Source organism: Rhodococcus aetherivorans (assembly GCF_025722975.1).
GTDB classification, from domain to species: Bacteria; Actinomycetota; Actinomycetes; order Mycobacteriales; family Mycobacteriaceae; genus Rhodococcus; species Rhodococcus aetherivorans.
In genome coordinates, this window is the sequence record NZ_CP106982.1 from 967,677 (window position 1) to 1,025,347 (window position 57,671).

At 67.5% G+C, this 57,671-nt stretch carries 47 protein-coding genes and 1 pseudogene (1 of these 48 only partly in view); 25 read left to right on the top strand and 23 right to left on the bottom strand.

The genetic code is table 11. The features are described from left to right. Positions 1–543: the 3' portion of an amidohydrolase family protein gene (locus OCS65_RS04575; RefSeq protein WP_044475904.1), read on the top strand. The gene continues 333 nt to the left of window position 1, outside the view; 543 of the gene's 876 nt are visible here — the last part of the coding sequence; its start codon lies off the left edge, out of view; it ends in the stop codon at positions 541–543. Between the two features lie 48 nt (positions 544–591). Here OCS65_RS04575 and OCS65_RS04580 read toward each other — a convergent pair whose 3' ends face one another. Together OCS65_RS04580 and OCS65_RS04585 are read right to left on the bottom strand one after the other, a co-directional pair. After that, on the bottom strand, positions 592–1,755 hold the full coding sequence (locus tag OCS65_RS04580; RefSeq protein ID WP_029546562.1) for an IS30 family transposase: 1,164 nt from the start codon (positions 1,753–1,755) through the stop codon (positions 592–594). 76 nt (positions 1,756–1,831) lie between these two features. Next, positions 1,832–2,191 carry an Rv2640c family ArsR-like transcriptional regulator gene (locus OCS65_RS04585; RefSeq protein WP_006935749.1) on the bottom strand — a complete coding sequence of 120 codons (360 nt, stop codon included), beginning with the start codon at positions 2,189–2,191 and terminating at the stop codon, positions 1,832–1,834. Positions 2,192–2,282: 91 nt separating this feature from the next. Here OCS65_RS04585 and OCS65_RS04590 point away from each other — a divergent pair, with 91 nt between their 5' ends. The 4 genes from OCS65_RS04590 to OCS65_RS04605 all read left to right on the top strand — a co-directional run bounded on the left by OCS65_RS04590 (position 2,283) and on the right by OCS65_RS04605 (position 9,161). Then, the gene (locus tag OCS65_RS04590; RefSeq protein WP_029546394.1) at positions 2,283–2,777 is read left to right on the top strand and encodes an ArsI/CadI family heavy metal resistance metalloenzyme; all 495 of its coding nucleotides are present in this window, start codon (positions 2,283–2,285) and stop codon (positions 2,775–2,777) included. Positions 2,778–2,905: 128 nt separating this feature from the next. Next, positions 2,906–4,582: an NAD(P)-binding protein gene (locus tag OCS65_RS04595; protein ID WP_065922009.1), complete on the top strand. Its 1,677-nt coding sequence runs from the start codon at positions 2,906–2,908 to the stop codon at positions 4,580–4,582. Further along, the gene (nifJ, locus tag OCS65_RS04600) at positions 4,579–8,151 is read left to right on the top strand and encodes a pyruvate:ferredoxin (flavodoxin) oxidoreductase (RefSeq protein WP_263508986.1); all 3,573 of its coding nucleotides are present in this window, start codon (positions 4,579–4,581) and stop codon (positions 8,149–8,151) included. Before OCS65_RS04595 ends, nifJ begins: the two co-directional genes overlap by 4 nt. Further along, positions 8,151–9,161 carry a dihydroorotate dehydrogenase-like protein gene (locus tag OCS65_RS04605; RefSeq protein ID WP_263508988.1) on the top strand — a complete coding sequence of 337 codons (1,011 nt, stop codon included), beginning with the start codon at positions 8,151–8,153 and terminating at the stop codon, positions 9,159–9,161. The genes nifJ and OCS65_RS04605 overlap by 1 nt, the downstream gene beginning before the upstream one ends. Positions 9,162–9,177: 16 nt before the next feature. Here the strand turns inward: OCS65_RS04605 and OCS65_RS04610 are convergent, their stop codons facing one another. After that, the gene (locus OCS65_RS04610; RefSeq protein ID WP_006945056.1) at positions 9,178–9,999 is read right to left on the bottom strand and encodes an MBL fold metallo-hydrolase; all 822 of its coding nucleotides are present in this window, start codon (positions 9,997–9,999) and stop codon (positions 9,178–9,180) included. 35 nt (positions 10,000–10,034) lie between these two features. Here OCS65_RS04610 and OCS65_RS04615 point away from each other — a divergent pair, with 35 nt between their 5' ends. After that, positions 10,035–12,098 (top strand): phage holin family protein, encoded by a 2,064-nt coding sequence (locus OCS65_RS04615; protein WP_263508991.1) that lies wholly within the window; start codon positions 10,035–10,037, stop codon positions 12,096–12,098. Positions 12,099–12,237: 139 nt separating this feature from the next. On the opposite strand, the gene OCS65_RS04620 is transcribed toward OCS65_RS04615, so the two are convergent. From OCS65_RS04620 to OCS65_RS04635, 4 genes are all read right to left on the bottom strand, one after another. Then, positions 12,238–13,584 (bottom strand): dipeptidase, encoded by a 1,347-nt coding sequence (locus OCS65_RS04620; RefSeq protein ID WP_263508993.1) that lies wholly within the window; start codon positions 13,582–13,584, stop codon positions 12,238–12,240. Positions 13,585–13,587: 3 nt separating this feature from the next. After that, positions 13,588–14,034: a hypothetical protein gene (locus OCS65_RS04625; RefSeq protein WP_029546388.1), complete on the bottom strand. Its 447-nt coding sequence runs from the start codon at positions 14,032–14,034 to the stop codon at positions 13,588–13,590. Next, a complete protein-coding gene (gene gadC, locus OCS65_RS04630) occupies positions 14,031–15,485 on the bottom strand; it encodes a glutamate/gamma-aminobutyrate antiporter GadC (RefSeq protein ID WP_029546387.1) in 1,455 nt (484 codons plus the stop codon). The genes OCS65_RS04625 and gadC overlap by 4 nt, the downstream gene beginning before the upstream one ends. A gap of 207 nt (positions 15,486–15,692) precedes the next feature. Further along, positions 15,693–16,829: a M24 family metallopeptidase gene (locus tag OCS65_RS04635; protein WP_263508995.1), complete on the bottom strand. Its 1,137-nt coding sequence runs from the start codon at positions 16,827–16,829 to the stop codon at positions 15,693–15,695. 693 nt (positions 16,830–17,522) lie between these two features. Here OCS65_RS04635 and OCS65_RS04640 point away from each other — a divergent pair. From OCS65_RS04640 to OCS65_RS04655, 4 genes are all read left to right on the top strand, one after another. Beyond that, positions 17,523–18,791, top strand: coding sequence for an APC family permease (locus OCS65_RS04640; RefSeq protein ID WP_065922014.1), 1,269 nt, complete (start codon positions 17,523–17,525; stop codon positions 18,789–18,791). A 250-nt stretch (positions 18,792–19,041) separates the two neighbouring features. Further along, positions 19,042–19,407: a SpoIIAA family protein gene (locus OCS65_RS04645; RefSeq protein ID WP_065922015.1), complete on the top strand. Its 366-nt coding sequence runs from the start codon at positions 19,042–19,044 to the stop codon at positions 19,405–19,407. 275 nt (positions 19,408–19,682) lie between these two features. Next, positions 19,683–20,114, top strand: coding sequence for an SHOCT domain-containing protein (locus tag OCS65_RS04650; RefSeq protein ID WP_065922017.1), 432 nt, complete (start codon positions 19,683–19,685; stop codon positions 20,112–20,114). 84 nt (positions 20,115–20,198) lie between these two features. Next, the gene (locus OCS65_RS04655; protein ID WP_476727113.1) at positions 20,199–20,981 is read left to right on the top strand and encodes an Rv1733c family protein; all 783 of its coding nucleotides are present in this window, start codon (positions 20,199–20,201) and stop codon (positions 20,979–20,981) included. Here OCS65_RS04655 and OCS65_RS04660 read toward each other — a convergent pair. Both OCS65_RS04660 and OCS65_RS04665 read right to left on the bottom strand, forming a co-directional pair. After that, complete coding sequence (locus OCS65_RS04660) at positions 20,873–21,409, bottom strand: DUF1269 domain-containing protein (protein WP_006945064.1); 537 nt, start codon at positions 21,407–21,409, stop codon at positions 20,873–20,875. The genes OCS65_RS04655 and OCS65_RS04660 overlap by 109 nt on opposite strands. Positions 21,410–21,519: 110 nt before the next feature. Next, positions 21,520–21,942, bottom strand: coding sequence for a DUF7144 family membrane protein (locus tag OCS65_RS04665; RefSeq protein WP_006945066.1), 423 nt, complete (start codon positions 21,940–21,942; stop codon positions 21,520–21,522). A 541-nt stretch (positions 21,943–22,483) separates the two neighbouring features. On the opposite strand from OCS65_RS04665, the gene OCS65_RS04670 reads away from it, so the two are divergent. Then, a complete protein-coding gene (locus OCS65_RS04670; protein ID WP_006945068.1) occupies positions 22,484–22,813 on the top strand; it encodes a three-helix bundle dimerization domain-containing protein in 330 nt (109 codons plus the stop codon). Between the two features lie 174 nt (positions 22,814–22,987). On the opposite strand, the gene OCS65_RS04675 is transcribed toward OCS65_RS04670, so the two are convergent. The 6 genes from OCS65_RS04675 to OCS65_RS04700 all read right to left on the bottom strand — a co-directional run bounded on the left by OCS65_RS04675 (position 22,988) and on the right by OCS65_RS04700 (position 27,221). Beyond that, entirely contained in the window at positions 22,988–24,055 is a 1,068-nt protein-coding gene (locus tag OCS65_RS04675; protein WP_263509002.1) for an ArsO family NAD(P)H-dependent flavin-containing monooxygenase, read from the bottom strand. A gap of 49 nt (positions 24,056–24,104) precedes the next feature. Further along, on the bottom strand, positions 24,105–24,512 hold the full coding sequence (locus tag OCS65_RS04680) for a DUF2703 domain-containing protein (RefSeq protein WP_006945072.1): 408 nt from the start codon (positions 24,510–24,512) through the stop codon (positions 24,105–24,107). Between the two features lie 121 nt (positions 24,513–24,633). After that, on the bottom strand, positions 24,634–25,050 hold the full coding sequence (locus tag OCS65_RS04685; RefSeq protein ID WP_006945074.1) for an arsenate reductase ArsC: 417 nt from the start codon (positions 25,048–25,050) through the stop codon (positions 24,634–24,636). Between the two features lie 19 nt (positions 25,051–25,069). Beyond that, positions 25,070–25,720, bottom strand: coding sequence for an arsenate reductase ArsC (locus OCS65_RS04690; RefSeq protein WP_006945075.1), 651 nt, complete (start codon positions 25,718–25,720; stop codon positions 25,070–25,072). 23 nt (positions 25,721–25,743) lie between these two features. Further along, positions 25,744–26,823: an ACR3 family arsenite efflux transporter gene (gene arsB, locus OCS65_RS04695; protein WP_050035983.1), complete on the bottom strand. Its 1,080-nt coding sequence runs from the start codon at positions 26,821–26,823 to the stop codon at positions 25,744–25,746. Then, positions 26,820–27,221 carry an ArsR/SmtB family transcription factor gene (locus OCS65_RS04700; RefSeq protein ID WP_043797947.1) on the bottom strand — a complete coding sequence of 134 codons (402 nt, stop codon included), beginning with the start codon at positions 27,219–27,221 and terminating at the stop codon, positions 26,820–26,822. The genes arsB and OCS65_RS04700 overlap by 4 nt, the downstream gene beginning before the upstream one ends. A gap of 71 nt (positions 27,222–27,292) precedes the next feature. Between OCS65_RS04700 and OCS65_RS04705 the strand changes: the two genes are divergently transcribed. Genes OCS65_RS04705 through arsA form a run of 3 tightly spaced genes read left to right on the top strand, consistent with a single transcriptional unit; the run spans position 27,293 to position 29,936 of the window. Next, positions 27,293–27,709 carry an arsenate-mycothiol transferase ArsC gene (locus OCS65_RS04705; protein WP_102799536.1) on the top strand — a complete coding sequence of 139 codons (417 nt, stop codon included), beginning with the start codon at positions 27,293–27,295 and terminating at the stop codon, positions 27,707–27,709. Between the two features lie 23 nt (positions 27,710–27,732). After that, on the top strand, positions 27,733–28,119 hold the full coding sequence (arsD, locus tag OCS65_RS04710) for an arsenite efflux transporter metallochaperone ArsD (RefSeq protein WP_006945082.1): 387 nt from the start codon (positions 27,733–27,735) through the stop codon (positions 28,117–28,119). Between the two features lie 26 nt (positions 28,120–28,145). Continuing rightward, complete coding sequence (arsA, locus tag OCS65_RS04715) at positions 28,146–29,936, top strand: arsenical pump-driving ATPase (protein WP_006945084.1); 1,791 nt, start codon at positions 28,146–28,148, stop codon at positions 29,934–29,936. A gap of 66 nt (positions 29,937–30,002) precedes the next feature. Here the strand turns inward: arsA and OCS65_RS04720 are convergent, their stop codons facing one another. From OCS65_RS04720 to OCS65_RS04730, 3 genes are all read right to left on the bottom strand, one after another. Next, positions 30,003–31,328, bottom strand: coding sequence for a bifunctional o-acetylhomoserine/o-acetylserine sulfhydrylase (locus OCS65_RS04720; RefSeq protein WP_065922022.1), 1,326 nt, complete (start codon positions 31,326–31,328; stop codon positions 30,003–30,005). Positions 31,329–31,604: 276 nt separating this feature from the next. Next, positions 31,605–32,117 carry an OsmC family protein gene (locus OCS65_RS04725; RefSeq protein ID WP_006930353.1) on the bottom strand — a complete coding sequence of 171 codons (513 nt, stop codon included), beginning with the start codon at positions 32,115–32,117 and terminating at the stop codon, positions 31,605–31,607. A 174-nt stretch (positions 32,118–32,291) separates the two neighbouring features. Beyond that, positions 32,292–33,404 carry a carboxylate-amine ligase gene (locus tag OCS65_RS04730; RefSeq protein WP_263509009.1) on the bottom strand — a complete coding sequence of 371 codons (1,113 nt, stop codon included), beginning with the start codon at positions 33,402–33,404 and terminating at the stop codon, positions 32,292–32,294. A 250-nt stretch (positions 33,405–33,654) separates the two neighbouring features. On the opposite strand from OCS65_RS04730, the gene OCS65_RS04735 reads away from it, so the two are divergent. Next, entirely contained in the window at positions 33,655–34,581 is a 927-nt protein-coding gene (locus OCS65_RS04735) for a DUF5996 family protein (RefSeq protein ID WP_029546369.1), read from the top strand. Between the two features lie 85 nt (positions 34,582–34,666). On the opposite strand, the gene OCS65_RS04740 is transcribed toward OCS65_RS04735, so the two are convergent. Further along, positions 34,667–35,608 (bottom strand): AurF N-oxygenase family protein, encoded by a 942-nt coding sequence (locus tag OCS65_RS04740; protein WP_029546368.1) that lies wholly within the window; start codon positions 35,606–35,608, stop codon positions 34,667–34,669. 1,033 nt (positions 35,609–36,641) lie between these two features. Between OCS65_RS04740 and OCS65_RS04745 the strand changes: the two genes are divergently transcribed. Both OCS65_RS04745 and OCS65_RS04750 read left to right on the top strand, forming a co-directional pair. Next, complete coding sequence (locus tag OCS65_RS04745) at positions 36,642–36,923, top strand: hypothetical protein (protein WP_263509011.1); 282 nt, start codon at positions 36,642–36,644, stop codon at positions 36,921–36,923. A gap of 111 nt (positions 36,924–37,034) precedes the next feature. Continuing rightward, positions 37,035–40,358 (top strand): protein kinase domain-containing protein, encoded by a 3,324-nt coding sequence (locus tag OCS65_RS04750; protein WP_263509013.1) that lies wholly within the window; start codon positions 37,035–37,037, stop codon positions 40,356–40,358. Positions 40,359–40,997: 639 nt separating this feature from the next. Here the strand turns inward: OCS65_RS04750 and istB are convergent. Both istB and istA read right to left on the bottom strand, forming a co-directional pair. After that, entirely contained in the window at positions 40,998–41,762 is a 765-nt protein-coding gene (istB, locus tag OCS65_RS04755) for an IS21-like element helper ATPase IstB (RefSeq protein WP_263507379.1), read from the bottom strand. Positions 41,763–41,819: 57 nt separating this feature from the next. Next, positions 41,820–43,358, bottom strand: a complete 1,539-nt coding sequence (gene istA / locus OCS65_RS04760; RefSeq protein ID WP_006938289.1) for an IS21 family transposase — start codon at positions 43,356–43,358, stop codon at positions 41,820–41,822. A gap of 808 nt (positions 43,359–44,166) precedes the next feature. Between istA and OCS65_RS04765 the strand changes: the two genes are divergently transcribed. From OCS65_RS04765 to OCS65_RS04800, 7 genes and pseudogenes are all read left to right on the top strand, one after another. Further along, a complete protein-coding gene (locus tag OCS65_RS04765) occupies positions 44,167–45,372 on the top strand; it encodes an amidohydrolase family protein (RefSeq protein WP_168580174.1) in 1,206 nt (401 codons plus the stop codon). A gap of 132 nt (positions 45,373–45,504) precedes the next feature. Continuing rightward, positions 45,505–46,131: a VOC family protein gene (locus OCS65_RS04770; RefSeq protein ID WP_168580182.1), complete on the top strand. Its 627-nt coding sequence runs from the start codon at positions 45,505–45,507 to the stop codon at positions 46,129–46,131. Continuing rightward, positions 46,128–46,765: pseudogene (gene folE / locus OCS65_RS04775) on the top strand (GTP cyclohydrolase I FolE). Before OCS65_RS04770 ends, folE begins: the two are co-directional and overlap by 4 nt. Positions 46,766–47,268: 503 nt before the next feature. Beyond that, complete coding sequence (locus tag OCS65_RS04785) at positions 47,269–47,760, top strand: DoxX family protein (protein ID WP_168580647.1); 492 nt, start codon at positions 47,269–47,271, stop codon at positions 47,758–47,760. A gap of 110 nt (positions 47,761–47,870) precedes the next feature. Next, complete coding sequence (locus OCS65_RS04790; protein ID WP_263509015.1) at positions 47,871–48,458, top strand: peroxiredoxin; 588 nt, start codon at positions 47,871–47,873, stop codon at positions 48,456–48,458. Between the two features lie 282 nt (positions 48,459–48,740). Further along, positions 48,741–50,186 (top strand): NAD-dependent succinate-semialdehyde dehydrogenase, encoded by a 1,446-nt coding sequence (locus OCS65_RS04795; protein ID WP_263509017.1) that lies wholly within the window; start codon positions 48,741–48,743, stop codon positions 50,184–50,186. Between the two features lie 383 nt (positions 50,187–50,569). Beyond that, positions 50,570–51,466 (top strand): HpcH/HpaI aldolase/citrate lyase family protein, encoded by an 897-nt coding sequence (locus OCS65_RS04800; RefSeq protein WP_168580177.1) that lies wholly within the window; start codon positions 50,570–50,572, stop codon positions 51,464–51,466. Between the two features lie 874 nt (positions 51,467–52,340). On the opposite strand, the gene OCS65_RS04805 is transcribed toward OCS65_RS04800, so the two are convergent. Then, entirely contained in the window at positions 52,341–54,152 is a 1,812-nt protein-coding gene (locus OCS65_RS04805; protein ID WP_168580176.1) for a helix-turn-helix domain-containing protein, read from the bottom strand. 405 nt (positions 54,153–54,557) lie between these two features. Between OCS65_RS04805 and OCS65_RS04810 the strand changes: the two genes are divergently transcribed. Further along, a complete protein-coding gene (locus tag OCS65_RS04810) occupies positions 54,558–56,147 on the top strand; it encodes a class I adenylate-forming enzyme family protein (protein WP_168580175.1) in 1,590 nt (529 codons plus the stop codon). Positions 56,148–56,363: 216 nt separating this feature from the next. Here OCS65_RS04810 and OCS65_RS04815 read toward each other — a convergent pair whose 3' ends face one another. After that, positions 56,364–57,077: a FadR/GntR family transcriptional regulator gene (locus OCS65_RS04815; protein ID WP_263509021.1), complete on the bottom strand. Its 714-nt coding sequence runs from the start codon at positions 57,075–57,077 to the stop codon at positions 56,364–56,366. Positions 57,078–57,671: the final 594 nt, after the last annotated feature.

Here is a 57,671-nt window from a genome sequence, read left to right on the forward strand (position 1 = left end):
CCCGACGCCGCCGGCTACGTGGCCGCGGCACTCGAGCACGGGGCACGGGTGTTCAAGTCGCACATCCAGGTCGGCGACTACGACCCCAACGACCCGCTGCTCGACCCGGTGTGGGGACTGCTCGAGGATGCCGGCGTGCCGATCGTGATCCACTGCGGATCGGGACCGGCTCCGGGGACGCACACCGGGCCCGGACCGATCGCCGCGCTGCTGGAACGGTTCCCGCGGCTGGCGCTGATCGTCGCGCACATGGGCATGCCGGAGTACCGCCAGTTCCTCGATCTGGCGGAGAAGTACCCGCGGGTGCACCTGGACACCACCATGGCGTTCACCGACTTCACGCAGGAGTCGATGCCGTTCCCGGAGGACGAGCTGCCGCGGCTGCAGGCACTGGGTTCGAAGGTGCTGTTCGGCAGCGACTTCCCGAACATCCCGTACCCGTACGTCCATCAGCTCGAGGCGGTCGAACGGCTCGGTCTCGGCAGCGAATGGGTCCGCGCGGTGTGCTGGGACAACGCACAGGTCTTGTTCGGCGCGGTGTGAGCCGGGGGCTGTGTGGCCGAATGTCACATGGGTTCGATGTGGGCGGTTTCAGGCGGCCGATGCGACAAGCTCGGTGAACGCTTCGGTTGGCGTGCGCCAGCGTAGCGTCTGCCGGGGGCGGCCGTTGAACTCGTCCTGGACCTGCTGCAGGTCCTCGGGCGTGTACACCGACAGGTCGGTGCCCTTGGGGAAGTACTGCCGGAGCAGACCGTTGGTGTTCTCGTTGGTGCCGCGCTGCCACGGCGAGTGCGGATCGCAGAAGTAGACAGCGACGTCGGTGGCCATGGTGATCTGGGCATGAGCACGCATCTCGTGGCCCTGATCCCAGGTCACCGACCGCTGCATCACCTCCGGCAACGACCGCATCGCGGCGATCATCGCATCGCGGACGCCGGACACGTCGCGGACCTTCGGCAGGTGCAGCAACACCACGTACCGGGTGGTGCGCTCGACCAGGGTGCCGATCGCCGAGCGGTTGCGCGCCCCCATGATCAGATCTCCCTCCCAGTGCCCGGGCACCGCCCGGTCCTCGACCTCGGCGGGCCGCTGGGAGATGAGGATCTTGTCGGGAATATGGCGGGCACTGCTCGGCACTCGCCCCTGCGGCACCCGACGGGTGTGCCGGCGCCGCAGATACTCCGAAAGCTCTTTTCGCAGTTCGCCTTTCAGTTGCACATACACGGCCTGGTAGATGGTTTCGTGGGACACCCGCATCTCCGCTCGGTCGGGGAAGTCGACCACCAGCCTGGCCGAGATCTGCTGCGGGGACCAGCGCAGCTTCAGCTTGGCGACGACATACGCGCGCAACTCGGGTGCGGCCATCAGCTTGGCGACTTTCGGTCGCAGTGCTCGGGTCCAGGCCCGCGCGTGGGCCGACACGGCGCGGTAGCTACCGTCGCGGTTGCTGTTGCGTTCGATCTCCCGGTAGATCACCGACCGGTGCCGGCCCAGGTGCGCGGCGATCGTCTGGACCGACTCGTTGCGGGCGAGTCCGAGGGCGACAAGCTCCCGCTCGCCCAGGGACAACGACCGTCCGCCGTGCTCCCAGTGCGGGGCACGGCGGACGGTGCCGTTGGCCTCGTCCTCCCACCGGTAGCCGGTTTGTCGGCTGACACCGACCGCGGCTGCGGCCTTGGCGATCGACACCTTCGTCATGCGCATGGCGAAGAACCTAGCCTTCTTCGCCTCTCGTGCTGCTCGACCCACTGACATCTCCCCTGGTCAGGGAGCGTGTCGCATGGACCACCTGAGTCAGCCGTGATCGAACCCATGTGACATTCGGCCCCTCTCACGTGCAGCAGTTGGGGTCGAGGACGAGACGCAGTGCCTGCAGAGCCTCGTTGCAGGCGCGATGGTGGACGTTCATGCCGCGGCGCGTGGACTGCACCATCCCGGCCTTGCGGAGCTGGCCGAGGTGGTGGCTGACGGTCGACTCCGTCAGGCCCACGGCCGACGCCAGGTCGCACGTGCAGACGTCGTCCTCCCGCGTGGTGAGCAGGATCGACATCAGCTGGATCCGGGTCGGGTCGGCGAGCGCCTTGAGCCGCAGCGCCACCTCGAGGGCGGCTGCCTCGCTCATCGGTGCGGCCGAGACCGGCGCGCAGCAGATGGGGGCGGAGACGTCGATGACCGGGAGCGCCTTGGGCATGTCTCCATCATCCACCCCTCTTGACATATGTCAAAAAGGGGGTGACAGTGGGCGTACTAATTCGATGTATGTCTCACAGGTGGAGGTCATCATGTCCCGCGTTCAGCTCGCCCTCAACGTCGACGATCTGCAGGAGGCCGTGACGTTCTACTCGAAGTTGTTCGGCACCGAGCCGGCGAAGGTGAAGCCCGGCTACGCGAACTTCGCGATTGCCGAGCCGCCGCTGAAGCTCGTCCTGATCGAGAACGCGGGCAAGGGCGGCTCGATCAACCACCTCGGGGTGGAGGTGGAGTCGAGCGAAAAGGTGCACTCCGAAATCGCCCGCCTCACGGACGAAGGGCTGTTCACCGACGAGGAGATCGGCACCACGTGCTGCTTCGCCACCCAGGACAAGGTGTGGGTCACCGGCCCGGCGGGGGAGAAGTGGGAGGTCTACACCGTCCTCGCCGACAGCGACACCTTCGGCACGAGCCCGAAGCTGCTCGACCAGGGCGAGAACTCGGAGGGAGTCTGCTGCGGCACCGCCGCCGAGCAGGAACCGGCGACCGGCACCGAGAAGGCGCCCGCCGCGACGACGTGCTGCTGAGCGACACCCACGGGCCCGCTACGGACGCATGTCCGTAGCGGGCCCGATCCGTCGGAGACGGGTCGTCGGGACGTCCGTGCCGCCGCAATCCGGTGCCGGACACCCGGCCGGAGCCCTATCGTGAGGGGATGACTGCCGACGAGCGCAGTGGCGGGGCGACGGGCGGGCGTCCGGCCCGGCCGTCGGAGGAGCTCACACCGCTGCCGGATCTGGTGCACGGCCGTCCCCGCGCGGGGCCGGTGCGCCGGCGTCGGCCCGTGTATGTGGACCTGTTGCCGCCCTGCAACGCCCGCTGCCCCGCCGGGGAGAACATCCAGGCCTGGCTGGCGCACGCGAAGGCCGGCCGCTACGAGCAGGCCTGGCGGCAGTTGGTCGCCGACAATCCGTTCGCCGCCATCCACGGCCGGGTGTGCTACCACCCCTGCGAATCCGTCTGCAACCGCGCCACTCTGGACAGCGCCGTGTCCATCCATTCGGTGGAGCGGTTTCTCGGGGACCGGGCGCGCGAGCAGGGCTGGATGTTCGAGCCGCCGCCCGCCCGCAGCGGCAAGCGGGTACTGGTGATCGGTGCCGGACCGAGCGGGCTGTCCGCTGCCTGTCACCTCGCCCGCCGCGGCCACGACGTCGAGATCCGCGACGCCGGCGCCGAGCCCGGCGGGATGATGCGCTACGGCATCCCGAACTACCGGCTTCCGCGCGACGTGCTCGAGGCGGAACTGGAGCGGGTCGCGGCGCTGGGCGTGGAGCTGACCTGCAACCACCGGGTCGAGGACCTCGCGGCGGAACGCGCCGAGGGTGGTTTCGACGCGGTCTTCGTCGCGGTCGGCGCGCATCTGGCCAAACGGGTCGATATCCCGGCCTGCGACGCGGGCACGATGATCGACGCGGTGTCGTTCCTGCGCGGTGTCGCCGCCGGGGAACCCCCGGCCGTCGGGCGGCACGTTGCCGTCTACGGCGGCGGCAACACGGCGATGGACGCGGCCCGGGTGGCCCGCCGGCTCGGGGCCGAGGACGCGGTCATCGTCTATCGCCGCACCCGCGAGCAGATGTCCGCCCACGAGGAGGAAGCCGAGGACGCCGAACGCGAAGGCGTACGGATCAACTGGCTGCGCACGGTCACCGCCTTCGACGGTCCCGAACTGCAGGTCGAGGTCATGGAACTCGGCGAGTCCGGTCGTCCGCGGCCGACCGGACGTTTCGAGACCCTGGCCGCGGACACCCTGATCATGGCGATCGGCCAGGAGACCGAGTCGGCGTTCATGCGCACGCTGCCCGGAGTCGAGTTCGAGCGCGACGGCAGCGTGCGGGTGGACGGGTCGCTGATGACCGGTTGCTCCGGGGTGTTCGCGGGCGGCGACATGGTGCCCGGCGAGCGCACCGTGACGGTGGGGGTGGGGCACGGGAAGAAGGCGGCACACCACATCGACGCCTGGCTGCGCCGAGTGCCCGACGAGCGGCCTGCCAAGCATCCGATCGCGACGTTCGACCAGCTGCACCTGTGGTACTTCGCCGACGCGGATCGGCGGGTGCAGCCCGAACTGCCTGTCGAGCAACGTGTTTCCGGGTTCGACGAGGTGGTCGGCGGGGTATCGGCCGAGGCGGCGACGTTCGAGGCGGGCCGGTGCCTGTCGTGCGGCAACTGCTTCGAGTGCGACGGCTGTCTCGGCGCGTGCCCGGAGGACGCGATCGTCAAGCTGGGTGCCGGCCACGGCTACCGGTACGACTACGACAAGTGCACCGGCTGCGCAGAGTGCTTCGAGCAGTGCCCGGTCCACGCCATCGAGATGTTTCCGGAGCCGACATGACGCGTGCCACGGTGGACGGTAACGAGGCGGCCGTGTCGGTTGCCTACCGGCTCAACGAAGTGTGCTGCATCTATCCGATCACCCCGTCGTCGGCGATGGCCGAGCTGGCCGACGAATGGTCCAGCCGGCACCGGCCGAACGTGTGGGGCACCGTGCCGAGTGTGGTGGAGATGCAGAGCGAGGGCGGCGCGGCGGGCGCGCTGCACGGCGCGCTGCAGGGCGGGGCACTGGCGACGACGTTCACCGCGTCGCAGGGGCTGCTGCTGATGATCCCGAACATGTACAAGATCGCCGGTGAGCTGACCTCGGCGGTCATGCACGTCGCCGCCCGGTCCCTGGCCGCGCAGGGACTGTCGATCTTCGGTGACCATTCGGACGTGATGGCGGTGCGCCAGACCGGGTTCGCGTTGCTCGCCTCGGCCTCGGTGCAGGAGGCGCACGATCTGGCGCTGGTGGCGCAGGCCGCCACCCTGCGGACGCGGGTGCCATTCGTGCACTTCCTCGACGGCTTCCGCACCTCGCACGAGCTCAACACCATCGAGACGCTGGCCGACGACGACCTGCGGGCCCTGGTGCCCGAGGAGCTGATCCGCGAGCACCGCGGACGCGCGTTGTCGCCGGAGCGGCCGTTCATCCGGGGCACCGCGCAGAACCCGGACACCTACTTCCAGGCGCGTGAGACGGTCAACCCGTTCTACGCCCGGGTTCCGGCGGTGGTGGACGAGTTGATGGCGCGGTTGGGAGAGCGCACCGGCCGCGACATGCGCATCGTCGACTACACCGGGCACCCCGAGGCGGAACGGGTGCTGGTGCTGATGGGGTCCGGGGCGCACACCGCGGCCGAAACCGCTGCCGCGCTCACCGCCCGCGGTGAGCGGGTCGGGGTGGTGCAGGTGCGGCTGTATCGGCCCTTCCCCGCCGAGGCGCTGTCGGCGGCGCTGCCGGCGACGGTGCGCACGATCGGCGTGCTGGACCGCACCAAGGAACCGGGTTCGCTCGGCGAGCCGCTGTATCTCGACGTCGTCGCGGCCCTCGCCGAGGCACATGCCGACGGTGAGCGGGCCGTCATGCCCCGGGTCTGCGGCGGACGCTACGGCCTGTCGTCGAAGGAATTCACGCCCGGCATGGTCGCCGGCGTCTTCACCGAGCTCGCCCGCGAGCGGCCCCGGCGCCGGTTCACCGTCGGCATCGACGACGACGTGTCCGGCACCAGCATCACCTACGACCCGTCCTTCGACATCGAATCCTCCGACACCGTGCGGGCGATCTTCTACGGCCTGGGCTCCGACGGCACCGTCGGGGCCAACAAGAACACCATCAAGATCCTCGGCGACGAGGAGCACCTGCACGCGCAGGGCTACTTCGTCTACGACTCGAAGAAGTCCGGCTCGCAGACCGTCTCGCACCTGCGCTTCGGGCCACGGCCCATCCGCGCACCGTATCTGGTGAGCCGCGCGGACCTCGTCGGCTGCCATCAGTTCCGATTCCTCGACAAGATCGACGTCCTGGGGCCGGCCGCGCCGGGAGCGACCCTCCTGCTGAACTGCAGACACCGGCCGGACGAGGTCTGGGACGCGCTGCCCCGCCGGGTCCAGGAACAGATCCTCGACAAACGGATCACGCTGTATGCGGTCGACGCGGGCCGGATCGCTCGTGAGGTCGGGCTCGCCGGGCGGATCAATGTCGTGCTGCAGACCTGCTTCTTCGCGATCTCGGATGTGCTGCCGCGCGAGCAGGCCGTCGCCCGGATCAAGAAGTCGGTGGAGAAGACCTACGGCAACCGCGGAGCCGACGTGCTGCGGCGCGAACTGGCCGCGGTGGACCGGGCATTGGAAGAGCTGCACCGGATCGATGTGCCCGACCGGGTGACCACCACGCGGGTGCCGGCGCCGATCGTGCCCGAGTACGCGCCCGAGTTCGTCCGCACCGTCACCGCGGAGATGATGGCCGGGCGCGGGGACACCTTGCCGGTCAGCGCGTTTCCCGTGGACGGCACCTACCCGAGCGGCACCACCGCCTACGAGAAGCGCAACATTTCGGAACTGGTCGCGGTGTGGGACCCGGACACCTGCATCCAGTGCGGAAACTGCAGTTTCGTCTGTCCGCACAGCGTGATCCGTACCAAGTTCTACGACAAGTCCCACTTGGACGGTGCCCCGGGGCAGTTCGGCTCGGCGGCATTGGGCGCTGTGGGCCTGCCGGATGCCCGGTACACCCTGCAGGTCTACGCCGAGGACTGCACCGGATGCGGGCTGTGCGTCGAGGCCTGTCCTGCCGTGGCCCCCGGCGCGACGGTGACCAAGGCCATCAACCTCGCCCCCCGCGAACCACGGGTGGCCCCCGAACGCGAGAACATCACCTTCTTCGAGACGCTGCCGACGGCCGACCGGGCTCGGGTGGACTTCGGCACCGTCCGCGGAACGCAGTTCCTCGAGCCGCTGTTCGAGTTTCCCGGCGCCTGCGCGGGCTGCGGGGAGACCCCGTACCTCAAGCTGCTCTCCCAGCTGTTCGGCGACCGGTTGATGATCGCGAACGCCACGGGCTGCTCGTCGATCTACGGTGGCAATCTGCCCACCACCCCCTGGACGACCAACGCGGACGGACGCGGCCCCGCCTGGTCCAATTCCCTGTTCGAGGACAACGCCGAATTCGGGCTCGGGTTCCGGCTGGCCGCCGACGAGCACACCCGGCTCGCCCGGCGGCGCCTGACCGAACTGCGCGAGGCGATCGGTGCCGACCTCGTCGACGACATCCTGACGGCGCCGCAACTGCGCGAGTCCGAGCTGCGCGCCCAGCGGGAGCGGGTGGCCGAACTCGAAACCCTGCTCGCAGAGCTGGATCCCGCCGTAACCGCCGACCTGCGCAGTGTGCTCGACCACCTGGTGCGGCGCAGCGTGTGGATCGTCGGCGGCGACGGCTGGGCCTACGACATCGGTGCCGGGGGCCTCGACCACGTCCTGGCCAGCGGCCGCAACGTCAACGTCCTCGTCCTCGACACCGAGGTGTATTCCAACACCGGGGGGCAGATGTCCAAGGCCACCCCGCTCGGGGCGGTCGCGAAGTTCGCCGCCGGCGGCAAGACGGTCCCGATGAAGGATCTCGCGTTGCAGGCCATCGCCTACGGCAACGTCTACGTCGCCCGGGTCGCGATGGGCGCTGATCCGCAACACACGTTGCAGGCGATGCGGGAAGCCGAAGCCTACGAGGGACCCTCGCTCGTGATCGCCTACAGTCAGTGCATCGCGCACGGCATCGACATGCGTCACGGGATGGACCAGCAGTACCGCGCGGTGGCCAGCGGGCACTGGCCGCTGATCCGCTACGACCCGGTGTTGCGGGCGGCCGGGCAGAATCCGTTCCTGCTCGATTCGCACCGGCCGAGGATTCCGCTCGAGGACTACCGCAGCCGCGAACTGCGGTACCGCGCGCTCGCCAACACCGATCCGGCGGAATACGACCGGCTCCTCGGCCTCTCCGAGGAGGCGATCGCTCAGCGCTGGGACCGGTACGAGGACATGGCGTCGCAAGGGTCGCACCACTTCACCGCCGACGCCCGCAAGGACCGCTGATGGACCTGTCGACGCGGTATCTGGGCCTGGCCCTGCCGAACCCACTGGTGGCGGCGGCATCCCCGCTGTCCCGCACGGTCGACGGTGTCCGGCGGCTCGCCGGGGCAGGCGTCGGTGCGGTGGTGCTCTATTCGCTGTTCGAAGAGCAGCTGCTGCGCGAAGCGGAGCGCAATGCGGCACTGACCGAGCACGGTTCGCAGAGCTACGCCGAGTCCCTGTCGTACTTTCCGGAGGAAGCCGTCGAGGACCACGGACCGCGCCGCTACCTGAGTCTGCTCGAACGCGCCGCGCAGGCGGTCGCCGTCCCGGTGATCGGCAGCCTGAACGGCGTCACCCCGGGCGGGTGGGCGGGCCACGCCCGGTCGATGCAGGACGCCGGTGCGGCCGCGATCGAGCTGAACATCTACTACCTGCCCGGTGATCCGCACATCAGCGGCCGGGACGTCGAACAACGGCACCTCGACGTCCTGGCCCGGGTCGCGGACGCCGTCACCGTGCCGGTGGCGGTCAAGGTGAGCCCCCAGTTCAGTTCGATCGGCGAGATGGCGCTTCGCCTCGACGAGGCCGGGGCCGACGGGCTGGTGCTGTTCAACCGGTTCCTGCAGCCCGACATCGATCCCGAAACCCTCACCGTGGTGCCTGCCGTGACCCTCTCGACCCCTGCGGAAACCCGGCTGCCGCAGACCTGGATCGCGTTGCTGCGTGGACGGGTGCGTGCGGACCTGGCCGCGACCACCGGCGTCGAGGACGCCACCGACGTGATCAAGTACCTGCTCGCCGGCGCGGACGTCGTGCAGTCCGCCTCGGCGTTGCTGCGCCACGGTCCCGACTACGCCGCCGTCCTGCTCGACGGCGTGCGCGAGTGGATGCGCCGCAAGGGGTATCGCAGCGTCGACGAGTTCCGAGGGATGCGCGCCGTGCCGCCCGGCGCGGACGGGACCGGCCGCGGACGAGGCGACTACGTGAGCGCGCTCCGCGAGGCCGACCACCGCGCCTACGGCATCCCGTGAGCCGAGGTGGCCGAGTTCATACGCGGTGTGGTCCCGGCGAACCGGGGCCGGCGCCCGGTGCGCCGAGTGCGCCACCCGGGGGCAATTCCACCGCGACGATCCCCGCCCGCTGGGCGTGGTGGACGAATTCGGCGCCCGGACCGAAGAACAACCGGGGGCGTACGGCGTCGAGGCCGATCGGCCACAGCGTGCCGTAGTGGATCGGCACCGCCAGGCCCGCCGCCACCAGGCGCGCGACGACCGCGGCCCGGGACGGGTCGAGGTGGCCGTTGCCGAGGGTCGGACCCCAGCCCCCGACGGGCAGCAACGCGAGGTCCACCGGGCCGACGTGGTCGGCGAGGTCCGGGTACAGGTCGGTGTCGCCGGCGAAGTAAGTCCGCCGGTCCCCCTCGACGACGTACCCGATCGCCGGGGCGAGTTCCGGGCCGCGTCGCCAGCGCCGCCCGTCGTGTCGGGCGGGCACGGCGCGCACGGTGAGCGTGCCGATCCGTGTCTCGTCGCCGGGCCGCAGCGGCACCAGGCGGTCGGCGAATCGGCGCAGCGCGGGCAGGCCGTCGATCGCCCGCCACGGGGCCACGATCGGAACGTCCGGGTCGAGCAGCCGCAGCGACGGCAGGTGGGTGTGGTCGGCGTGCAGGTGCGAGAGCAGGACGGCGTCCGGGTTGCGCACGTGCGGCCCGATCGGGGTGGGCCCCCGGCGGCGGCGCAGATGCGCGACGCGGTCGGTCAGCACCGGATCGGTCAGGACGACCGTCCCGCGGTCCATGATCAGCGCGCTGGCATGTCCGAGCCAGCGCACACCGGATGTGGCGGCATCCGGACCCGGTGGCGTGCTCACGACCCTTACGATTCCAGACGAGGGAAGGGGGCGCGATGCGCACGGTGGGCGGCATGGTGCGGGTGCTCGTCGAGTTCCTGGTGCTGTGGGGGTCGTCGGCGCTCGCGCTCATCGTGCTCGACCGCATCCTCGACGGCATCACCCTGGACCCGTCGGGCTTCACTCCGCTACCGACGCTGCCGGCCGCGCTGGTGCTCGCGTTGGTGTTCGGCCTCCTGAACGCGGCGCTGTGGCCGGTGATGATGCGGTTGATGTCGTGGATCGGTCCGGTGCTGCTGTTCGTCGGGGTGTTCGTGGCGGGCGGTGTGATCATGCTGTTGACGCTCTACCTGGTACCGGTCGCGTCGGTGGACCAGCGCCGGGATGCGTTCTACCTCGCGGCGCTGCTCTCGCTGTTCACCTCCGTCGTCTCGGGCGCCATCGCGTCCCGTTCCGATACCGCGTACCGGCTGATGCAGGTGCGCCGACAGCGGTTCCGGTTGCGTCGCAACACCGCACTCGTGGACGCGTCCCCGGGGCTGTTGTGCATCCAGATCGACGGCCTCGGCTACGACGTGCTGCGTCGCGCGATCGCCGACGGTGTGACCCCCGCGCTGGCGAAGTTGGTGCGCGAGACCCACCGGCTGATGCCGTGGCACACCGACTGGAGCAGTCAGACGGGTGCGACCCAGCTGGGCGTGCTGCACGGCTCCAACCACAACGTGCCGGCGTTCCGCTGGTACGACAAGACCGCCGAGCACGTCTCGGTGTTCAGCAACCCGGTCGACAACGAGCAACGCGAACTCGAACGCACCCACATCCCCGGCCTGCTGGCGCACGACGGTACGAGCCGGGGCAACTTGTTCACCGGCGGCGCGCACGACAACGTGCTCGTCGTCAGCCGGATGCGCGGTGCCCGCCTCGGCGGCGGTGCCGGCTACAGCGACTACTTCGCCGACCCGGCGAGCGCGCTGCGCACGTTCATCCGGATGCTCGCGGAACTGCAACGGGAACTACGCCAGTCGCTGCGGCAGAAGCGGAAGGACATCCAGCCGCGGGTGCCGCGGGGCGGGCTCTATCCGTTCGTGCGGGCGTTCGCGACCGTGCTCGCCACCGATGTCGCCGTCGCGGCGGTGGTCGGCGATCTGATCAAGGGGCGCAGCATCGTCTACGTCGACCTGATCGGCTACGACGAGGTGTCGCACCACTCCGGCATCTCCCGGCCCGAGACCCTCGCGGTGCTGACCAAACTCGACGACGTCGTCGAGATGCTGCTCGCCGTGGTGGCGCAGGCCGATCGGCCCTACCGCGTCGTCGTGCTGTCCGACCACGGGCAGAGTCAGGGCGCGACCTTTCTGCAACGCTACGGGGAAACCTTGGGGCAGTTGGTCATCCGGCTGGCCACCCGGCGCGAACCGGCGAAGCGCCACTGGTACGAGCGCGAATCCGACGTCTCCGCCCAGCCCGGGTCGGAGGGGCGCGCCTACGCCGCGGCCAGCGTGCACTCGCCGGCCGCCGCCGAGGAGGCGCACGCCTGCGCGGGTGAGCCGATCGTGCTCGGCTCGGGCAACCTCGGCCTGGTCTACTTCCCGCACCTGCCCGGACGCGCCGACGTCCACGCCATCGAGGCCGCCCACCCTGGTCTGCTCACCGGGCTGCGCGAGCATCCCGGGATCGGCTTCCTGCTCGTGGCCGCTCCCGGGGGGTCCGTGGTGCTCGGGCCCCACGGCGAGGTCGACGTGACCACGGGGAAGGTCACCGGCCGGAACCCGCTGGCGGTGATGGGCCCCGACGCGCTGGCGAAGGTGCGTCGCACCGACACCTTCGACAACGTTGCCGACATCATGGTCGGCGGCACGTACTGGCCCGACACCGACGAGGTCGCGGCGTTCGAGGAGCAGGTCGGCTCGCACGGCGGCATGGGCGGACCGCAGAGCACTCCGTTTCTCGTCTACCCCGCCGATCTGCCCGCCCCGCCCGAACCGCTGCACGGCGCCGAAACCGTGCACACGGTGCTCGTCGGCTGGCGGGATTTTTCGACGGGACCGCGCCCAGCGGTGACGAAGCAGGACGCGACGACCGGTGTGGATGACCCGAGACGCCCGGCATCCCGGGGCTGACCGCGGGACAGACCGACCGAGGTCGCTGTCCCAGCGCCACCACCGCCTCGACCCGGCAGCCCCTGTGCCCGCTCACGAGCGCCGGCTCACCGCGACCGTGTGTTCGATTGACCCGAGGCGGCGTCGTCCGGACCGGGCGTCACGGATGTGTGATCGGGTAGTTCTGCAGGAACCGGGCTTCGACCAGGGACATCGCCGCGATCTCGGTGGGGTCGACGCTTTCGTTGGGGGCGTGGATCAGGGCTTGGGGTTCCTCGACGCCCATCAAGATGATCTCCGCGTCGGGGTAGGTGTCGGCGAAGACGTTGCACAGGGGAATCGATCCGCCCTGTCCCAGCATGGCCATCGGCCGGCCGTAGGCTTCCTGCATGGCCGCGTCGAGGGCCCGGTAGGCGGGTCCGTCGGTGCGGGCCCGGAACGGGGATCCGGAGGCTTCGACTTCGACTTCGACGGCGACTCCCCACGGCGCGGCGGCGTGCAGATGGGCGCTCAGGGCTTGTTGGGCCTGTGCTGGTTCGAGTCCGGGAGGGATGCGCAGATTCAGGCGGGCGCGTGCTCGCGGGGCGATTGCGGCCGCCGAGCCGAGCACCGACGGGCAATCGATGCCGAGGATGGTCAGGGCCGGGCGTGCCCAGAGCATGTCGGAGACGGTGCCGTCGCCGAGCAGCGATTCGGTGGCGAGCATGCCGGCGTCCGTACGGAACTGTTCGGGCGGGTAGGTCTGACCCGTCCAGGTCTGGGTGTTGTCCAGGCCTTCGACGGTGGTGTTGCCTGCGGTGTCGCGCAGGGTCGCCAGCATGGCCACCAGGGCGGCGAGAGCGTCTGGGGCGGCGCCCCCGAACATGCCCGAGTGCAGTTCGGAGGCGAGGGCGTCGACGGTGACGACGACGTTGACCATGCCGCGCAGGCTGACGGTGGCGGCGGGGTGACCGACGGCGGCGTTGCCGGTGTCGCACACGAGGATCGCGTCGGCCCGCAGGAGATCGGCGTGGTCTGGCACGAAGGCTTCCAGGCCCCCGGTGCCCTGCTCCTCCGAGCCTTCGACGACGAGTTTCAGGTGCACCGGCAGTTCGTCGCCGAGGGCTCGCAGCGCCGTCAGATGGACGAGGATGTTGCCTTTGCAGTCGGCGGTCCCGCGACCGTACCAGCGTCCGTTCTTCTCGGTGAGCTGAAACGGGGGTGTGTGCCAGGCACTCTCGTCGAGCGGGGGTTGGACATCGTAGTGGGCGTAGAGCAGCACGGTGGGGGCGTGCGGGTTCGGGCAGGGCCGCGATCCCACCACGGCCGCGCTGCCGTCGGCGGTGTCCTCCAGACGGGCATCGGTGAAGCCGAGCCGGTGGAACGCCTCCCGCACCCACTGGGCAGCACGGTGGCATTGTTCGGGAGGATACCGGCGGGGGTCGGCCACCGATTGCAGGGCGACGAGTTCGGTCAGTTCTTCTCGCACCTGCGGCATCAGGTCGGCAATGCGTTCTCTCAGGTCCATCGCCTATTCCCCTGCCACGTCGCTCGTCTCGAGGGTGCCGACGAACTGCTGGAATTCGGCCAGCTCCTCGGGGCAGTAGATCTCGAGGACCAACAGTTCTCCTTGTACGACCCGGTCGTCGACGACGACCGGCCGGGTTCCCGGACCCCCGGCTCCGTTGACCATCTGGGACAGCAGCGTTGCCCGGGTCAGCGCCGCATTCGGGTTGGCGCAGATCGCCCCGCCGTCGTCACCGAGCACCCGGGTGATCTGTTCGCGCGCCGGGGTCCGGGCGCCGGCCTCGTCGAGTGCGGCAATGAGTTGGTCCGCCTTGGCCTCGGCCTCTCCGCTCGACGAGACATAGGGAAACAGGAGCAGGGCGATGAACACGAGGAGGACGACGACAAATGCGACGACGGCATAGATGATCATGCGCTCGCGGGGGTTCGAGGTCTCCGTCTCGGTGGTCATGACGAACTCACCTCCGGTTGCTTCCAGGACGGCTTGCGCGACCTGTAGAACAGGTACGGCACGAGCAGGCCGAGGCCGAGGGCTCCGGCGGCGATGATCAGGAAGTACACCCCGGCGTTGCCGGAACTGAACTGCGACGGCGGAATGAAACCGATGAGCAAGGCGGCGAGCGAGGCGGCGAACCCGACTCCGCACAGTCCCACCAGCATCGGTGCCCGGTAGCCCCGCGGGTGGTCGGGGTACCGGCGGCGCAGCCGGACTGCGGCGACAAACATCAGCAGGTACATGATCAGGTACACCTGCGTGGTGATCACCGAGAAGATCCAGTACGCGCTGGACACGTCCGGGATGAAGGCGTAGAGCAGGGCGATCACGGTGGTGAGCAGGCCCTGGGTGACGAGAATGTTCTGCTGGACGCCGTGCTTGTTGACCCGCTGCAGGAACGGGGGAAGATAGCCTTCCTGCCGGGAGATGAGCAGCAGACCCTTCGACGGCCCGGCCAACCAGGTCAACATGCCCCCGAGCGACGCCGTCACCAGCATGATCCCGATGACCGGGGTCAGCCATTGCCAGCCGAACTGCGCGAAGACCGCGTCGAAGGCCTGCATCACGCCGGCGGTGAGGGACAACTGTTCGGCCGGGACCACCCAGCTGATCGCCAACGCGGGCAGGATGAAGATCAACAGCACCAGGGCCATGGACAGAAACATCGACCGGGGGAATTCCTTGGCGGGGTTGCGCAGGGACGACACGTGCACTGCGTTCATCTCCATCCCGGAGTAGGAGAGAAAGTTGTTGACGATCAGCACGAGGCTGGCCAGACCGGCCCAGGCCGGCAGCAGGTTGTCGACGGTCATCGGCGCGGCGGAGGGATTGCCCTGGCCGAGGAAGACCATGCCCAGGATCACCAGCAGCGCGCCGGGCACCAGGGTGCCGATGATCAGGCCACCGCTGGCCAGACCGGCAACGCCCTTGGTGCCCCGGGAGGAGATGTAGACCCCGGACCAGTAGGCGACCACGATGACCAACGCGGTCCATACTCCGCTGCTGGCCAGTGCCGGGTTGATGACGTAGGCAAGGGTACTTGCGACGTACCCGAGCAGACTGGGGTAGTAGAAGATCGTCATGGCGAACTGGCACCACACGGCCAAGAACCCCATCGGCTTGGAGATTCCGAGAGCCACCCAGTTGTAGACCCCGCCTTCCCATCCCGACGCCAACTCGGCCGACACCAGCGAGGTCGGCAGCAAGAACACCAGGGCGGGAATCAGATACAAGAACACGCACGCCAAGCCGTACACGGCCATGGTCGGCGACGGCCGCAAGCTCGCCACCGAACTGGTGGTCATCAACGCCAGAGCGACCCAGGAGATCCAGGAACCCGCCGGAGCTCGGGTACGGGCCCCGGCCTCGGTGGGCGGCCGGTCGGCGGGGATGTCCGGCGCGCTCATGACCTCCACCCGTCGCGAATCCGGCACTCGGCGCCCGCGCCCGCAGCGCGGCGCCGCCGCGGCCGGCCGGGGGTGGTCGATACCTCGGTGCAGCAAGTCATCCCACTGTCCTCCTCGTCACGGCGCAGTCGGGGCGCCCTCGTCGTGGAACTGCTGTGCCGGTGCACGACCGGCGCCTTTTCTGCTCGATCCGACCTCCTGCGGCAGTTAGTCGACGACCTCTAGTTCGTGGCTGGTGGTGTTGAGACGGCGACAGCCGTCGGCGGTGACCGTGACGATGTCTTCGATGCGGATCCCGAAGCGGCCGGCGAGATAGATCCCCGGTTCGATGGAAAAGCACATGCCGGGCACCAGGGGTTGCTGTTCGCCCTCGACGATGTACGGCGGCTCGTGTGTGGTGACCCCGATCCCGTGTCCGGTGCGGTGAATGAACTGCTCGCCGTATCCGGCCTCGCTGATCACCGATCGCGCCACGCGATCGATGTGCTGGCAGCTCACCCCGGGCCGGACCGCCTCCACTGCCGCCTGCTGTGCCCGCCGGACGATTTCGTGCACCTGCCGCACCTCGGGTGTCGGCTCTCCGACCGAGACCGTGCGGGTGGTGTCCGATCCATAGCCGAACATCAGGCCGCCGAAGTCCAGGACGACGGTGTCGCCGGGTTCGATCACCCGGTCCCCGGCCTCATGGTGCGGATTGGCCCCGTTGGGTCCGGACCCGACCACGGTGAAGTCGACCTGCTCATGTCCGAATCGGCGCAACAGTCCCGCCAGCTCCGCTGCCACCTCGAGTTCTCGCCGCCCGGCGAAACGGGTCCGCACGATTTGCTCGAAGACCGCATCGGCTGCGGCGCCGGCCGCCGTCAGCCGAGCCAGTTCGCCGGCGTCCTTGACCGCACGCAACATCGGCATGCCCTCGGTCACGGCCACATACGACGAGTGCGGCACCTGTCGTTGCAGGCCCAGCAGGTGCATCGCCCAGGCCGAATCCGAGATGCCATAGGTCCGGGAGGGAGCCAGCAGCGCGCCGACCACCCGATACGGGTCGGTGCCATCGGTCCACTCCACGAACGACACGGCGGCCGCACCGTCCGCGGCTTCGGCGTCGGGGCGTTCGAGCGCGGGCACCACCATGGTCGGTTGTCGATCGGGGCGCAGCACCAGAACGGTGAGGCGTTCGGTGATCGCCGTCGGCCGATACCCCGTCAGCCAGACCAGGTCCGGTCCGGGAGTGAGGAGCACACCGTCGAGGCCGGCGCCGACGGCAACGCGCACCACCCGGGCCATGCGGGCCGCGTAATCGTCGCCGGTGAACGGTGCCGGTGTCGGATGCACGATCGATGTCATCGCAGCCCCCGGTGGCCTCGGGGGAGGTTCGACCGCCGAGTCGAACCTCGAGAAACAGAACCGAATGCACACCACTCGCCACGTCCCCGGCCCTGGGATGACGGCTTCCCAGGGCCGGTACTCGATCGACACCCCATCGACACGGTTCACCTCTACGGCGGTGTGCATTGCCCGCTATGCCGAATTGTGCACCCGCCCGGATCGCACCCGCAGCCGAATCGCGTACAACTGTCACTGCCGAGACTCGACACCGCTGAGCTGCAGTGGTGCCCTGTCAAGAGCGCAGGGGAAGCCGCCCCGAGAACCGCGGCGCCCGGGCGGAATCGAGATGCCCCGCAGGCACCCTGGTCGGTACGTGTGCGGTGTCGTCACTGCGCTCGGTCGTGTCGGAGAGCGCGGTAGCGAGCCGATCCCGATGGGCGAGGGTTGGTGCCCGAGCGCCGTAGTCCGAATCGCATGTCCCCCTCCGGGGAGCGCTCGCCTCCTCCGGCCGCCCCTGAGGCCGTCTCCCGAAAGGCCGTCCGGGGTCGGGGGTCGGACAGCGGACTGATCGGATCGAACTCGGCCGTGGCCGACCGTGCCGGTTGCATCATGTAGGACATGGACGACAGGGCCCCGAGGCCGCCCGACGGCCGTGACAGTGGCTGGCGACATCCTCCCGCAGGGGAGGCCGCGCCCCCAGGTGCCCGGACCATGACCGTGCGTGGCGCCGCCTTCCTCGGGGTCGGCTCCATGGTCGGAGCCGGCATCTTCGCGCTTCTCGGAGAAGCCGGAGCCGTGGCCGGCTCGGCGGTGTGGGTGTCGTTCCTGCTCGCGGGGGTGGTGGCCACCTTGCAGGGCTACGCCGTCGCGAAGCTGGGGGCGCGCTACCCGTCCTCGGGGGGCATCGTGACGTTCCTGCTGCAGGCGTACGGCCGAGGACACCTCACCGCCATCACCTCCTGGCTGCTCTATTTCGCGGCCGTCATCGTCACCGCCATGGTGTCCGTCTCGTTCGGCAGCTACGGCGCCGCACTGTTCTTCGACGAGTCCACCGCCTGGAGCAAAATTCTCACCACCGTCGTGGTCCTGCTCGTGGCGGCGGTCAACATCGCCGGCGCGAAGTCCATCGAGCGGGTCCAGAGCGCGATCGTGGTGATACTGCTGGCCGTGTTCGCGGTCTTCGTCGTCGTCACGCTCACTCAACTCGACCCGGAGCTGCTGGCGCCGTCCACCTACCCACCGACGGTCGACATCGTCTCCAGCGTGGCGCTGACCTTCTTCGCCTACCTCGGCTTCACCGTCGTCAGCTTCACCGGCGACGACCTTCCCGACCCGAGCCGTAACCTGCCGCGGGCGATGTATCTGGCATTGGGCATCACGGTCACCGTGTACGTCGCGATTGCCGTCGGAGTCTTCGGAACCCTGACCGTGCAGGAGGTCATCGACAACGGCGAGACCGCCCTCGCCGTCGCCGCCAAACCCGCCCTCGGCGACGCCGGTTTCGCGATCATGGCCCTCGCTGCCCTGCTGGCCACCTCCTCCTCGGTCAACGCCAACATCTACGCGGCGGTCGGCTCCACCGCGAAGCTGGCCGAATCGGGCACCTTCCCCCCGGTGTTCGGCAGTCGAGCCAGGCTCGGGGGCACGCGCGGGCTGTCCATCTCAGTCGTGTTGATCCTGCTGCTGGCGAACCTGGTGGATCTGACCGCCATCGCCTCCCTCGGCAGCGTCGTGGCCCTGGCGATCTTCCTCGTGACCTCGATCGCGGCGTACCGCCTCCGCCGCGAAACAGCCTCCCGGGCCGGCATCCTCGTCACCGGCATCGCATTGACCGTGATCGTGCTCGCCGTCTTCGCGGTGCAGACCCTGCAGACCTCGCCCGAGACGTTCGCGGCGATGATCGCGATCGTGGCGCTGGCGGTCGTGCTCGAAACGATCTGGAGCCGCCTACGCACCCACCGGGCCCCGAAAGCGCGGTGAGCCCGACCCCGGCGGTGGGACCGATGGGGCCGGTCCTCCGCGGTGTCCCCGGAGCCTTCCGCACCCGGGTGGGGTTACCGCCACCGATCACCGCCCCTCGCGTCGTCGCCATGTTCGAACCGCTCGAAGGGCCGCCCGACGGGGTCCTCGGCTTCGCAGCGGTCGGTGGGCTCTACTCCTCCGATGACGACGACGTGCTGATGCCGGTCGTGCACGAGTTGGCGACCGCGGCAGCGAGATCCGCCTCGTCTTGGTGTTCGAGCGGTGCGACGGGATCTCGGCCGGGGCGTGGGAGGACCTCGAGGTCGGGGTCGCACACCTCACCCGAGGGACGCGGATCGCGTGGTTCACCGACCAGGTGATCACCGTCATCTCGTTGTTCGGTGGGATGACGCCGGGCGACCTCGGGCGCTTTCCCGTGGCCGCCCGGGGCGACCCGATCGCCTGGGCGGCGCAGGTCGGCGGCTGGCACGTCGGCACCGACACTCGGGCAGCCGGTCGTACGGGGGCAATGATGCACTTCTTCCCGTCGGGTGGGCGATCCCGGGTGCTGGGGCGGTGGCCGGACATACACTCGAGGCAGTCCTTTCCGGCGGAGCACACCGGGACTGCGTGATTCGAGACGAGCATGACCGAGGCGGGTGCGGTTCCCCTCACCGCGGAGCGGTGGAGCGGCTCGTCGCCGAGTTCGACGGCCGTCCCCACCTGCATCGAGTGGAGGCGGTCGTGGCGTCGGCGTCGAGGACTTGCGGGGGTTCCGGTGCCGGACCTGCCCCGAGCTGGTCGAACGATTCGTCCGACGGCGCCTGCTCGATCCGGTCGAGTCCGGGCAGTGTGCGGTGCCGTAGCAGCGGTGTCGACGCCGCTGCGGCGGTCGAGGAGGTGCACATCATGGAGTCGTTCTGGGATTTCCTGTGGTACACGATCGTCGTGTTCGTGTTCGCGGCGTATCTGATCGTGCTGTTCCGGATCCTGATCGATCTGTTCCGGGACCACACCGTCTCCGGCGTGGCCAAGGCCTTCTGGGTGGTGGTGCTGATCGTGGTCCCGTTCTTCAGCGCCTTGATCTACCTCGTGGTGCGCGGCCAGGGGATGGCCATCCGGGCCGGGCAGGCGCAGCTCGCGGCCAGGCAGACCACCGACGAGTACATCCGGCAGGTGACGGCCGGCAGATCTCCGGCCGGGCAGATCGCCGACGCGAAGGCCCTGCTCGACTCGGGTGCGATCACCCCCGCGGAGTTCGCGCAGCTCAAGGCCAAGGCGGTGGGGCAGAATACCGCCGGGCAGGGCACCACCGGGCGCGACAGCATGCCCCGTCGCTGACGAGCGACTGCACGAGGTGCCGGTGCGGGGACCGCCTGCGCCGGCCGTGACCTCGGGCCGGAGTAGACGTGCGGGGTGAAGGTGATGGAGACCGGACCGTCCCGGACCGTTCGCCTGTGGCGTCAGGCTCCGTGGAGCCGCAGTCCGCTGATGCGCCGGTACGACCGGATCGAATCGGGCCTCGCTCTGATGGTGGTGGTGTTCGTGCTGATGATGGTTCCCCTCGCCGCGGCATACGGCACGATCACCTATGACGGGCTGGTGGAGCGGTCGCGTCTGGACCGGCAGACCAGCCGCCAGGTCGAGGCCGTTGTGCTCGGCTCGGCACCGGGGAATGCGGCTGCTCGGCAGGACACTGAGACGTCACCGCGCACCGGGGAAGTCGACGATGGCCGCTGGGTGCGGTGGATGCAGGACGGGCAATCCCGGACCGCGCGGTGGGATCCGGCTGCCGGTGCCCGCCCCGGGGAGACGATCGACCTGTGGGTCGATGTGACCGGCACTCCGGTCGCCCCCTCCGCGGAGCGGGGCGGACAGTGCCGCCACCGCCGTCGTCGCGGCCCTGACGGTATGGACGGTGACGGCGGCGGCAGGCGCGGGGCTGTACGGGCTGCACCGGTGGGCCGAGCATCGCCGAGGGGCGGCCTGGGACAGCGAGTGGCGCGGGCTGGGCACCACGCCGGGATGGCCGGCCTGAGCGGCAGGTGTGCGGACGCGCTCGAACGCGGAGCTCAGGGGCGATGCGAGCGTTCGCGAGGTTATCGATTCTGCTCGGCGTTCCTGATGTCGATGGCGAGTTGGTCGGCGGCCATGTCGGTGGCTTTGGAGACGATCCGGTTGGCGGCTTTGATGTTTGCGACGATCTGATCGGCGAGGTTGGTTTCGTACACCACGATCACGCCGGCCTGGCCCTCGTCGAGGGTCTCACCGAGTTCTTTGACGTCGCTGCGTTTCATCCGGTCGCTGGCGTGCCCCACCACGGCCCCGAGGGCCGTCCCGCCGGCGGCAGCGCCGACGAGACCGATGCCCACGGGCGGGAACAGCGCCGCCACCACACCCACCGCCAGTCCCCAGCCGAGGCCGACCGCTGCCCCGTGGCGGGTGGGTTGTTCGTGCTTCTTGACGATGTGGACCTTCCCGTTCTCGTCCTTGGCGATGACGGACGCGTCGAAGTCGTGGGAGGTGCGTATCTCGCGGTACAGCTGCTCGAGTGCCTCGTAGTCCGCTACGGCGTCCTCGACGCTGTCGTATGCCGCAGCGCTCACGTACAGGATGTCGTGCTCGTGCTTGCTCATGTGCAAACCTCCGAAATCTGATCGACCTGCAGGGGCTGACCGACGGACGTCAGCGCCTGACGGCCGTCGCGTTGCCGAGGGCGAAGCTCGGCCCGACGGCAGGATTCGTCCTAGTAGTCGGCTCGCGGATTCCAGGTCGACACCGCCCAGATGACCACCACGTCCAAGGCGATGATCAGGATCGACCACCACGGGTAGTACGGCAGCCACAGGAAGTTCGCCAGGATCGACAGTGCCGCGACGACGATCGCCGCTACCCGCGCCCACGTTGCGCCGGTGATCAAGGCGATGCCCACGACCACCAACACCACTCCGAGGACGATGTGGATCCACCCCCACGCGGTGAAGTCGAACTTGAACGTGTACTCCTGGCCCTGGACGAACAACTCGTCCTCGGCCACCGCGGCGATGCCCTGGAGCAACTGGACGATGCCGACGGTGGCCATGATGACCGCCGCCCCCACCGACGTGCCCGCCGCGATGCCCTGCTTGACGCTGATGCTTCCCGGGTCGTGACGTACATCCTCGGACATGGCGGTCCCCTTCACAGGTTGGATGAGACATCAGCAGTATGCGCCGATCCCGCATCCGCATCGGGGAAAGTGCTGATCTTCCTCACCGTCCGGGGTGAACGGTGCGTGGTCCGGGAAACGGTCTCACGTGCTTTCGCTCGGTTGCACGAGGTGCCTTCCCCGGGCGGACACCGCGCCGAAGGTGGGCACACAGGGCCACCGTCAACGACGAACCCGGTTCCTGCCCCCGTACACGACCCGCCGTGCAGAGGACAGGGCCTCGGGCGGAGTCGGTTCGAGCGTTTCGCTACAGCGGGAGAGGCTCTGCGACGGCCGTTATCGACAGCGACGAGACGGGCCCGATCGACCATTTCGTCATCGAGTGGCCCGCCGCCGGCCCGTGCCCACCGCCGCAGGCGTTCGACATGACCCGGGCCGGCCGACGATCCGAACAGACCCCACCGGCCTCGTGCAGAGGGGCCTGATTCCGCCGCGGGTGCGCAGATCGAAGTGGTATCGAAACGTGTTCCTACCCGTCCTGTTCTGCGGGACAATACTTCTCATGGACGACAGCGAAGTGCACGCCATCGACGTCGTCCGAATCCGGCTCGGCCAGCGCTACCCCGACCTCGACCCCGAGGTGGTGGGGGGCCTGATCGAGGCCACGCTCGGTCGGCTCGACGGATGCCGCATCCGAGACTTCGTCCCCCTGCTGGTCGAACGGGCCGCCACGCGCACACTCGACGCGACGTACCACCGTGCACCGGAGTCTCGAGAACCGATGCGCACTCCCGAACCGCCCGCGGTGACCGAGACCGGCGAGGTGCGGACCGCGAGCAGCGTCCGGGTGCGGTGGGCCGTTCTCGTGCGTCGCTCATCACGCCTGTCGTAGGCGGTGACAAGAGACGGCGAGACCCGGGTCGGAACCGGAGTCGACGGTCGTCCACCACACCCGGGCGGGCGGGATGCTCGGCACGCAGCCAGGGTGTCGGCGACACACCCATGCCCGAAACCGGAGTCACGTCCTGAAACGGTTGGGAATCCGACACGAATCAACGACGGGGGCTCAGGGGCTGGGGTCCATCGCCAGCCCGGCGACGGCGGCCTTGGCGGTGCGCCCGACCCCGATCAGCGTGGCCGAGCCGGGGCCGGTCCAGTCCCCGTAGCCGAGCAGATGCAGCCGGGGTTCCTTCAACGCCTGGGTGCCCGCCACAGCGATCGAACCGTCCGGCCCACGCAGGTGCAACGGCCGCAGAGGCGTCAGGGCGGGTCGAAAACCGGTGGCCCACACGATCACCTCCGCGTGCCGGCTCTCGCCGGTGTCGTCCCAGAAGACGCCGTCACGGGTCAGTCGGTCGAACATCGGCAGCGGATCCAGCGCGCCGCGGTCCCGGGCCGCGAGGACCTCCGGGACCATCACGATGTCACCGAGGTCGGTGATGCCGCCCGGATCGGGGCGTCCGGCCGCCAGCGCCAGCGCGCGCCGCGAGGCCATCTCGAACAGCACGCGTCCGTCGACGTCGTCCGGCAGGAATCGCGGCGGCCGGGGGGTCACCCAGGTGGTGCCTGTGACCTCCGAGATCTCGGCGACCAGCTGGGCCCCGGAGTTGCCGCCGCCGATCACCACCACCGTCTTACCGGCGAATTCACCCGGGGTGCGGTACTGCACGGTGTGCAACTGTCTGCCCGCGAAGCTGCGGGCTCCGGGATAGACGGGCCAGAACGGCTGCTGCCAGGTGCCGGTGGCACTGATCACCCGCCGTGCCCGCCACACCTGCTCCGCGGTGTCCACCCGCAGCCGCTCCCGGTCGTCGTCACGGGTGACCGCCCGCACCCGCACCGGCCGCCGCACCGGCAGGCCGTAGCGACGCTCGTACGCGGTCAGATACTCGATCACATGCCGAGCGGGTGGGAACCCGTCCCGCCACGGCGGCATCGGCCATCCCGGCAGCGACGCGTACTCCGCGGGGGAGAACAGCCGCAGCGACGGCCAGGTGTGCGGCCACGCCCCGCCCGGCGCGGACCGGTCGTCGAGGATGACGAACTCGTGCCCGGCCCGGCGCAGGTAGTACCCGGCGGCCAGGCCGGCCTGCCCGCCCCCGATCACCACGACGTCCACCTCGATCGCGCTCATCGTCTCCCTCGTCACCCGTGGCCCGTCGTCGTGCGCAGAGCTACCGGTGTCAGCCGTCAGGGTGTTCGGGGGCGTCGAGCAGGCTCGCCGCGGCGATCAGGGCGGCTTTGACGATCAGTCGTTCGGGGATCTCCTCGAACGTGACCGGTCCGAGTGCGACGGTCCGGCACGGGGAGTCGCCGCACACCGAGCAGCAGCGGCTGCTGCCGACGTCGGCGTCGAGCCAGTCCTCGAGCGGACGGCCGGCGATCCAGATGCGGTTGGATTCGGCCGGGTTCGCGGCGAAGGCGGCGTCGTCGAGTTCGCGGACCTCGAGTTGCGGTGCGATGCCGAGCGGGCGCAGGACCTGCTCGAGCGTGCCGACCGCGTGCTGGACCTGCTCACCGGTGCCGGCGCAGCGGCGGCACGTCTGGCCCTGGCTGACCAGGCGTTGCCAGACGATGGGCAGTGCCGTCATCGCGCACCCCTTCTCGGTTCGCGGGGAAGGTGGGAGTCGCCCCGGGCTCCAGTGTGGCCGACCCGGCCGGGCCGCAGGGCGTGTCCCGACGGATCCGGCCGGGGCCCGCCCTGCGGTCGGGTCAGCTGCGGACGGCGCCGGGGACGAGTTCGGCGATCAGTGCCTCGACCCGCGTCTTGATCTCGTCGCGGATGGGGCGGACCGACTCGACGCCCTTGCCGGCCGGGTCCTCGAGCACCCAGTCGCGGTAGCTCTTGCCGGGGAAGACCGGGCAGGTGTCGCCGCAGCCCATGGTGATCACCACGTCGGAGGCTTCGACGGCGTCGGTGGTGAGGATCTTCGGGGATTGGGTGGAGATGTCGATGCCGAGCTCGGCCATGGCCTCGACGGCGGCGGGGTTGACCTGATCGGCGGGGGCGCTGCCGGCGGAACGGACCTCGACGGCGTCGCCGGCGAGGGCGGTGAGGAATCCGGCGGCCATCTGGGAGCGGCCGGCGTTGTGCACGCACACGAACAGCACGGACGGCTTGGTGGTCATCGAGGGAACCTTTCGGGTGTCAGACGGTGGGAACGGCGGTGAGGTCGGCGAGCAGAGCGCGGACCCGGGCGTCGAGGTCGTCACGGAGGGTGCGGACCACCTCGAGGGATTGTCCGTCCGGGTCGGGGACGGTCCAGTCGAGGTAGCGCTTGCCTGGGTAGACGGCGCAGGCGTCGCCGCAGCCCATGGTCACGACCACGTCCGCGGCGGCGACGACGTCGTCGGTGAGCGGCTTGGGGAACTCGGCGCCGAGATCGAGTCCGAGTTCGGCCATGGCCTCGACCACGACCGGGTTGATCGCCGCGATCGGCGCGGAGCCGGCGGAGCGGACGTGGACGCGGCCACCGGCACGGTGGTCGAGCAGGGCGGCGGCCATCTGGGAGCGGCCGGCGTTGTGTACACAGACGAACAGCACCTCCGGAACGTCCTTGGCGACGGCGCCTTCGGCCTGGGCCAGCGCGGTCAGGCGTTCGGCGGCGAACCGCGGGGCGAGCGCGGTCAGGTGGGTGCAGACGGTGGCGGTGCGGCGCAGTGCCGCATAGGACTCGAACACCACCCGTTCGACGGTCTGCGGGGAGAAGATTCCGTCGTACTTGTCGGCGAGGTGCTCGGCGGCACGCTGGAGTACTGCCTGCGGCATGAGCAGTTCGGGCTGGTGGCGGTCGGACATGCCGTCTCCCTGGCTCTCGGGCTTCACGAAGCAGCGGGGGTGGCGGAGGGGGTGAAGCGCTTGCGCAGGGCGAGCGAGACGTAGACGAGGCCGACGAGCACGGGCACCTCGATGAGCGGCCCGACGACGCCCGCGAGGGCCTGCCCGGAGGTGACGCCGAAGGTGGCGATGGCCACGGCGATGGCGAGTTCGAAGTTGTTGCCGGCCGCGGTGAACGCGAGGGTGGTGGTGCGCTCGTAGCCCAGACCCATCGCGGCGCCCAGGAGATAGCCGCCGCCCCACATGATCGCGAAGTACGCCAGCAGCGGCAGGGCGATGCGGGCGACGTCCCACGGGTGGGAGGTGATCTGCTCGCCCTGCAGCGCGAAGAGCATCACGATGGTGAACAGCAGCCCGTACAGGGCCCACGGCCCGATCCTGGGCAGGAACTTCTGCTCGTACCAGGTGCGGCCCTTGGCCTTCTCGCCGAAGTGCCGGGTGAGGAAACCGGCGAGCAGCGGGATGCCGAGGAAGATGAGCACCGACTTGGCGATCTGCCAGGGCGAGACGTCGAGGGTGGTCTGTTCGAGTCCGAGCCAGCCCGGCAGCACCGAGAGATAGAACCAGCCGAGGCCGGCGAACATGATCACCTGGAAGACGGAGTTCAGCGCGACCAGCACGGCGGCGGCTTCGCGGTCGCCGCAGGCGAGGTCGTTCCAGATGATGACCATGGCGATGCAGCGGGCCAGACCGACGATGATCAGTCCGGTGCGGTACTCGGGCAGGTCGGGCAGCATCAGCCAGGCCAGGGCGAACATCAACGCCGGCCCGACGATCCAGTTCAGGACCAGCGAGCCGATCAGCATCCGCCGGTCGCCGGTGACGGTGTCGAGCCGGTCGTAGCGCACCTTGGCCAGCACCGGGTACATCATGATCAGCAGGCCGAGGGCGATCGGCAGCGAGATGCCGTCGATCTCGACGGCGGAGATGATGTCGCCGAGGCCCGGGATCAGGCGGCCGAGCAACAGGCCGGCGACCATGGCGACGCCGATCCACACCGGCAGGAACCGGTCGAGTGTGGACAGCTTGCCGACCACGGCCGGGTGGTCGCTGGTGGTGGTCACGAGGCGACCTCCTCGAGGGTGACGGCGGGCGTGCAGGACGAGTTCGCGACGATCCCGGATTCGACCGACAGCACCGCGGACAGCTGGGCCAGAGCGGAGGGGACGACCCGGTAGTGCACCCAGGTGCCGCGACGTTCGCAGTCGAGGAGGCCGGCCTCCCGCAGCACCTTCAGATGGTGCGAGATGGTCGGTTGCGACAGGTCGAAGGACGGTGAGATGTCGCACACGCAGCACTCGCCGCCCTCGTGGCTGGCGATCAGGCTCAGCATCCGCAGGCGCACCGGATCGCCCAGGGCCTTGAACATGCGGGCCAGGTCACCGGCCCAATCGGAGGTGAGCGGCTCGCGGCTGAGCGGCGGGCAGCAGGGCTCGTCCCCGCGCGGCGGTTGATTCGGCATGCGTCTATATTGACGGTTGTCGAAACACGGCGTCAAACGGACAGCCGGCCCGGTCGGAAGGAAACCCTCACGTGCGCACACCCTCGGTGCTGTTCGTCTGCGTGAAGAACGGCGGCAAGTCCCAGATGGCCGCCGCGCTGATGCGCAAGGCCGCCGGCGGCCGCATCGCCGTGCACTCCGCCGGAACGGCACCGGGTCCGGCGCTCAACGCCCTCTCGGTGCAGGCGCTCGAGGAGGTCGGCGCACCGGTGGACGGCGAGTACCCCAAGCCGATCGATCCGCAGCTGCTGCGGGAGGTCGACCTCGTCGTCACCCTCGGCCGCGACGCCCGCGTCGACGCGGCGTACGTGGAGAACTGGGACACCGACGAGCCGTCCGAGCGCGGCATCGACGGCATCGAACGGATGCGCCTCGTGCGCGACGACATCGCCGCCCGCGTCGACGCGCTCGCCGCCCGTCTGCTCGACTCCGCCTCCCCCACCCGCTGATCCGACCGATCCAGGAGAAACTCATGAGCACCATCGCAGTCTTCGAGCCGGCCCTGTGCTGCAACACCGGCGTGTGCGGCGACGACGTGGACCGGAACCTCGTCACCTTCACGGCGGACATGCAGTGGCTGAAGGATCAGGGTGCCGCCATCACCCGGCACAACCTCGCCAACGATCCGCTGGCCTTCGCGCACAATCCCGCCGTCAAGCGCTTCCTCGAGGTCGCCGGCTCCGCCGGTCTGCCGCTCGTGCTCGTCGACGACGTCACCGTGCTCACCGGCCGCTACCCCGATCGGACCCAGCTCGCCGCGTGGGCGGGACTCGACGCCGCGCAGGCGCCCGTCGGCGCGACGATGCTGAATCTCGCGGACGATGCCTGCTGCACACCCGGCGACTCCACCTGCTGCTGAGCTGTCGAGGACGAGGAGATCACCGGATGACCACCCCCACGTTCCTGACCGACCCGCCGCGGTTCGTGTTCTTCACCGGCAAGGGCGGCGTCGGCAAGACCTCCATCGCCTGTGCGAGCGCGCTGAGCCTCGCCCGCGCCGGGAAGAAGGTGCTGCTGGTCTCGACGGACCCCGCCTCGAACGTCGGCCAGGTCTTCGGCCTGGCGATCGGCAACGCCCTCACCGCAATTCCCGCGGTGCCGGGCCTGTCGGCGCTCGAGATCGATCCCGAGCAGGCCGCCGACGCCTACCGTGAACGCATCGTCGGACCGGTGCGGGGTTTGCTGCCCGACGCGGAGATCGCCTCGATCACCGAGCAGCTCTCCGGTTCGTGCACCACCGAGGTCGCGTCCTTCGACGAGTTCACCTCCCTGCTGACCGACACCGACGGCGAGATCGCCTCGTTCGACCACGTGCTGTTCGACACCGCCCCCACCGGACACACCATCCGGCTGCTACAGCTGCCCGGGAACTGGACCGAGTTCCTCGAGGCGGGCAAGGGTGACGCGTCGTGCCTCGGACCGCTCGCCGGGCTCGACAAGCAGAAAGCCATGTACGCCGCCGCGGTCGACGCACTGGCGGACCCGCAGCGCACCCGGCTCGTGCTCGTCGCCCGCGCCACCCGCTCCGCCCTCGCCGAGATCGACCGCACGCACGGCGAACTCGCCACCCTCGGGCTGAGCCGCCAGCACGTCGTCGTCAACGGCGTCCTGCCGGCGCCGTCCGGCGACACGGACCCCCTCGCCCTCGCGATCCACCGTCGCGAACAGGCCGCATTGGCGGGCATGCCGGCGGCGCTGAAACCGTTGCCACTGGACCTGATCGAGCTCAAGGCCGCGAACATGATCGGTCTCGATGCCCTCGGGACGCTGTTCGAGACGGCCGACGGCGGCACGGACCTCCCGCCGGAGACCGGCGCGGTGCCGGAGGTCGCGGATGCACCGCTGCGCGCCCTGATCGACGAGATCGAGCGGGACGGGCACGGTCTCGTGATGTGCATGGGCAAGGGCGGGGTCGGGAAGACCACGGTCGCCGCGGCCGTCGCCGTGGCCCTGGCCGAACGCGGGCACGAGGTCCACCTGACCACCACCGACCCCGCCGCACACCTGACCGAGACCCTGCACGGCGACGTCGAACACCTCCACGTCTCGCGCATCGATCCCGCCGAGGCCACTCGCGCCTACCGCGAGCGGGTGATGGCCACCAAGGGTGCGCACCTCGACGAGCAGGGCCGGGCGACCCTCGCCGAGGACCTGCGCTCCCCGTGCACCGAGGAAGTGGCTGTCTTCCAAGCCTTCTCGCGAGTGATCCAGGAGTCCCGGCGCAAGTTCGTCGTCATCGACACCGCGCCCACCGGCCACACCCTGCTGCTGCTCGACGCCACCGGGTCCTACCACCGCGATGTCACCCGGCAGCTGGGCCCCGGCCTGCACGCCGTCACCCCGATGATGCGCCTGCAGGACCCGGCTTCGACCAAGGTCCTGTTGATCACCCTCGCCGAGACCACCCCCGTGCTCGAGGCCGCCGGGCTCCAGGCCGACCTCGAACGTGCCGGTATTCACCCCTGGGCGTGGGTGATCGACAACTCCGTGGCCGCCGCCGCGCCCACCGCGCCGCTGCTGCGCCGCCGCGCCGCCGCCGAGCTCGAGCAGATCGACAAGATCCGTACCGAACTCGCCGATCGCTACGCGGTCGTGCCGCTACTCGCGACCGAACCGGTCGGGGTGCCGGCGCTCAGGGCGCTCGGCGAAGTGTCCGCCCCGGTCGCCGTGCGGTAGCGCCCGGTTCCGACATGCGCGATCCCGCCCCGGCATCCGGGGCGGGATCGATGCGTGCGGCCGTGATCAGGCGCCGGCGGCCTCGAGGCCGGTGGTGATGTCGGCGAGGATGTCGTCGATGCCTTCGATGCCCACGGCGAGGCGGACCTGGCCGGGGGTGACGCCGGCGGCGAGTTGCTCGGTGGCGGTGAGCTGGGAGTGGGTGGTGGAGGCGGGGTGGATGACCAGTGAGCGGACGTCGCCGATGTTGGCGACGTGGCTGTGCAGGGTCAGTGCGTCGACGAACTTCTTGCCGGCGTCGACGCCGCCGGCGAGTTCGAAGGTGACGATGGCGCCGGTGCCGCGGGGGGCGAGCTGCCGGCCGCGTCGGTACCAGGGGGAGGAGGGCAGGCCGGCGTAGGACACCGCGGTGACCTCGGGGCGGGTGGTGAGGAACTCGGCGACGCGGGCGGCGTTGGCGACGTGCCGTTCCATGCGCAGCGACAGGGTTTCCAGGCCCTGGGCGATGAGGAAGGCGTTGAACGGGGAGACCGCGGCGCCGAGGTCGCGCAGCAGTTGCACGCGGGCCTTGAGGGCGTAGGCGGGGGCGCCGAGGTCGGCGTAGACCACGCCGTGGTAGCTGGGGTCGGGGGTGACGAACTGGGGGTGCCGCGCGGTGCCGTCGGGGCCGGTGGCGGTCCAGTCGAAGGTGCCGCCGTCGACGAGGACGCCGGCGATGGCGGTGCCGTGGCCGCCGAGGTATTTGGTGGCCGAGTGCACGACGATGTCGGCGCCGTGCTCGAGGGGGCGGATCAGGTAGGGGGTGGCGACGGTGTTGTCGACGATCAGCGGCAGGTGGTGCTCGTGGGCCACCCCGGAGATGCCCGGCAGGTCGAGGAGGTGGTTCTTGGGGTTGGCGATGGTTTCGCCGTAGAAGGCGCGGGTGGTGGGGCGGATCGCGGCGCGCCACTGGTCGAGGTCGTCGGGGTCGTCGACGAAGGTGACCTCGATGCCGAGTCGGGGCAGGGTGTAGTGGAACAGGTTGTAGGTGCCGCCGTAGAGGTAGGGGCTGGAGACGAGGTGGTCGCCGGCGGCGGCGAGGTTGAGCACGGCGAAGGTTTCGGCGGCCTGGCCGGAGGACAGCAGCAGGGCGGCGGCGCCGCCTTCGAGGGCGGCGATGCGTTGTTCGACCGCGTCCTGGGTGGGGTTCATGATGCGGGTGTAGATGTTGCCCGGTTCGGTGAGGCCGAACAGGGCGGCGGCGTGGTCGGTGCTGTCGAAGGTGTAGCTGGTGGTCTGGTAGATCGGCAGGGCGCGGGCGCGGGTGTCGCCGCCGCCGGGCTGGCCCACGTGGATCTGCTTGGTCTCGAAGCTCCAGCCGGCGGCGGGATCGGTTGCGGGGGTTTCGCTCATGGGTTGCTGCTCCGTCTTTCGTTCGACAATCGTCTCGAGGTGACGTGACGGTTCCCGCGCGGGACTCGACACGGGGAACGCCACGTCGGATGCACAATCGGGATGCCCGATACGGGCGAGGTCCGGGTGCGGCCGGTCAGGCGGCCGGACACCCGCAGATACACATGCGCACGGCCCGGCAGCGGGCGGAAGGCCCCGGCATTGCCTGCATTCGTGTCCGGCTCACGCGCCCGACACTATCTGGTGTGCGGGGCGCCGACCAGCGCTCCCCGGAATTCACGCGATCTCGACCACGGTCCGCACCGGGGTGGGGTTGCGCGTCAGATCGAGGACGGGGCAGTGGGCGTCCACCGCTTCCTGCAGTTCGAGGTAGCGTTCGCGCGGCTCCGGTCCCGACAGCGTGACGGCGACCCGCACCTCCCCGAATCCGGGGCGGACGTCGTCGAAGCCGAAGAACCCGCGCACGTCCAGATCGCCCTCGGCGCGCGCCGAGATGTCGTCGACACGGATCCCGAGCCGCTCCGCCCAGACGCGGTAGGTCACCACCTGGCAGGACAGCAGCGAGGCGAGGTAGTACTCGACGGGGTTCGGCGCGGTGTTCTCCCCGCCCAGGGCCGGCGGTTCGTCGACCTCGACGCTGAACCTGCCGAGGGCGACGGTGCTGGCGACGGCGTCGTGCCCGTGCGCTTCGGCGCGGAAGACGGCGTGAGCCCGGGTGGGGTCGTCGGCGATCGCCTCACGATTCGTGTCGACGACGGCGCGCAGGTGGGTGGACGGAGCAGTGGTCATGAATGTGCTTCCTCGACAGTCGGTTCGGGGGAGAGGCGGGCCTACGGGCACGGACACGTGGACGTCGCCGTGCGGGCGAAGTCGATGTGGCGGCGACGGGTCAGCAGGAGCACGGCGCAGACCGTAACCAATTCCCGACCGGAAAGCTAGGGATAGGTGCGTGTGTTCCGCGGCTCAGTGGGTGCACCCGGCGGGCGTCAGTTCGGCCAGCCGGGCGATCACGTCCCGGGCGGTACCGCCGGCCGAGAGCACCCGCCGCTGCCGGACGGCGCCGTTGCCGCACGCCAGCACGGTGTGCAGACCCTCGCGGGCGTGCTGGTAGCTGCCGAGGTCCTCGAGGGCCGGCCGGACGTGCTCGATCATCGCCCGGAGCAGGTGCGCGGTCGGGCGACGGGCGGTCGACGGAAGGTCGATGCCGTCACCGGGCAGCCCGTCGTGCGCCGCGCGCCAGTACGCGGCCCGCAGCACTTCGGAGGAGAACGGCTCGGCGATGCGGCCGGCATCGAGGGCACGCAGAGCGGTGAGCACCAGAGCGCGGACGAGGACGGCCACGAGGACCGTCTCGGCGACGGTCGAGGGGACATCGCACACCCGCACCTCGACAGTGGGGAAATTGGTCGACGGGCGGACGTCCCAGTAGACCATCGCCTTGTCGAGGATGCTGCCGCACTCCAGCATCGCCGCGACGGTGCGGTCGTACTCCTCGAGGGACGAGAAGTACGGTGGCGGACCGGCGCTCGGCCAGCGCGACCACAGGATCGAGCGCCAGCTCGCGTACCCGGTGTCGACGCCGCGGTGGATCGGGGAGTTGGCCGACAGCGCCAGCAGGGACGGCAACCACGGCCGGAGATGATTGCTCACCTGCACGGCGGTGGCGCGATCCGGCACGGCCACGTGCACGTGACAGCCGCAGATGCCCTGTTCCCGGGCCAGCATGCCGAAGATGCGTTCCATGCGCAGGTAGCGCGGCTTCGCCGTGACCGGCAGCTCGCGCGACCCGACGACCGGGACACCGACCGCCACCAGCCGGGAGCCGCAGCGGCGGGCGGCCTCGGCGACCAGGGACCGCCGGGTGGACAGGTCGGTGTACAGCTCGAGGGCGTCGTGGCACACGTCCGACGCCGTTTCGACCTGACACCGGTCCAGCTCGTACTGCAGTTCCACGCCGAGGTCGCGGGCCTGCGCGACGACCTCGGAGTTGTTGACGGCGGGTTCCCCGGTTTCCGCGTCGACGAGGAGAAACTCCTCCTCGACCCCCACCGTGGGGAGGTCGGACGATGTGGCCATGGTGCTCCCGGCGGGACTCGCGGTTCGTACCTGAATTCTGCGCCGCCGGGGACGGTGCTGCAGCACTTGCACGAATCCGGGTTTGCCGATCGGCGTGCGTCGCCGCCCGCACGGTACGGACGCTCCCCGGATCCGCGGGCGACGAACACGTACAGGACCGGTGCCTCGGGCGGGGCGGAGAATCCCGTCGACACCGCCCCGGCCGGCGGTCCGGCCGAGTAGGGTCGATTCCCGGACCGTGGGAGGCGTAGTGAACGAATCGACACCGGTTCCCGGAGGGGCGTGGCCGACTCTGCGTACGGCCGACTGGGCCGCGACTCGGGACACCCTGCACATGTGGCTGCAGATCGTCGGCAAGATCCGGCTGGCCCACGCGCCGATGGTCAACCACTGGTGGCAGGCGACGCTGTATGTCACTCCACGCGGGCTGGGCACCTCGTCGATCCCCTACCGGCACGCCACCTTCGACATCGAGTTCGACTTCTGCGAGCACCGCCTGCACATCCGCTCGAGCGACGGCGGCAGCCGTTTCGTCCCGCTCACCGCACAATCGGTGGCGGACTTCTACTCCCGCACTCTGGGCGCCCTGGACGAGCTGGGCATCGCCACGCGAATCCAGGGCACCCCCAACGAGGTGGATCCGGCGATCCCGTTCGCGCAGGACCGCGAGCACAACACGTACGACCCCGATGCGGCCCACCTCTTCTGGCGGCAACTGCTCCAGGCCGACCGCATCCTGCACGAGTTCCGAGGGGACTTCCTCGGCAAGGTCAGTCCGGTGCACTTCTTCTGGGGCGCGATGGATCTCGCCTGTACCCGCTTCTCCGGACGCACCGCGCCACCGCACCCCGGAGGAATCCCCAACTGTGCCGACTGGGTGATGACCGAGGCGTACTCGCACGAGCTCAGCAGCTGCGGATTCTGGCCCGGCGGTGCGGACGAAGGGGCCTTCTATTCCTACGCCTATCCCGCGCCGGAGGGCTTCGCCGCGCATCCGGTGCGCCCGGACGCCGCGTACTACTCCGCCGAGCTGGGGGAGTTCCTGTTGCCGTACGAGGCGGTGCGGACCGCCGCCGACCCCGACGCGGAACTGCTGCGGTTCCTGCGCAGCACCTATGAGGCAGCCGCCGAGCTCGGCCACTGGGATCGGGCCTACCTCGAGCGTCGACCGCGGTGAGCACGTTCGACGAATCCGGGCGGCCCGACGGCCGGGCGGGGTCGCGCGAGACCCCACGAGCTCGCGCGACCTCCGAGGCGGCGGCTCAGAGGAGATGGACCTTCTTGTAGAGGATCTTCGACGGACCGCCGATCAGGCCGACGCTGTCGAGGAACGTCATCAGCTTGGCGCCGGACTTGCGCACGCGGTCGTGGTAGTGGGTGTTGTTCCGGGCCTCGGCGATTGCCCGGTCGCGGTCGACGCCCGCGTTGCTGTACACGTCGGGGTGGATCATGCTCTTGACCACGAAGTACACGGTCACGGCGGTGTTGATGCGCTCGAACTGCAGGCGGGCGCGGCTCGCGCCGGCCAGGCGGCGCGCGACCTCCTCGCGGGCGAACCGGATGTGCCGGGCCTCCTCGAGAACGTGGATCTTGCTGACCGTGCGCGTGACCGGCTGGACGCGTTCGTCGCGCATGAAGTCGCGCTGCATCATGTCCAGGATCTCCTCGGCGGCCATGACGCTCGCGTAGGCATTGGCGCCCCGGAAGAATCCGCCCCACAGCCGGCCGAGGCGGTGGATGTAGCGGGCGGGACCGTAGTCCGGCATGCCGAGGCGCTCACCGGCGCGGCCGAACATGACGGAGTGACGGCACTCGTCGGCGACCTCGGTGAGGGCGAACTGGACGTGGCGGGAGTGCTTGTCGCGGTTGTAGACGTCGCGCAGCAGCATCTGCATGAGCAGGATCTCGAACCACAGACCCACGCTCGAGACGCTCGCGGCCTCGTGCTTGGTCAGCTCGATGCGCTGTTCCTCGGTCATCTCGTCCCACAGCGCGGTGCCGTACAGCGTGCTCCACTCGGGGGTCATGCCGTACTTGTCGGCGGGGACGGGGGCCTCCCAGTCGACCTCGACCGTCGGGTCGTAGGACTTGCGGGCCGACGAGGCGAGCAGGCGCTGCGCCGTCTCCTCGCGGTCGGAGAGCGGGACGCCGGGGACGAAGCCCGTGCTCTCGGCTTCCGACGGGCGGGTGAGCGATGCGGTCATGTCTCCACCTTTTTAGTGTGACGACTGGTAACTGTTAATCCGAGGCTACCTCGTTGGTCTCCGGCGCACAACGGGGCGTGGCCGTCCAGGCGCCCATCGCCTGCATAACACCGCTCCGACCAGCGCCACCGCCCCGAGCGCCCAGCTCGCCTGCTGCATCCCGTGCGGCAGCGCATAGCGAGCGACTCCGAGTTCGGGTCTGCGCGGACCGGCGGCTTCGGTGACGACGACCGCGGCAGCGCGTGTATGCGAGATTGCACGGCCGCCATCATGTTGAGGCGGGCGGTCGGTCTACCTGCACGTTTTGAAAGATGGCCCACTCGCCCGACGTCCACCTGCCTCAGGAGTGTGGCACGAACACCGACGAGCCGCCGTGCCACATTTCTGAGGCACCCAGGTCAGCGCCCTGCTCGTGCCTCAGGTCGAGTGGCACAGGACATCCACGAGACGGTGTCACCTCCAGATCTCGTGTCACTCGGGTCGACAACTGTAGAAGTGCCCCAAACCAGTGAGGTCGAGGTCCGGTACGTGCAGGACATCGGCGCTCCTGTCGCGACGACGATCGCTGCAGCGGATCCGCATCGGATGATCCGGGACTGCCGGTGCGGTGCATGCGGAGTCACCGGCGTCGGCGGCACTATGCAGGGATGTCTTAGTCGGCCACCAACAACGGTGGCCATGTCCTCTACGAGAGCCGGCTCGAATTGGACCGGCAGTGGCGGGCGGACTACGCGCCCGAGATGGTGCGGTTTGAGGCACAGCCAATGTGCCTGTGAAGTATCGGCGGAAAACACGCGTCGGCTGTGCTGGATCCGCTGTTCAAGCGTGCGGGCCGCTGTATCGCGGTGATCGCGGTTTGATCACCATCCGCGACAGCGCGGAGGCCATCCCGACTACGGCATCTGTACGGCGCGTCCAGTCGTCGTGGTGCGGTGCGGCGACCGAAGTCTTCCAGGCCTCGCGTCATCGACCGCCAGAGTGGTAGCCAGTACTTCACCGGCAGTGGTTCACCCGCTCGCTGCGGCTGCTCGACGTGTCCAAGATCGTGAGAAACGTGGTCTACCTGCGTCAGCGGAACTACGCTCTCGACTCAGCCCCCCATAGTCGTTCGCGGCACGGGGTGTGCACCATTCACGGCATCGTCTACCGCGGTCGGTTCACTCGTGCGACGTCGATCACGCTGTTCGTGTGCCCCGTCGAGGCGTTCCCTGCCCGGCTCAAGCCGTCGTCGCCCCTCGCGCATCCTGCCCTCGGGGATGCGATTGATCCCGCAGCGCACGAGCTTGGTTATGCCCTCATCGGACTGCAGGAATGACACTTGGCCAGGCGATTATGGCCTGCTCAGGCGGGGTAGTGTGAGTCGTACCGGTTGGTTGAGAGGACTCTGCAGGCACTGTTTGTGCAGTAGGTTCGATGGACGAAGGTGATGACTGAACAATCTCCGTTCGATACCCAGCGCGACGTGACCCCTACGGTTGCCGCGGAGCTCGGTGCTGAGGGGCTGGAAGATGCTCAGGAGATCGGGCGTGGTGGTTTCGCGGTGGTCTATCGCTGTAACCAGGTGGCCCTGAACCGGACGGTTGCGGTGAAGGTGCTTGTCGCCGATCTGGACGACGAGAATCGGTCGCGTTTTCTTCGGGAGCAGCGAGCGCTGGGGCAGATGACCGGGCATCCGAACATCGTCCATGTGCTGGAGGTCGGGGTCACCGGCAGCGGCCGCCCCTATCTGGTGATGCCGTACCACGCGCAGGACTCGCTCGACGCGCGGATCCGCCGGCATGGGCCGTTGTCTGTCGAGCAGACCCTGCGGCTGGGGGTGAGGATGGCCGGTGCGCTCGAGTCGGCGCATCGACTGGGCGTACTGCATCGTGACGTCAAGCCTGCCAATATTCTCCTTACCGACTACGGCGAGCCGGTGTTGGCCGACTTCGGGATCGCGCACATGGCCGACGCGTTCCGCACGGCCACCGGTGTGGTGACCGGGTCTCCGGCATTCACCGCAGCGGAGGTGCTCGCGGGGGGCCCGTCGACGGCGGCTGCGGATGTGTACGGGTTGGGTGCGACCTTGTTTGCCGCGTTGACCGGACATGCCGCGTTCGAGCGGCGCGGCGGGGAGCAGATGGTGGCGCAGTTCCTGCGCATCTCCACCGAGCCGGTGCCGGATCTACGCGACCAGGGCCTGCCGGAGGAGTTGTGCGCGGTTGTCGAGAAGGCGATGTCGCGTGATCCCGCTGAACGTCCGTCCGCTGCGATGTTCGGCGAGGAGCTGCGGGCATTGCAGGTGCGCTACGGTTTCCCTCTGGACGAGATGGCGGTGCCTACGGATCCGCACAGCGGGGTGGACGGACCGCAACCGGAGCAGACCCCTGGGTCGGTACCCCGGCCGTTCCGTTCCGGGGTGAAGGGAAATCTCCCGCTGGAGTTGAGTAGTTTCGTCGGGCGACGCGCAGAGATGACCGGGGTCAAGAACCGGTTGTCGGCGTCTCGTTTGGTCACGTTGACCGGTATCGGTGGTGTCGGCAAGTCCCGGTTGGCCCTGCATGTGGCCGGCAACATGCGGCGGGAGTTCCCGGACGGGGTGTGGCTGATCGAGCTGGAGCGACTGCACGACCCGTCGTTGGTGGCCGGCGTCGTGGCGGACACCCTGGGTCTGCGCGTCGGCTCGTCGGGGCACATATCGGAGCTTCTTGTCGATCTTCTGGCGCGGCGGACGTTGTTGCTGGTGTTCGACAACTGCGAGCAGCTGATCGATGCGGTGGCGCACCTGGTGGAAACGCTATTGCGCAGCTGTCCACACTTGCGAGTGCTCGCCACCAGCCGAGAAGCCCTGGGCGTGGCGGGGGAGTCGGTGCTGCCGGTACCGCCGCTGGCGGTACCTGACCTGAGCCAGGCGCCGTCGTTGCGGCGGCTGCCCCGCTACGACGCGGTGACCTTGTTCGCCGAGCGTGCCGCCGCCGTCGCACCGGGATTCGAGCTGACCGACGCCAACAGGGCGACGGTGGCGCGCATCTGTCAGAGCCTGGATGGGTTGCCACTGGCGATCGAACTTGCCGCCGCCCGGCTGCGAGCGATGTCGTGTGAGCAGATTCTTCAGCGGCTGACCGACCGATACTCTCTGTTGACCCGTGGTAGCCGCACGGCCCCGGCTCGCCAGCAGACGCTGCGTATGTGTGTCGACTGGAGTTACGAGTTGTGCACCCGGGCCGAGCGGCAGGTGTGGGCGCAGGCGGCGGTGTTCACCGGTGGGTGTGAACTCGCTGCCGCGGAAGATGTGTGCCGGCTCGAGGACGGGCCTGACGACGTGCTCGACGTTCTGACCGCCCTGGTCGACAAGTCCGTGCTGATCCGCGACGAGCAGGGCGGTGTGGTCCGTTTCCGGATGCTCGAGTCCGTGCGTGAGTACGGGTGGGAGAAGCTGATCGACAGTGGTGAGCAGCAGCGTGTGCGTCGGCGGCACCGCAATTGGTGCCGACGCCTTGTCCTCGAAGCCGAGGGCGAATGGATCAGTTCCCGGCAGCTGGAGTGGATTGCCCGGCTCGATCGGGAGCAACCGAATATCCGTGCAGCTCTGGAATTCACGCTGTCTCATTCCGATGATGCCGATGTTGCTGCAGGACTGCAGATCGCTGCTGCCTTGTTCCCCTTCTGGAGTTGTCGGGGGTTGTTCGGGGAGGGACGGCGCTGGCTCGGTCACGCCTTGTCTCATCATTGCGGCGAGACCTCGACGGAGCGTGCCAAGGCCCTCTTCGTTGCCAGTGTGCTCGCGGCAAGACAGGGGGATCTTGCTGCCGGCGCTGCGCTGGTGGACGAGGCACATGTGCTGGCCGAGCGAACCTCAGATCCGGTGATGCGAGGGTGGTACGCGTACGCCGACGGTATGCAGGCGGGTTACAGCGGCGATCTCGACCGAGCGTGTCGCTCGCTCGAGGAGGCTCGCACGCTGCTCGACACGGGCACGAGCGTTTCTCAGACCACCGTGCACATCCTGCAATCGTTGGGTTGGGCGTACGGATTGCGGGGGGACACTGCCCGTGCGACAACGTGCCACGAACGGGTCTTCGCGATCACGGAATCGCGGGGTGAGACCGTGTACAGGTCCCATTCGTTGTGGGCATTGGGGGTCGTGGTGTGGGAGCAGGGCGATCGTCGACGGGCCGCGCGATTGCTCGAGCAGGCGTTGCGCTTGACCCGCACGGTGAACGATCCCTTTATCGCTTCGGCATGTCTCGAGGGGCTCGCCGGTATCGCCGACGACGACCAGGACGCCCGGCGCGCTGCTGTCTTGATGGGTGCAGCAGACGAGGTGAGGCGCAGTGTCGGCGGAGTGGCAGTTCGGACGCCGCCTCTGTTGACTCGTCGTGCCGAGTGTGAGCGCACTGTGCGCCGCGTCTTGGGTGAGCGCGCGTTTACCGCTGCGTACCGGAAGGGGAGCGCTTTGGGGCTCGATGCTGCGGTGTCCTATGCAGTGGGCGAGCACCAGCGTGCGGTGGGCTCGTTGGCTCCCGGGTCGTCTGCGGGTCTGACCAAGCGCGAGCAGCAGGTGGCGGAGCTGGTGGCGGAAGGTCTGACCAACAAGGCGATCGCCGCTCGGCTCGTCATCTCGGAACGGACTGTGCACGCACATGTCGAGCACGTGCTGGCCAAGCTTGGGTTCACTTCTCGGACGCAAGTCGCCGCCTGGGTCGTCGAACGGGCCGCTGAAGAGCACTCTAGTACAGGGGGTCAAGGCGCCGAGGGTCTGGAAGCATGAACTGCAGTCGGTGCCGGGCCTGTGCAGCTGTACCGCTCGGCGGAGCAAAGCGATTTCCCGAGGCGGTCGGGTGCTATGCAGAGTCGAAGTTCCGGTTCCTGGTCTCGGTGGCCAGCGCGGGTGGGGTGCCATCTCCTCGCAGGCGTGCGAGCATGGCGATTCTCGAAATCCTATATCTTCCAGAGACTTTCTGAGATATCCATGTTGGTCCTAGAACATCGGCAGTGACCGAGTTCGGGATGCGTTCTCACGGTCGGCGCGTAGTGCACCGTCGGAGTTTTCAATCCCGTTCTTCACGAGGCTGCGGAATTGCCACGCTGGTATCACGCAGGCGCTCTATGTCCCCCGCGCCGGTGATCACCGCCACGGCGCGGCGTTTCGTGCAAGACGGTTTGTCGTCTCGGTGAGTCCGAACAGAGGGAATCAGTCACCTGTGTCGTTACCCTGCAAGCAGATTCGTCTCCCGCGTTCGGGGGAGGCGACCGAAACTGCGAGCCAACAGAAGATCCATGGCCCCCTCATCGAGGGCTGCGATGGCAAGGTGTCGACCGTCACGCAATTCCCCAGGGGTTTCCTTCACGTAATTCCCCATGCTCGGGCGTGCTGAGTCGAGGGTAGCCCGAGCGGCGGACATGCGGATCAGGTTGCGTTGGCGGCCCGGTTGCCGGGTCGTTTTCGGGGTCGGTAGGACGGTCCGTCCATCAGGGCTTGATGGCTGGTGTTGATGAGCCGGTCGAGGAGGGACTCGGCGACGATCGGGTTCGGGAACAGTGGATACCAGTCCTTCGGGGCGCGGTTGCTCGTCAGAATCAGCGGTTTGCCGGCGATCGCCCGGTCCGAGACCAGATCGTAGAGGTCGTCGGACTGAGTGGTGGTGTGCTCACGCATGGCGAAGTCATCGATGATCAACACCAGCGGCCGGGTGTATTCGCGCATCCGCTGGCCGATGGTGCGGTCTGCATGGCCGCCGGCGAGATCGGCGAGCATGCGGGAGCATTTGACGAACCGCACGTCCCCGCCGCGGCGGGCGACATGATGGCCAAGCGCCTGTGCCACATGGGTTTTGCCGACGCCAACGGGTCCGTAGAGGATGACCGACTCGCCGGCATCGAGCCAGCGCAGGGCGGCCAGATCCCGCAGCATCGCCGCCGGGAGTTTCGGGTTCGCGCTGAAATCGAAGTCCTCGAAGGTGGCCTGTTGCTCGAACCTCGCCCGCCGCAACCGACGGGCCAGCGCCGCCGTTTCCCGGCGGGCGATCTCGTCCTCACACAGCACTTGGAGGAATTCGAGGTGTCCGAGCTTCCCGTCCCGGGTTTGGGCGAGCCGGGCGTCGAGCGTGTCGAGCATCCCGGTCAACTTCAACGTCTTGAGCGCAGCCCGCAGGCTGGGATCATGAATGGTCATCACAGAAACCTCACTGGTTCAACGTGATTGCAGGAACAGTTTGGGGCGGGGTCACGGTCAGGCGGTGCGTTCGGCGTCGAAGGCGTCGGGTCCGCGCAGGAACGCCGACGTCGGCGCGGCGGCCGGGGCAGGCTGTCCGTCGTGCTCGGTGCCGGCGGCGAGGATGCCCTTGACGGTGCGGTAGCTGGGGTCACCGACCTCGAGGGCGCGGGCGCACGCCGCATCCAGGCGCCGATCCTCGTAGCGATCCCGCAGCCGGACAATGCCCTGGATCGCCCGTAGCCGGTGCAACGCGTTGACCTGCGACAACTCGGCGACCACTGCGACCGCCGCCGGGCCGATCTGCTCGGCCTGCGCCCGGCACCAGGACACGGTCTGCAGCGTGTAGGCGATCTTGTGCGGCGGATAGTGCTCAGGGTTCGTCGACCGCCCCGACAGGTGCAGCACGTGGGTGGCGACCACCTGCTCGGCGTGGAAGATCTGCACCACGTCGCCGCTGGTGCGGACCAGCACCTGCTGGCCGATCAGCCGCCAGGGCACCGAATACAGGGCCTTACCGGCCTTGACATGGCAGTCCGGGGCGACCTTCCCGACCTGGTAGAGACCCGGTTCGAATGGTCGCGGTGGCAGCTTTGTGAGACGGTGCTTTTCGGCGGCTTCGAACACCGCTGTCGGTTGTGCTCCGTCGAGACCGCGGTGCTGGTGCCGGCCGTAGACGTCGGTGCACCAGGTCAGGGCGGCGTCCTGCATCTGCGCCAGGCCGGTGAACTCGCGGCCCTTGAAGAACGAGTCGCGGATATAGGGCATCGGACGCTCGATCCGCGGTTTGTCCTTCGGCTTGCCGGCGCGGGCCGGATCGATCAACAGCCCGTAGAACAGGGCGAGCTCGGCATAGGCGCGGTTGATCTTCGGGTCGTACAGGTCCGGCCGGTCCACCCCGGTTTTGAGGTTGTCGCACACCATCCGGGCCGGGACACCGCCGAAGAACTCGAACGCCGCGACGTGCGAGGCGCACCACGAGGACTGGTCCATCCGCAGCACCGGCTGGACGAACAGCATCCGCGAGCAGGTCAGGATCATCGCGAACGCCCACACCGCCACCCGCCGGTCGGTGGCGGGATCGCGCCACATGCCGAGCTTGCCGTAGTCGACCTGGGCCTCGTCGCCCGGCGGGACCGGGCCACGAGGCACCGTCACCTTCGTCTCCGCGATCTGGTCGGCGAATTGCGCTGCCACATAACGACGTACCGTCGACTCGGACACCGCGGTACCGTGGTCGTCCCGCAGGCGTTGCGCGATCGTCGCGACCGTCACCGACGCCTTCAACTGTGCGTCGATCCAGTCGTGGTGCGCGGCGATCGCCGGCCACGTCACCGCCCGCGCTGCCGGGTCGCCGACCTCGGGAAACCATCCCGAGATCAGCTCCCGCCAGAGCGCGTCGTCGAACTTGCCGCCCTCGCCGGGCGCCAACCCGGCCGCCAACGCGGGTGCCAGGTATTTCCGGATCGTCTTGCGGTCGATCCCCAGGGCCGTCGAGATCTGCACCTGAGACCGGCCGGCATGCCAATGCCGGAACAACTCCATCAGATCGATCATCGTCCACGTTCTCCTTGCCACCGTCAGGCCCCTTCCCGGGCCTTGTCGGTGGCCCAGTCAGGAGCGAACCTGCAGCAGCGCCGGAACCCCGGCCGACACGCCCCAGGGTGGGGAATTACGTGACGGCCGGGTGGGGAATTACGTGACGGACGAACCCCTCAACCTGGGGAATTACATGACCGCTGACAGGCAAGGACTCGGGGATACGTTCTCGGTCCGTGTTCACGTTGCGTGCAGTAGACAATCCGAGATGATATGACGATCCCTCGGCCGGCTGAGGCGCAGGGGCGCAGCTTGTCGCTGCCGCAAGGGCATCGGGCCGCCATGGGTGGCAGGAACTCCCTACAGGTCTGGCATCGTCTGAGAAGAAGTGCTCGGCATTCAGGGTGCGAATCCGGGGAGCGCCCGGTGGTGCCCGGATCGCCGAGAGTGCTTGTTTCAGTACGAGTTGCCGGAGCTGAGAGTGAATCGAGTGAACGGTTCGGACCGAACTGCGTCATGTGCTTTCCTGCGGATCAGGTCTTCGGCGGCGAACCAAGGATCCGCAATGGAGGGTCAGGCACGTAATGGCCGACCTACCTATCTTCCTGCCCATTCGTGCCGGGTCGAGGGGAAGACGGGAAGCTCTACTGAGACCCCAGGGCTCGTCGGCCGGGCGTTCCGAGGGGGAGGGGTGGGAGGTCGGCGTCTCGGCGGTACGGCGGTGACGCGACGACAGCAGATGCGGGTGATGGTTGACACAGACCGAGTTCCTATAGATGATTTAGAGGGTCTCATCACGTACCGAGTCAGGAAGGATTGTGGTGCCGTGAGCAAGTACAGGGTTATCGACACCGATACTCATCTCATCGAGCCGGCGAATCTGTGGACCGATCGCCTGCCCAAGGCGTGGGGTTCGGACGTTCTGCACGTCAAGTGGGACGACAAGACCCAGTCGGATCTGTGGTTCTTCGGCGACGAGCCGCTCAAGGGCGCATGGACCTGGGCGAACTGGGGGTGGAAGCACTACAACTCCGACGTCCACGACGGCACCGGGCCGGCGCGGCTCGAGGAGGCGAACCCGGCGGCGTACGACGTCGACGCCCGGGTGGCGTTCATGGACGCGCAGGGCTTCGAGATGCAGGTGCTCTACCCCAACCTCGCCGGGTTCGACTGGAAGCCGTTCGTGCAGCATCCCAACCCGCAGCTGGCGATGGCGCACCTGGCCGCGTACAACGATTTCCAGCTCGAATGGGTGCAGAAGTACCCGGGCCGGTTCATTCCCATGATGGTGATCCCGTACTGGGATCTCGAGGCCACCCTCGCCGAGATCGAACGCCTGGCGGACGCGGGTTTCGGTGGCATCGTCACCACCGGCGCCCCGCACGAGCACGGGCAGCCGCCGCTGGGCAGCCGCAAATGGGATCCGCTGTGGAAGGCCTGCGAGGAGGCCGGGCTGTCGGTCAGTTTCCACACCGCCAGTGGCGACTTCCGGGAGCTGCTCAAGCGCAACGAAGAGGACGAGGTCACCGGCGGTGCGCTGATCGCCCGGGACGGGCCGCACATGTACCTCGCCAACGCGGTCATCGTCGGTGACCTGCTGATGTCCGGCATCCTCGCGCGGTTCCCCACGCTGCAGTTCGTCTCGGTGGAGAGCGGGATCGGCTGGGCACCGTTCGTGCTCGAAGCGCTCGACAAGCGTTTCCAGAAGAACGGGGTCTTCCGGTCCCATCCGGAGTTCGGGGACATGCTGCCCAGCGACTTCTTCAAGCGGCAGGTGTCGTTGAACTTCTGGTTCGAAGAGCTCGACGACTACCACCTCGAGACGCTCTCGCTGCGCCCGATCCTGTTCGAGACGGACTTCCCGCATCCGACCGGCTACCACCGGCCGACCCTCGAGGAGAACATCGAACTCGTCCTCGGTCGGCAACCGGAAGAGGTCCGCCGCGCCGTGCTGTGGGACAACGCGGCCCGGCTCTACGCCAAGGCCCTGGAAAAGCAGGGCGTCAACCCCCACCAGGCCGTCACCGTCTGACACCACGCCACTGCGGCAACACACCCCCGCGGCGCTCTGGGGCCCCACCCCACACCCCAGAGCGCCGCTCGGCCCCCGGCCTTACGCATGAGGCTGCGCCTGTATGACAATTTCGGTAACAGGAGAATTGAAATGACAACGGATGCTACGGACAGCAAACCCGAAATTCTCACCCAAGCGGGTCCTGCGACAGGCCGGCTGGCGGGAGTGAACCATATTCAGCTGATTGTGTCGGATATGGACCAGAGTGTCCGGTTCTATCGCGACATCCTCGGTATGACTGTCATCCGCACAACCGCGGACTACCCCGCCCCGGGACGCGGGTACCAGATCCTGAAAAACACTTTTCTCGACATGGGCAACGGAAACCTCCTGTCACTGATCGTCATCGGAGGTCCCGGAATTTCCGGTGCACCGAAGCATGCGGAGCCCTCTGTGAGCGCCGAATGGCTGTGGCCAGGCGTTCCCGAACAGCAGTGGACGCCCCGCAAGTTCGACCACCTCGCGTTCAACGTCGACACTCACGAGGATGTCGTCTGGTTCAAGGAGCACCTCGAGAGCCATGGGGTGAAGACGAGCAAGATCATCGCCCGAGACTACGAGGCATGGGTGGAATCCCTCTACTTCTATGACCCGGACGGAATTCCGGTGGAAATTGCCACTTTCGACAGAAGCCATCCGAAGTGGGACGAGCATCGCCCGACAGATTGGTTCCGTGATCCTGACCCGGTGCCGGCTCTGCGAGTAGACCAACCATGACCTCGCCGAACGGTAACCTCGCCTACCGGCCACAGGAAGCGCCGTCCCCGACACACGCAGATGCTCGTGTCATCGGCGAGGTACAGCCTGCGGATTTGTGCGCTGCGGAGGCGGCGGCCGAAGCATTCCTTCGCGCTCTCGGCATCGATGTCGACTCGGGCGGCGTGAGGGATACACCGAAACGCATGACTCGTGCGTATTCGGACTTGTTCACGCCGCAATCGTTCGAATTGACCACTTTTCCCAATGACGAAGGGTACGACGAACTCGTAGTCGCCAAGTCGATACCCATGCGTTCCGTGTGCGAACATCACCTGTTGCCCTTCAGTGGGGTCGCACATGTCGGTTATCTCCCCGGGTCCAGAGTCGTGGGCCTTTCCAAACTGGCCAGAATCGTCGAGTTCTTCGCCCGCAGACCTCAAGTGCAGGAACGCCTCACAAAGCAGATCGCGGACTGTTTGGTCGACAGGCTCGGACCGAAAGGCGTGGGAGTGGTGATCGAAGCTGAACACAGTTGCATGTCGATGCGAGGCGTACGTGCAATCGGCGCTACCACGGTCACGTCAACTCTGCTGGGCTCTTTCGCGATGACCCCCGTTCGAGGCAAGAGTTCTTTGCTCTCACCGGAATCTGATCACGTGCCGCTCAGCCGCAGTCACCTGCATACGAGTGGGGGATAGGGACTCACAGCTGCACTTGCCCCAGTGTGCGGCGAGCCGGACGGTTCACTTCGAGTCCTCTCGAGGAGAGTACGACATGTTCTTGAGTCGATTCGCCGGTAGGCAGCTGAGGGCGGCGGACGTCGCCCAACTCAGCCCGAAGCCCGGCTGCTGCCGCAGCAGACCGCGGTGTCTTCGCTGTCCCGTCGTGGTGGCACAGATGCAGAAGTTGGTTGCGTCCGATGTCGGCGATCGGGAACTGGAAAAAGCTCTGCGCAAAGTTCGTCAACGTCGCTGAAACGATTGGTGCAGGGAGGCGAGATCGGGCCCCGAGCTCGAAGAGCCCCCCACGGGACGGAACGTTCGATTCGCAAGAACCTGGACAAGACGAATCTTGGCAGGCGGAAAGGAAACTGTGCGTAGTACTGATGGATCGGGATTCGCCGAGCTCTTGCTGCGGGTGACAATCGGCGGCACAATGCTTGCTCACGGGATCAAGCATGGCCGCACGATCGAAGGTACATCTCGATGGTTCGAATCGATCGGTTTCCGGCATCCCAAACGGCAAGCACGTGCAAGTGCCGGGGTAGAAATCCTCTCCGGACTCGGACTCATTTCCGGGCTCGGTACCCCTGCAAGTGCAGCTGCTGTGGTCGCCACAATGGGTGTGGCAACGCGAGCCGTGCACGCCCCTAACGGATTCTTCATCACTGCTGAAGGGTTCGAGTATGCGATGACGCTCGCCCTGGGCAGTGTCGCGATAGTTGCTCTCGAACCCGGGCATCGGAGCGTAGACCGGTACACGTTCTTTCGACGTCGCCGCGGATCTCGCTATGCGCTGGCGACAGTGGCCGTAGGGGCCACATCTGCCTTGCTCCACACTGCTCTGTTCTGGAACCGGCCAGGCGCGACCAACGATTCTCAGTCCGGCAGCATCGGGGCTTCTGTTCCTGCGCAGGCCGCTAGCTGAGCGTTCATTGTGGTCGGCGGCTCAAGTCACCCCATTATTGCTTCTGTAGGAACGTATTCTCCGAGAACGCCTACGTATCGACAGCACGACAACAAGAACAAGGACTTCTTATGGCTTTGCTGACTATCGGTGACCAATTCCCTGCCTACAACCTCAAGTCCGTCGTCGGTGGCGACCTGTCCCAGGTCGACGCTCACGAGTCAGATGACTACTTCACTCAAGTCACCAGCGACGACCACGCCGGCAAATGGCGCATCGTGTTCTTCTGGCCGAAGGACTTCACCTTCATCTGCCCTACCGAAATCGCAGCCTTCGGCAGACTGAACGACGAGTTCGCCGACCGCGGGGCGCAAGTGCTCGGTGTATCCGTCGACAACGAGTTCGTCCACTTCCAGTGGCGGGTCCAACACGAGGACCTGAAGTCGCTTCCCTTCCCCATGCTGTCGGACCTCAAGCGTGAGCTGACCTCGGCCACCGGTGTTCTCAATTCTGACGGCATCGCCGACCGGGCAACCTTCATCGTGGACCCGAACAACGAGATTCAGTTTGTTTCCGTCACCGCTGGGTCCGTAGGACGGAACGTCGACGAGGTGGTACGCGTGCTCGATGCCCTACAGTCCACCGAGCTGTGCGCCTGCAACTGGAGGAAGGGCGATCCCACGATCGATGCTGGTGAACATCTCAAGGAAGCCCTCTGAGTCGGCCGATCCCATTGAAATGCCCTTCTCGCTTCAGCGTCAACACTTCACGCTGCGGCACCATACCGGCTGCGAACCAGCATTCCGAGCGGATGAGTTTCCTCCTCGACGTGGGACTCGTCCTTGTGCACGACGGACTTGTGCAGTCTCTCTCCTGATTGCTGATACGCCTTCCTGTACCTATCCCGACTCCGACGAGCTGCTCACCGACGGCCTCGACGTCCTCGCTGCCGCCGTCCGCGATGTCGCGGGCGTGCGCCCGACCCTGGCAGGAGCCACCCGATGACCCACACCCTCCCCGCGGGCGTCCCGACCCGGCTCTGGCTGGGCGGCAAGCTCACCGACTCGTCCACCGGCGCGACGTTCCCCGTCGAGGACCCCGCCACCGGCGCGGTGCTCGCCGACGTCGCCGACGCCTCCGCCGACGACGGGCTGCGCGCCCTCGACCTCGCCGTCGCCGCGCAGGCCGAGTGGGCCGCGACCGCGCCCCGGGTGCGCGGCGAGATCCTGCGCACCGCCTTCGACCTCGTCCACGCCCGCGCCGACGACTTCGCCCGCGTCATCACCCTCGAGATGGGCAAGACCGTCGCCGAGGCGCGCGGCGAGGTGAACTACGGCGCCGAGTTCCTGCGCTGGTTCGCCGAGGAGGCCGTGCGCATCGGCGGCCGCACCGCCACCGCCCCCGCCGGCAGCGGGCGCATCCTCGTCACCAAGGAACCGGTCGGGCCGGTCCTGGCGATCACCCCGTGGAACTTCCCGCTGGCGATGGCCACCCGCAAGATCGGCCCGGCCCTGGCCGCGGGCTGCCCGATCCTGGTCAAGCCGGCCGCCGAGACCCCGCTGACGATGCTGCTGCTCGGGCAGGTCTTCGCCGACGCCGGCCTGCCGGCCGGGGTGCTGTCGATCCTGCCCGCCACCGACGCCGCGGCGCTGACCGGGCCGCTGCTCACCGACGCGCGGCTGCGCAAGATCACCTTCACCGGCTCCACCGGCGTCGGCAAGCTGCTGGTCCGCCAGTCCGCCGACCGGCTGCTGCGCACCTCGATGGAACTCGGCGGCAACGCCCCGTTCCTGGTGTTCGACGACGCCGACGTCGACGCCGCCGTGGACGGCGCGATGGCCGCGAAGATGCGCAACGGCGGCGAGGCCTGCACCGCCGCCAACCGCTTCCACGTCGCCCGCAGCGTCGCCGGCGAGTTCACCGACAAGCTCACCGCCCGCATCGCGGCGCTGCGCACCGGCCACGGCCTCGACGACGGCACCGACCTCGGCCCGCTGATCACCGCCCGGCAGCGCGCCACGGTCGAGGCACTGGTGCGCGACGCCGTCGAGCGCGGTGCCCGGGTCCGCACCGGCGGGCAGATCCCCGACGGACCCGGCACGTTCTACCCGCCGACCGTGCTCGACGAGGTCCCGGCCGACGCGCGACTGCTGCGGGAGGAGATCTTCGGTCCGGTCGCGGCGATCACCGTCTTCGACACCGAGGACGAGGCGATCGCCGCCGCCAACGCCACCGAATACGGCCTGGCCGCGTACTTCTACACCCGCGACCTCGACCGCGCGATGCGCGTGGCGTCCGCGCTGAAGACCGGCATGGTCGGTGTCAACCGCGGCATCATCTCCGACGTCGCCGCCCCGTTCGGTGGCGTCAAGGAGTCCGGATTCGGCCGCGAAGGCGCGGCCGAGGGCATCGAGGAATACCTCGACACCAAGTACATCGCGGTCTGATGACCTGCACCCATGAAAGAGGAAGGCGGCCCGTAGGAGAAGTCGACGACGGTGGCCTCTTGGCGTGTATGCCTCTCTGCTCTGCGTACAGGCATGCTGCGCCCCGCTCACCTTGGGCAGGCCTGAGGTCGGGCGCTGGTGCACCTGCCGCACAGTTTGCGAAAACTGTCCGCAGTCGAACGAGACCGGTGGCCTGGGCTGTGGGCCAGAAGTGACGTCGTTCCAACGGACAAAGGCGGATTCGCTGTGGGCCGAGACGCCAGCACCTCGGAAAGGTCCGGGAACCCCGCGTGAGGGGCCGGACATCGTCACTCATCCGCCGCCGCCCAGGACATCCTGCGTTTCAGTAGCAGGGCACCACCTTGGTCAACCGTCCGACCTCCATGGTCTTGATCAGAGGTTCCGAGCAAGAGACTGAGAAAGTAGCCGATTTGACATACTCATCTGCCGCCCGACCCCAGTCGATTCCCAGTGCAGTGGCGCGTTCGTGGTTGCTGGTGTGCGCCGCCGACCCAGAGGCGCTCCGTCGCGCCGACGCCAGCGACGCAGACGTGGTCGTTGTCGACCTCGAAGATGGGGTCGCCGACGTCGACAAGGACTTCGCCCGGCAGCAGGTTCATCGCCGCCTGCACACCGGATGTCCGACGTGGTTGCGGATCAACGACGCCACCACCAGGCATTGGAGCATCGACTTGGACTTGCTCGCGGACACTCCAACGCCTGCAGGAGTTATGCTGGCGAAGGCTGAGAGCGCGGAGCAAGTCGAGGCGACGGCTGCGCGCCTCGGCAACCAGGTTCCGATCGTCCCGCTGATCGAATCCGCTGTCGGCCTCGAGAACGTACGTGCCATTGCTGCTGCTTCGTTGGTGCGTCTCGCATTTGGGTCCGGTGACTTCCGTCGCGATACTGGAGCGGGAGCTGATCCAGTTGCCCTTGCGTATGCCCGCTCGCGACTGGTCGTCGCCAGCAGGGCCGAACGGATTTCTGCCCCGATCGACGGTCCCTCTCTCACCGATGACCTGGAAGAACTGCGCGCTGACATCAAGGTGGGGACGTCGGCCGGCATGGCCGGAAAGCTGTGTTTGACTGCAGCGCACGCCGAACCGATCAATACCGCGCTGTCACCGAGCACCGACGATATGGCGTGGGCTCGCACGCTGATTGACCGACTTGGAGAGGACGGTGCCAGGATCCGGAGCGGCAGCGAGCGGCCGCAGCTGGACCGAGCTTTGAAGATCAAAGCCCGTGCTGAGTTCTTTGGACCCTGGGGCGCCAGATGATCGGCTGATTGACTGTGCGCTTCGGGATGGCAGGGGGTGGGCGTGGTGCGTCGGCGAGTACGCGGAGGAACTTGTCGGATCGACCGTCCCTCATCGTCCGGCGTGCCCGCCTCAAGGCCGGTCCGCCTCGGTACGAGCGAGCCGGGGCGATTGGCGCGCGGCTCAACGGCGCGTAAGCTGCGCGACCGATGCGCGTCCGACGTCCGATGGTCCCACATAGTGCGTGCCGCGCGGCGACAACTCGCGGGCTGGGCAGCTCCTAAGAACGTGTCTCACATGGACGGTGTGCGCTGCGCTGCATGATCTATCTCTTGGTCGACGATCGCGCAGTGTTCACGGCGAGAACGTTCGTGCCGCTCCACCATCACCTGCTTCACGGGGCTCTTCGCATGAAACACCCTCTTATGGACACTCCCATCCCTGGGTGCAACAGTCACTGCTGGCGTTTGCTCACATTGATGCCCAGCGATCGGGTCACCGCCGTGTAGGTGATGCAGCAAGACAACCGATTGAACTGAATGCTGGTGTTATAGAGCAGAATTGAGTACTGTAGCGATGTCGATAGTGCATGTGGTCGCCGGGGAGGACGGCCATACCTGTTGACGGCTCGTCCCACAAGCATCCACCGCTGGCAACATGTCGGACCAGTGGCGTGCGTGCAGCATGGGCGAGGCGGCGTGCCCTCCATGTGCGGGCACGGGCAGATTCCGACACCCCTGCATTCGGGCTGCCTGAACCCTGCTTCGATGATCAAGGGATCATCGAAGCAGGGCTTTCCGCCCTCTTGCAGGACATCATCCTGTTTGGCCAGCTTCCTCCAACTCGCCGCCGTGCTGACGTGCTGGAAAAAGCTGTCCAAATGGGACATCCTCTACTAATTCTCGCTGTTGTGGGACGTCTTCAGCTTGTAGAGCTTGATGGCGAATCGGATTTCGCTCATTTTTTCCACGGTGCGCCAGTTTTCGCCGAGTAGATGGCCAAGCCGCTGCATTCTTTGTTTGACCGTACTGACGTGGATGTGCAGGGCCTCTGCCGCCGCTGTTGGGCCGTTGTCAGTAGATGCCAGAGCCTCGAGTGTGTCCAAGAGTTCGGTGCGATGCTGCGCATCGTAGTCGAGCACTGGCCCCAGAGTTAAGGTGATGAACCGATCGATGTTGGGTTTCCCGCTCATCACCAGCCCCATGAAGCCGAGCTGCTCCATCGTTCCGGACACGCCTAATTCGAAAATTCGCTCCATCGCATCACTGCATGTCGCGGCCTCGTTGAAGATGCTGCGAACTTCTGTCACTTCGATTGTCGGCCCTGCGCCGGCAACCGAGGCGATTATTCCTCCGGCTCGTTGCACTCCGGAAGCTAATTCCTGGGAGTTCTTGTGGGCGTCTTCTCCGGGTAGTAGTGCGACCACAGCTGTGTTTTTTCCGCGCGGGAGGAGACGGCACTGTCCGGCAAGTCCGCCGCGCGATCTGGCTGCCTCGTTAACGACATATGCCAGTCGTCGTTCCTGTGCCTTCGCTCGTACAATATGAACCGTATACGGGCGACGAAGTTCAATTTTCAGCTGGGCGCCGCGGTGTATCAAACGACCTGGGGATTCGTCCCCTGTCAACAAGTCGTCGATGAAGTCATCGCGTCTGAATCCTGCCGCCCCTGCCTCGGCCTCGGCCAGCAGTAGGAGCAGAGCGACCACGACAGCGGCCCGTTCGAGAATTTCGATGTCCGGTTGTGCGGGTCCGGATGAGACTTTGAAGCACAGGACGCCGAGAAGTCTTGCTGCGGCGAGGACCGGAACGACTGCAAGTCCAGGTTCGGTGTGGGTGGTGCGTGTGGTCGTTGCCTTCAGTATCAATGATGCGAACTGATTCGAATCGGAAAAATCTCCTGCCTCGGCCAGTAGGCGTCCGTCCGGGTCGAAAACTGCCAAATCACCGCCGACAATCGTGACGATCTCGTTGACGAGATTGTCGATATTGCCGCCAGCAAGTGCCACTTGGGAAAGGGTGATGTGCGCTGTGGTTGCTCGCTCTGATTCGGTGCTTTTCTTGGCAAGTTCGCGATTTGCAGATTCCAGCGAATGAACCGCGCGCTTCATCTCCTCGGAGAGTCGAGTGCGTTCTATTGCGATCGCAGCGTGCGAAGCGAGAGACCGCAGTAGCTCCAGGTCTGAGGGTTGGTATGTGCGTTCGTCGCGATTCGCCGCTATGAGCGCCCCGAGGGTCGTCGTTCCATTTACCAAAGGGACACCAACGGTGGCGACAATTCGTTCCTTCTCCATTACGCGATCTATTTGGGGGTAGTGACTGAAGGTGTCGTCTGTAGCGTAGTTCGCGACTATCAGTGGCATGCCTGTGTCGATTATGCGGCCGGTCATGGCTTTCGCGGCCGGCACGCGCAGATCGACGAGTTCGGAACTCATACCGCCTGAAGCGGCGCCCAGGTAGGCGTATCCCTGGTCTTTATCGGCCAGCCAAAGGTACACGACATCAGCGTTGAGCAGCCGACGTGCTCGGTCTGCGATACCTCCGAGGAGCCTTTTGGGGTCCTCCTCCGAGGTAATATCGGCGACAGTATCCAGCAGGGCGCGATATTGCGCGTCTCGCGGCTTGTCTCGATCGTTGATCGCGTGGGCCAGGTCTGAAACCGCGGCCCGGAAGCCCGGATCATCTTGATGCACCGGTGCATCTGTCATAGCGGCCAGCGTTCGGGCTACGGCGCGCTCGACCTCGTTGGGCTGGTAGTTCGTCTGTGAAACTGCGCGTATGAGGCCGGCTGCCACTCGTAGGAGGTCCAGGGCACTTTCGTTGGCCCGCCGTACGGGGGAAGAGCTCGAAGAAGGATGAATTTTCATGATCGCCTCGTCGCCGCTAAGGCATTGGTCGCATGGCGCGCGCAGGGTTCCTGATTCGGCCGCACGCCGTCTTCTGAGGACCATAGTGGACGTATTTGCCGTCTGTCCAGGACATGTCGGATCACTCGGCGTGACCGTAGGCTCGAGGCTGCGCCGGGATAGGGGTCCGGCCACTCATAACTCTCTGACCGCGGACCGGCCAGAGAAGGACAATGCCAGCCGCAAATAGCTCTGTGAGGTGCACGCTTGGACACCATCGCCTGTGCGACCTTCGCTCAGTACTGGGATGACACCGTTTCGGCTCACTCGACGAGACCGTTCCTGGTGTTCGAAGGCCCTGAACTTGATGTCGCTCAATGGACCTACGGAGAGTTCGACCAGATTGTTGATCGTACTGCTGCCGCTCTCGAGGGCGCCGGGGCACGGCGAGGGTCTGTGATTCACGTGGTGCTGAAGAACTGCCCGGGGTTCGTTGCCGTCTGGCTTGCGGCGGCACGTATCGGGGCAGTTGTTGTGTTTGCGGATCCTGCGTCTTCGTCGAGGGATATTGCGATGCAGATCCGCAGGACGAGTCCGGTGGTAACCGTGTGTGGTTCGCGGAATGCGGCGGTCTACTTGGAGGGCGTCGATCGCGCGATCATCGACGGGATTTCCGCCGCGGCGGAGATTGCCTTGATCGCTGTAGAAGAGGACGCAACCGACGTGCGTGCGGATGGCGCGTTGGTCACGTCGGGGGACTGGCTGTCCGCCGAGGGAACGCCTCGCCCTCGCCCCCACGATCGGCTTGCGGTGATGTTCACATCGGGAACTACCTCTGAGCCCAAGGGTGTGGTACTCACCCAGTGCAACTATGCGCACGTCGCGAGCGGTATGGCAAGAACGGCGGAACTGGGCCCCGAGGATCGGTGGTTGGTGACCCTTCCACTTTTTCACGCGAACGCACAATACTATTGCTTTGCTTCAGCTATCGCAGTTGGTGCGAGTGTGGCCCTGACTAGTAGCTTCTCTGCATCGAACTGGTGCCGGCAGGCGGCACGGCTTCAGGCGACGCACGCAAGTCTTTTTGCGGCCCCGATCCGGATGATCCTCGCGCGACGCCCCAAGGGTGAACCGCGATTGAACCTCAAGCACGTGTGGTTCGCTCAGAGCCTGGCATCGGGCCATTTTGAGGAGTTCGCGTCGATTGTCGGCTGCACGCCCCGTCAGTTGTATGGCATGACGGAGACGATTGCGATGGTGACAGCGGAGGGAATCGACGATGCCCGTCCTGACTTCATCGGAAGGCCGTCTGAAGCCGGACGCAGGACGGCGATAGTCGATGCGGAGTCCCTCGAGCCAGTCGACGACGGATTGCCTGGTCTGCTGCTCGTAGCAGGCACTCCGGGATGTAGCTTGTTCAAGGAGTACCTCTCGGATGCGCAGGCAACGTCGGCTGCGTTCGTCGAGCGAGACGGGCAGATTTGGTTGCGCACCGGAGACCTTGTCACTGCGGACCGCTCCGGCCGGTTGAAGTTTGTTGGGCGTATCGACGATGTGATCAAGGTGTCTGGTGAGAATGTGAGTTTGACCGAGGTGGAGGCGGCGTTGGCGCAGGCTCCGGGCGTTCTGGAGGTGGCGGTGGTGCCTCGTCCCGACCCTGTACGCGACTGTGTTCCGGTGGCGTATGTAGTGCCCCGGGACGGCTCGAATCCGCCCGATGTCGAGACGTTGAAGGTGTGGGCGTACGCCAACCTCACTCCTCAGGCATGTCCGCGAGATTGGCACTACGTGGAGGAGTTGCCGCGTACGAGCGTAGGAAAGATCAGGCGTTCACAGATCAAAGAGGCCGGGGTATAAGTTGTTGTCCCGACTCCGAAATCGTTGAATCGTGGCGATGCCCCTCACTCTGAGTTCGCCGCCATGTCGGCCCCTCCGGCCGGCATGGCGGCGAGTTGCATTGGGGCGGTGTGTTCGATCGGAGTACCTGCTTGTCGACTCTGTGTGAGCCAGCTCGGATGATCAGGGCTTGTCGACGTGGGTGCCAGGAGACGGCACCGGATCCCTCTCCTTGTGTCATCTCCAGTCGACGACTTGCCCCAGCACTTCGGGACAGTTCTTCTCGAGTATCTTGATGTAGCTGGAAATATGCTCGCGCATCAATTGTTCCGATTTTTCGGAGTCGCCGGACTGGATCGCGTCGAGAATTTGGTCATGAGTAACGGCAAGTCCCTTGTTCGGAATTTTTCCACTACTCGACTCGTCGACGTAGATGTTCCTGAGCGCGTCGGCAAAAAGAAGGAGGATCGGGTCGCCGGCGAAACGCGCTACTGCAAAGTGAAAGTTCCCACTGTCGTTATCTTCCTCCCCACCAGAGTCTGGGTCGTCGATTTCCCACGGAACGCCTGACTTGACGCGTTCGCTTGCAAGCCGAGCCATAAGCGGCTCGACCTGCAGCCGAGTTCTCAGTACATCTCGCAGCGTTAGGCCGAGCAGGTGAAAGTACAGTGACGATGCATTCGCATACTGATAACTTGCAACAGGATTAACGGTTGTTCCGCTACCCGGGCCCGGCCGAATGGAGATGACACCGTACATTTCCAGAATGCGCAGCGCTTCACGAAGTGAGGGTCGACTCACTGCATACCGTTCGAGCAGCTCCGATTCCGGTGGCAACCGAGTGAGCCCTTCGGATGCAATGTCCTGCACAATCCGACCTGCGACGAGACGTGCAGTCTTGCGACCTACGACCTTCATGTCAGTCATGATAGCCCCCATGATGATGGTCACTCCGGAATGCGGGTTGCCCCAGACAGGTATGCGGGCGACAGCGTAGGAACATTCCTTACCAACCGTCCATGTGCTCCGACGAAGCGCATCTACTGGTCCATGACCGTCGGACGTGGCCGGACGATGGTAACGCATGCGTACCCGAGAGCAAAGGTAGTTCTACAGCTCCAGAGAGCCTCGCACAGCAGAGCGGGCCGGAAGAGCGATATGCCGGTGTCGCCTTTGGCCAGCTTGGGGCAAACAGAGCGTGGAGTACCTCCCAACTCTCGATGACGACAATAGGGACTGGCGAAGCAACCGTCGAGGGATTGCACAAAGGTGTTCTGCACGTCCGTGCCGTGCGCGTGGACCGCCGGCAAGTGTGACGCGGAGTGCACGTTGCCTTGCTGGCCCGGTTGCGAGCCCCGGACCAGGACGGACTGACCCTTGCGAGTGGCGTCTCACATGTGCGGATGCCTCAGCGGGGGGTATCGAGCGCCACCAGCCGATCACGAACAGCCCAGTTCCGACCGGCGCGCAATCGTCGACTCCACGGCGATGGGATTCGTTGGCGAGCCCGCCGAGGTGCGCACGTCGGCGCCTTGCTGGGCCGTG

What these genes read in the sequence shown, in the direction of transcription:
- OCS65_RS04580 (WP_029546562.1), bottom strand. Translation starts at nt 1,755, where the DNA reads ATGTCAGTGGGTCGAGCAGCACGAGAGGCGAAGAAGGCTAGGTTCTTC.
- istB (WP_263507379.1), bottom strand. Translation starts at nt 41,762, where the DNA reads ATGACCATTCATGATCCCAGCCTGCGGGCTGCGCTCAAGACGTTGAAG.
- OCS65_RS04650 (WP_065922017.1), top strand. Translation starts at nt 19,683, where the DNA reads ATGGAGTCGTTCTGGGATTTCCTGTGGTACACGATCGTCGTGTTCGTG.
- OCS65_RS04670 (WP_006945068.1), top strand. Translation starts at nt 22,484, where the DNA reads ATGGACGACAGCGAAGTGCACGCCATCGACGTCGTCCGAATCCGGCTC.
- OCS65_RS04750 (WP_263509013.1), top strand. Translation starts at nt 37,035, where the DNA reads ATGACTGAACAATCTCCGTTCGATACCCAGCGCGACGTGACCCCTACG.
- OCS65_RS04665 (WP_006945066.1), bottom strand. Translation starts at nt 21,942, where the DNA reads ATGTCCGAGGATGTACGTCACGACCCGGGAAGCATCAGCGTCAAGCAG.
- OCS65_RS04730 (WP_263509009.1), bottom strand. Translation starts at nt 33,404, where the DNA reads ATGGCCACATCGTCCGACCTCCCCACGGTGGGGGTCGAGGAGGAGTTT.
- OCS65_RS04800 (WP_168580177.1), top strand. Translation starts at nt 50,570, where the DNA reads ATGGTCTTGATCAGAGGTTCCGAGCAAGAGACTGAGAAAGTAGCCGAT.
- nifJ (WP_263508986.1), top strand. Translation starts at nt 4,579, where the DNA reads ATGACGCGTGCCACGGTGGACGGTAACGAGGCGGCCGTGTCGGTTGCC.
- OCS65_RS04690 (WP_006945075.1), bottom strand. Translation starts at nt 25,720, where the DNA reads ATGTCCGACCGCCACCAGCCCGAACTGCTCATGCCGCAGGCAGTACTC.
- OCS65_RS04725 (WP_006930353.1), bottom strand. Translation starts at nt 32,117, where the DNA reads ATGACCACTGCTCCGTCCACCCACCTGCGCGCCGTCGTCGACACGAAT.
- OCS65_RS04785 (WP_168580647.1), top strand. Translation starts at nt 47,269, where the DNA reads ATGCTTGCTCACGGGATCAAGCATGGCCGCACGATCGAAGGTACATCT.
- OCS65_RS04660 (WP_006945064.1), bottom strand. Translation starts at nt 21,409, where the DNA reads ATGAGCAAGCACGAGCACGACATCCTGTACGTGAGCGCTGCGGCATAC.
- OCS65_RS04585 (WP_006935749.1), bottom strand. Translation starts at nt 2,191, where the DNA reads ATGCCCAAGGCGCTCCCGGTCATCGACGTCTCCGCCCCCATCTGCTGC.
- OCS65_RS04605 (WP_263508988.1), top strand. Translation starts at nt 8,151, where the DNA reads ATGGACCTGTCGACGCGGTATCTGGGCCTGGCCCTGCCGAACCCACTG.
- OCS65_RS04595 (WP_065922009.1), top strand. Translation starts at nt 2,906, where the DNA reads ATGACTGCCGACGAGCGCAGTGGCGGGGCGACGGGCGGGCGTCCGGCC.
- OCS65_RS04790 (WP_263509015.1), top strand. Translation starts at nt 47,871, where the DNA reads ATGGCTTTGCTGACTATCGGTGACCAATTCCCTGCCTACAACCTCAAG.
- OCS65_RS04655 (WP_476727113.1), top strand. Translation starts at nt 20,199, where the DNA reads ATGGAGACCGGACCGTCCCGGACCGTTCGCCTGTGGCGTCAGGCTCCG.
- OCS65_RS04625 (WP_029546388.1), bottom strand. Translation starts at nt 14,034, where the DNA reads ATGACCACCGAGACGGAGACCTCGAACCCCCGCGAGCGCATGATCATC.
- OCS65_RS04685 (WP_006945074.1), bottom strand. Translation starts at nt 25,050, where the DNA reads ATGACCACCAAGCCGTCCGTGCTGTTCGTGTGCGTGCACAACGCCGGC.
- OCS65_RS04680 (WP_006945072.1), bottom strand. Translation starts at nt 24,512, where the DNA reads ATGACGGCACTGCCCATCGTCTGGCAACGCCTGGTCAGCCAGGGCCAG.
- OCS65_RS04805 (WP_168580176.1), bottom strand. Translation starts at nt 54,152, where the DNA reads ATGACAGATGCACCGGTGCATCAAGATGATCCGGGCTTCCGGGCCGCG.
- istA (WP_006938289.1), bottom strand. Translation starts at nt 43,358, where the DNA reads ATGATCGATCTGATGGAGTTGTTCCGGCATTGGCATGCCGGCCGGTCT.
- OCS65_RS04795 (WP_263509017.1), top strand. Translation starts at nt 48,741, where the DNA reads ATGACCCACACCCTCCCCGCGGGCGTCCCGACCCGGCTCTGGCTGGGC.
- OCS65_RS04720 (WP_065922022.1), bottom strand. Translation starts at nt 31,328, where the DNA reads ATGAGCGAAACCCCCGCAACCGATCCCGCCGCCGGCTGGAGCTTCGAG.
- arsD (WP_006945082.1), top strand. Translation starts at nt 27,733, where the DNA reads ATGAGCACCATCGCAGTCTTCGAGCCGGCCCTGTGCTGCAACACCGGC.
- OCS65_RS04740 (WP_029546368.1), bottom strand. Translation starts at nt 35,608, where the DNA reads ATGACCGCATCGCTCACCCGCCCGTCGGAAGCCGAGAGCACGGGCTTC.
- OCS65_RS04675 (WP_263509002.1), bottom strand. Translation starts at nt 24,055, where the DNA reads ATGAGCGCGATCGAGGTGGACGTCGTGGTGATCGGGGGCGGGCAGGCC.
- OCS65_RS04700 (WP_043797947.1), bottom strand. Translation starts at nt 27,221, where the DNA reads ATGCCGAATCAACCGCCGCGCGGGGACGAGCCCTGCTGCCCGCCGCTC.
- OCS65_RS04640 (WP_065922014.1), top strand. Translation starts at nt 17,523, where the DNA reads ATGACCGTGCGTGGCGCCGCCTTCCTCGGGGTCGGCTCCATGGTCGGA.
- OCS65_RS04770 (WP_168580182.1), top strand. Translation starts at nt 45,505, where the DNA reads ATGACAACGGATGCTACGGACAGCAAACCCGAAATTCTCACCCAAGCG.
- OCS65_RS04590 (WP_029546394.1), top strand. Translation starts at nt 2,283, where the DNA reads ATGTCCCGCGTTCAGCTCGCCCTCAACGTCGACGATCTGCAGGAGGCC.
- OCS65_RS04620 (WP_263508993.1), bottom strand. Translation starts at nt 13,584, where the DNA reads ATGGACCTGAGAGAACGCATTGCCGACCTGATGCCGCAGGTGCGAGAA.
- arsA (WP_006945084.1), top strand. Translation starts at nt 28,146, where the DNA reads ATGACCACCCCCACGTTCCTGACCGACCCGCCGCGGTTCGTGTTCTTC.
- OCS65_RS04635 (WP_263508995.1), bottom strand. Translation starts at nt 16,829, where the DNA reads ATGACATCGATCGTGCATCCGACACCGGCACCGTTCACCGGCGACGAT.
- gadC (WP_029546387.1), bottom strand. Translation starts at nt 15,485, where the DNA reads ATGAGCGCGCCGGACATCCCCGCCGACCGGCCGCCCACCGAGGCCGGG.
- OCS65_RS04615 (WP_263508991.1), top strand. Translation starts at nt 10,035, where the DNA reads ATGCGCACGGTGGGCGGCATGGTGCGGGTGCTCGTCGAGTTCCTGGTG.